This is a genomic window from Methylorubrum rhodinum (assembly GCF_014199935.1).
Classification (GTDB): domain Bacteria; phylum Pseudomonadota; class Alphaproteobacteria; order Rhizobiales; family Beijerinckiaceae; genus Methylobacterium; species Methylobacterium rhodinum.
Genome location: NZ_JACHOP010000003.1, coordinates 112,563 through 169,555, shown reverse-complemented (window position 1 = coordinate 169,555; position 56,993 = coordinate 112,563). Strand labels below are relative to the sequence as shown.

The 56,993-nt window shown below is 69.8% G+C and carries 47 protein-coding genes, 1 tRNA gene and 1 pseudogene (1 of these 49 only partly in view); 17 read left to right on the top strand and 32 right to left on the bottom strand.

The genetic code is table 11. From position 1 onward, the window contains the following. Positions 1–162 precede the first annotated feature (162 nt). The 3 genes from HNR00_RS05165 (at position 163) to zwf (ending at position 6,721) form a co-directional block, all read left to right on the top strand. Positions 163–3,486: an efflux RND transporter permease subunit gene (locus HNR00_RS05165; RefSeq protein ID WP_183565931.1), complete on the top strand. Its 3,324-nt coding sequence runs from the start codon at positions 163–165 to the stop codon at positions 3,484–3,486. Between the two features lie 182 nt (positions 3,487–3,668). Beyond that, on the top strand, positions 3,669–5,144 hold the full coding sequence (locus HNR00_RS05160) for an efflux transporter outer membrane subunit (RefSeq protein WP_183565928.1): 1,476 nt from the start codon (positions 3,669–3,671) through the stop codon (positions 5,142–5,144). Positions 5,145–5,221: 77 nt separating this feature from the next. After that, entirely contained in the window at positions 5,222–6,721 is a 1,500-nt protein-coding gene (zwf, locus tag HNR00_RS05155) for a glucose-6-phosphate dehydrogenase (RefSeq protein WP_183565925.1), read from the top strand. 16 nt (positions 6,722–6,737) lie between these two features. On the opposite strand, the gene HNR00_RS05150 is transcribed toward zwf, so the two are convergent. After that, on the bottom strand, positions 6,738–7,601 hold the full coding sequence (locus HNR00_RS05150) for an alpha/beta fold hydrolase (RefSeq protein ID WP_183565922.1): 864 nt from the start codon (positions 7,599–7,601) through the stop codon (positions 6,738–6,740). A 34-nt stretch (positions 7,602–7,635) separates the two neighbouring features. After that, complete coding sequence (locus tag HNR00_RS05145; protein ID WP_183565919.1) at positions 7,636–8,667, bottom strand: aldo/keto reductase; 1,032 nt, start codon at positions 8,665–8,667, stop codon at positions 7,636–7,638. Between the two features lie 413 nt (positions 8,668–9,080). Here HNR00_RS05145 and HNR00_RS05140 point away from each other — a divergent pair, with 413 nt between their 5' ends. Further along, positions 9,081–9,305 (top strand): hypothetical protein, encoded by a 225-nt coding sequence (locus tag HNR00_RS05140; RefSeq protein WP_183565916.1) that lies wholly within the window; start codon positions 9,081–9,083, stop codon positions 9,303–9,305. A 13-nt stretch (positions 9,306–9,318) separates the two neighbouring features. Here HNR00_RS05140 and HNR00_RS05135 read toward each other — a convergent pair whose 3' ends face one another. Next, positions 9,319–10,341, bottom strand: coding sequence for an LLM class flavin-dependent oxidoreductase (locus tag HNR00_RS05135; protein ID WP_183565913.1), 1,023 nt, complete (start codon positions 10,339–10,341; stop codon positions 9,319–9,321). A gap of 494 nt (positions 10,342–10,835) precedes the next feature. On the opposite strand from HNR00_RS05135, the gene HNR00_RS05130 reads away from it, so the two are divergent. After that, a complete protein-coding gene (locus HNR00_RS05130) occupies positions 10,836–11,060 on the top strand; it encodes a DUF6894 family protein (protein ID WP_183565910.1) in 225 nt (74 codons plus the stop codon). A 223-nt stretch (positions 11,061–11,283) separates the two neighbouring features. On the opposite strand, the gene HNR00_RS05125 is transcribed toward HNR00_RS05130, so the two are convergent. Next, positions 11,284–12,441, bottom strand: a complete 1,158-nt coding sequence (locus tag HNR00_RS05125; protein ID WP_183565907.1) for a dimethylmenaquinone methyltransferase — start codon at positions 12,439–12,441, stop codon at positions 11,284–11,286. A 340-nt stretch (positions 12,442–12,781) separates the two neighbouring features. On the opposite strand from HNR00_RS05125, the gene HNR00_RS05120 reads away from it, so the two are divergent. The 4 genes from HNR00_RS05120 (at position 12,782) to HNR00_RS05105 (ending at position 17,478) form a co-directional block, all read left to right on the top strand. After that, positions 12,782–14,404: a glucan biosynthesis protein D gene (locus HNR00_RS05120; protein WP_183565904.1), complete on the top strand. Its 1,623-nt coding sequence runs from the start codon at positions 12,782–12,784 to the stop codon at positions 14,402–14,404. Between the two features lie 113 nt (positions 14,405–14,517). Further along, on the top strand, positions 14,518–16,692 hold the full coding sequence (mdoH, locus tag HNR00_RS05115) for a glucans biosynthesis glucosyltransferase MdoH (protein ID WP_183565901.1): 2,175 nt from the start codon (positions 14,518–14,520) through the stop codon (positions 16,690–16,692). Between the two features lie 118 nt (positions 16,693–16,810). After that, positions 16,811–16,900: transfer RNA gene (locus tag HNR00_RS05110), tRNA-Ser, on the top strand. Positions 16,901–17,217: 317 nt separating this feature from the next. Further along, complete coding sequence (locus tag HNR00_RS05105) at positions 17,218–17,478, top strand: PepSY domain-containing protein (protein ID WP_183565898.1); 261 nt, start codon at positions 17,218–17,220, stop codon at positions 17,476–17,478. A 38-nt stretch (positions 17,479–17,516) separates the two neighbouring features. On the opposite strand, the gene HNR00_RS05100 is transcribed toward HNR00_RS05105, so the two are convergent. After that, positions 17,517–17,699 carry a hypothetical protein gene (locus tag HNR00_RS05100; protein ID WP_183565894.1) on the bottom strand — a complete coding sequence of 61 codons (183 nt, stop codon included), beginning with the start codon at positions 17,697–17,699 and terminating at the stop codon, positions 17,517–17,519. A gap of 595 nt (positions 17,700–18,294) precedes the next feature. Here HNR00_RS05100 and HNR00_RS05095 point away from each other — a divergent pair. After that, positions 18,295–19,215, top strand: a complete 921-nt coding sequence (locus tag HNR00_RS05095; protein ID WP_183565891.1) for a pectate lyase family protein — start codon at positions 18,295–18,297, stop codon at positions 19,213–19,215. 3 nt (positions 19,216–19,218) lie between these two features. Here the strand turns inward: HNR00_RS05095 and HNR00_RS05090 are convergent, their stop codons facing one another. The 8 genes and pseudogenes from HNR00_RS05090 to ureE form a co-directional block, all read right to left on the bottom strand. Next, complete coding sequence (locus HNR00_RS05090; RefSeq protein ID WP_183565888.1) at positions 19,219–19,407, bottom strand: hypothetical protein; 189 nt, start codon at positions 19,405–19,407, stop codon at positions 19,219–19,221. Positions 19,408–19,457: 50 nt separating this feature from the next. Continuing rightward, positions 19,458–19,871, bottom strand: a pseudogene (locus HNR00_RS05085) (transposase); the annotation flags it as partial. A gap of 179 nt (positions 19,872–20,050) precedes the next feature. Next, complete coding sequence (locus tag HNR00_RS05080) at positions 20,051–20,914, bottom strand: urease accessory protein UreD (RefSeq protein ID WP_183565885.1); 864 nt, start codon at positions 20,912–20,914, stop codon at positions 20,051–20,053. A 5-nt stretch (positions 20,915–20,919) separates the two neighbouring features. Next, positions 20,920–21,543 carry an urease accessory protein UreG gene (gene ureG, locus HNR00_RS05075; protein WP_246390339.1) on the bottom strand — a complete coding sequence of 208 codons (624 nt, stop codon included), beginning with the start codon at positions 21,541–21,543 and terminating at the stop codon, positions 20,920–20,922. Positions 21,544–21,557: 14 nt separating this feature from the next. After that, on the bottom strand, positions 21,558–23,270 hold the full coding sequence (gene ureC, locus HNR00_RS05070) for an urease subunit alpha (RefSeq protein WP_183565879.1): 1,713 nt from the start codon (positions 23,268–23,270) through the stop codon (positions 21,558–21,560). Between the two features lie 217 nt (positions 23,271–23,487). Next, positions 23,488–24,183: an urease subunit gamma gene (locus HNR00_RS05065; protein WP_183565876.1), complete on the bottom strand. Its 696-nt coding sequence runs from the start codon at positions 24,181–24,183 to the stop codon at positions 23,488–23,490. Between the two features lie 13 nt (positions 24,184–24,196). After that, entirely contained in the window at positions 24,197–24,934 is a 738-nt protein-coding gene (locus tag HNR00_RS05060; protein ID WP_312886000.1) for an urease accessory protein UreF, read from the bottom strand. Beyond that, positions 24,924–25,397 carry an urease accessory protein UreE gene (gene ureE / locus HNR00_RS05055; protein WP_183565869.1) on the bottom strand — a complete coding sequence of 158 codons (474 nt, stop codon included), beginning with the start codon at positions 25,395–25,397 and terminating at the stop codon, positions 24,924–24,926. The genes HNR00_RS05060 and ureE overlap by 11 nt, the downstream gene beginning before the upstream one ends. Before the next feature lie 271 nt (positions 25,398–25,668). On the opposite strand from ureE, the gene HNR00_RS05050 reads away from it, so the two are divergent. The 5 genes from HNR00_RS05050 to HNR00_RS05030 all read left to right on the top strand — a co-directional run bounded on the left by HNR00_RS05050 (position 25,669) and on the right by HNR00_RS05030 (position 31,316). Beyond that, the gene (locus HNR00_RS05050) at positions 25,669–27,258 is read left to right on the top strand and encodes an amidase (protein ID WP_183565866.1); all 1,590 of its coding nucleotides are present in this window, start codon (positions 25,669–25,671) and stop codon (positions 27,256–27,258) included. Positions 27,259–27,409: 151 nt separating this feature from the next. Further along, positions 27,410–28,162, top strand: a complete 753-nt coding sequence (locus tag HNR00_RS05045; protein ID WP_183565863.1) for a DeoR/GlpR family DNA-binding transcription regulator — start codon at positions 27,410–27,412, stop codon at positions 28,160–28,162. After that, complete coding sequence (locus tag HNR00_RS05040; protein ID WP_183565860.1) at positions 28,137–29,420, top strand: Zn-dependent hydrolase; 1,284 nt, start codon at positions 28,137–28,139, stop codon at positions 29,418–29,420. The genes HNR00_RS05045 and HNR00_RS05040 overlap by 26 nt, the downstream gene beginning before the upstream one ends. Next, positions 29,417–30,370: a phosphotransferase family protein gene (locus tag HNR00_RS05035; protein ID WP_183565857.1), complete on the top strand. Its 954-nt coding sequence runs from the start codon at positions 29,417–29,419 to the stop codon at positions 30,368–30,370. Before HNR00_RS05040 ends, HNR00_RS05035 begins: the two co-directional genes overlap by 4 nt. A gap of 7 nt (positions 30,371–30,377) precedes the next feature. Further along, a complete protein-coding gene (locus HNR00_RS05030; RefSeq protein ID WP_183565853.1) occupies positions 30,378–31,316 on the top strand; it encodes a phosphotransferase in 939 nt (312 codons plus the stop codon). 172 nt (positions 31,317–31,488) lie between these two features. Here HNR00_RS05030 and HNR00_RS05025 read toward each other — a convergent pair whose 3' ends face one another. The 10 genes from HNR00_RS05025 to HNR00_RS04980 all read right to left on the bottom strand — a co-directional run bounded on the left by HNR00_RS05025 (position 31,489) and on the right by HNR00_RS04980 (position 41,930). Further along, the gene (locus tag HNR00_RS05025; RefSeq protein ID WP_183565850.1) at positions 31,489–31,773 is read right to left on the bottom strand and encodes a hypothetical protein; all 285 of its coding nucleotides are present in this window, start codon (positions 31,771–31,773) and stop codon (positions 31,489–31,491) included. A gap of 13 nt (positions 31,774–31,786) precedes the next feature. Next, complete coding sequence (locus HNR00_RS05020) at positions 31,787–32,464, bottom strand: tetratricopeptide repeat protein (protein ID WP_183565847.1); 678 nt, start codon at positions 32,462–32,464, stop codon at positions 31,787–31,789. Between the two features lie 29 nt (positions 32,465–32,493). Then, complete coding sequence (locus HNR00_RS05015) at positions 32,494–33,597, bottom strand: Rieske (2Fe-2S) protein (protein ID WP_183565844.1); 1,104 nt, start codon at positions 33,595–33,597, stop codon at positions 32,494–32,496. A gap of 130 nt (positions 33,598–33,727) precedes the next feature. Further along, entirely contained in the window at positions 33,728–36,160 is a 2,433-nt protein-coding gene (locus HNR00_RS05010) for a N,N-dimethylformamidase beta subunit family domain-containing protein (RefSeq protein WP_183565841.1), read from the bottom strand. Positions 36,161–36,285: 125 nt separating this feature from the next. After that, on the bottom strand, positions 36,286–36,726 hold the full coding sequence (locus HNR00_RS05005) for a N,N-dimethylformamidase alpha subunit family protein (RefSeq protein WP_183565838.1): 441 nt from the start codon (positions 36,724–36,726) through the stop codon (positions 36,286–36,288). Between the two features lie 297 nt (positions 36,727–37,023). Further along, complete coding sequence (urtE, locus tag HNR00_RS05000; protein ID WP_183565835.1) at positions 37,024–37,722, bottom strand: urea ABC transporter ATP-binding subunit UrtE; 699 nt, start codon at positions 37,720–37,722, stop codon at positions 37,024–37,026. 3 nt (positions 37,723–37,725) lie between these two features. Further along, positions 37,726–38,466 (bottom strand): urea ABC transporter ATP-binding protein UrtD, encoded by a 741-nt coding sequence (gene urtD, locus HNR00_RS04995; protein ID WP_183565832.1) that lies wholly within the window; start codon positions 38,464–38,466, stop codon positions 37,726–37,728. Positions 38,467–38,477: 11 nt separating this feature from the next. After that, positions 38,478–39,590: an urea ABC transporter permease subunit UrtC gene (urtC, locus tag HNR00_RS04990; RefSeq protein ID WP_183565830.1), complete on the bottom strand. Its 1,113-nt coding sequence runs from the start codon at positions 39,588–39,590 to the stop codon at positions 38,478–38,480. Between the two features lie 82 nt (positions 39,591–39,672). Next, positions 39,673–40,557 carry an urea ABC transporter permease subunit UrtB gene (gene urtB / locus HNR00_RS04985; protein ID WP_183565827.1) on the bottom strand — a complete coding sequence of 295 codons (885 nt, stop codon included), beginning with the start codon at positions 40,555–40,557 and terminating at the stop codon, positions 39,673–39,675. 62 nt (positions 40,558–40,619) lie between these two features. Next, on the bottom strand, positions 40,620–41,930 hold the full coding sequence (locus HNR00_RS04980) for a transporter substrate-binding domain-containing protein (RefSeq protein WP_183565824.1): 1,311 nt from the start codon (positions 41,928–41,930) through the stop codon (positions 40,620–40,622). Between the two features lie 548 nt (positions 41,931–42,478). On the opposite strand from HNR00_RS04980, the gene HNR00_RS04975 reads away from it, so the two are divergent. Continuing rightward, positions 42,479–43,957 (top strand): carbohydrate porin, encoded by a 1,479-nt coding sequence (locus HNR00_RS04975; protein ID WP_183565821.1) that lies wholly within the window; start codon positions 42,479–42,481, stop codon positions 43,955–43,957. A 360-nt stretch (positions 43,958–44,317) separates the two neighbouring features. Beyond that, positions 44,318–46,114, top strand: a complete 1,797-nt coding sequence (gene atzF, locus HNR00_RS04970; protein ID WP_312885999.1) for an allophanate hydrolase — start codon at positions 44,318–44,320, stop codon at positions 46,112–46,114. 175 nt (positions 46,115–46,289) lie between these two features. Here the strand turns inward: atzF and uca are convergent, their stop codons facing one another. The 9 genes from uca to HNR00_RS04925 all read right to left on the bottom strand — a co-directional run. Further along, entirely contained in the window at positions 46,290–49,931 is a 3,642-nt protein-coding gene (uca, locus tag HNR00_RS04965; protein ID WP_183565815.1) for an urea carboxylase, read from the bottom strand. Positions 49,932–49,936: 5 nt separating this feature from the next. Continuing rightward, positions 49,937–50,554, bottom strand: coding sequence for an urea amidolyase associated protein UAAP2 (locus tag HNR00_RS04960; protein WP_183565812.1), 618 nt, complete (start codon positions 50,552–50,554; stop codon positions 49,937–49,939). A gap of 14 nt (positions 50,555–50,568) precedes the next feature. Further along, positions 50,569–51,378 (bottom strand): urea amidolyase associated protein UAAP1, encoded by an 810-nt coding sequence (locus tag HNR00_RS04955; RefSeq protein ID WP_183565808.1) that lies wholly within the window; start codon positions 51,376–51,378, stop codon positions 50,569–50,571. A gap of 239 nt (positions 51,379–51,617) precedes the next feature. After that, complete coding sequence (locus HNR00_RS04950) at positions 51,618–51,980, bottom strand: cupin domain-containing protein (protein WP_183565805.1); 363 nt, start codon at positions 51,978–51,980, stop codon at positions 51,618–51,620. Between the two features lie 12 nt (positions 51,981–51,992). Further along, positions 51,993–53,366: a type III glutamate--ammonia ligase gene (gene glnT, locus HNR00_RS04945; RefSeq protein WP_183565802.1), complete on the bottom strand. Its 1,374-nt coding sequence runs from the start codon at positions 53,364–53,366 to the stop codon at positions 51,993–51,995. Positions 53,367–53,369: 3 nt separating this feature from the next. Further along, positions 53,370–54,158 (bottom strand): creatininase family protein, encoded by a 789-nt coding sequence (locus HNR00_RS04940; RefSeq protein ID WP_183565799.1) that lies wholly within the window; start codon positions 54,156–54,158, stop codon positions 53,370–53,372. After that, positions 54,155–55,090 carry an ABC transporter ATP-binding protein gene (locus HNR00_RS04935; protein WP_183565796.1) on the bottom strand — a complete coding sequence of 312 codons (936 nt, stop codon included), beginning with the start codon at positions 55,088–55,090 and terminating at the stop codon, positions 54,155–54,157. The genes HNR00_RS04940 and HNR00_RS04935 overlap by 4 nt, the downstream gene beginning before the upstream one ends. Next, complete coding sequence (locus HNR00_RS04930) at positions 55,087–56,160, bottom strand: ABC transporter permease (RefSeq protein ID WP_183565793.1); 1,074 nt, start codon at positions 56,158–56,160, stop codon at positions 55,087–55,089. Before HNR00_RS04930 ends, HNR00_RS04935 begins: the two co-directional genes overlap by 4 nt. A 10-nt stretch (positions 56,161–56,170) precedes the next feature. Continuing rightward, positions 56,171–56,993, bottom strand: the 3' portion of a protein-coding gene (locus HNR00_RS04925; protein WP_183565790.1) for an ABC transporter substrate-binding protein. It continues 185 nt past the right edge of the window; 823 of the gene's 1,008 nt are visible here — the last part of the coding sequence; its start codon lies beyond the right edge, outside the window; its stop codon occupies positions 56,171–56,173.

Genomic DNA, 56,993 nt, shown 5'->3' with positions numbered 1-56,993 from the left:
GAAGGTGAGGGGGCTTCGACGGAGGAGGCTCATCCGGGGCCGCCCCCTCACCGCCGCTTCGGCTGCGCCTTCGCTTCCCACAGGCACGACAAGGTGCCTGTGGGCCTCTCCCCGCGCGCGGGGAGAGGGGGGAGCCGTCGGCTCGCGCGCGGACTGGTAGCCATGAACCTCTCCGAACCCTTCATCCGCCGCCCGGTCGCGACCACCCTGCTGACCCTCGGCCTGCTGCTCGCGGGCCTGTTCGCCTATGTCCGGCTGCCCGTCGCCCCGCTGCCGCAGGTCGATTTCCCCGTCATCCTCGTCCAGGCGCAGATGGCCGGCGCCTCGCCCGAGACCATGGCCACCACCGTCGCCGCGCCCCTCGAACGGCGGCTGGGCATCATCGCCGACGTCAGCGAGATGACCTCGACGAGTTCGCAAGGCACGGTGCGGATCATCCTGCTGTTCGGCCTCAACCGCGACATCGACGGGGCCGCCCGCGACGTGCAGGCGGCGATCAACGCCGCGCGCGCCGACCTGCCGACGGCTCTGCGCACCAACCCGACCTACCGCAAGTTCAACCCCGCCGACGCGCCGATCCTGATCCTGGGGCTGACCTCGGACACGCTGACGCCCGGCCAGCTCTACGACTCGGCCGCCACGATCGTGCAGCAGCGCATGAGCCAGATCGAGGGGGTCGGCAACGTCGATATCGGCGGCTCCTCGCTCCCGGCCGTGCGGGTCGAGCTCGATCCGACCGCGCTGTTCCACTACGGCATCGGCCTGGAGGGCATCCGCGCGGGGCTCGCCTCCGCCAACGCCAACTCGCCCAAAGGCGACATCGTCGCGGGGGATCGCCGCTACCAGCTCTACGCCAACGACCAGGGCCGGCAGGCGTCGGATTACCGCGACATCGTCGTGGCCTACCGCAACGGCGCGGCGGTGCGGCTGACGGATGTCGGCGAGGTGGTCGATTCGGTCGAGGACAAGCGCAATCTCGGCCTCGTCGACGGCAAGCCGGGCGTGATCCTGTTCATCTACAAGCAGCCGGGCTCGAACGTGGTCGACACGGTCGCGCGGGTGCGCGCGGCGATCCCGCAGGTGAAGGCGGCACTCCCCGGCGACATCGACCTCGACATCTCCGGCGACCGCTCGCTGACCATCCGCGCCTCGCTCGCCACCACGGAGGAGACGCTGATCATCGCGATCCTGCTCGTGGTGTTCGTCACCTACGTGTTCCTGCGCTCGTGGCGGGCGACGCTGATCCCGGCGGTGGCCGTGCCGATCTCCATCGTCGGCACCTTCGCGGCGATGTGGATGCTCGACTACTCCCTCGACATCCTCTCGCTGATGGCGCTCATCATCGCCACCGGCTTCGTCGTGGACGACGCCATCGTCGTGCTGGAGAACATCCAGCGCCACATCGAGATGGGCAAGCCGCGGGTCGAGGCGGCGCTGATCGGGGCGCGGGAGGTCGGCTTCACCGTCGTCTCCATGAGCCTGTCGCTCATCGCCGTGTTCCTGCCGATCCTGCTGATGGGCGGCATCGTCGGGCGGCTGTTTCAGGAATTCGCGGTCACCCTGTCGATGGCGATCCTCGTCTCGCTGGTGCTGTCGCTCACCACCACGCCGATGATGTGCGCGCTGCTGCTGCGGCCGGAAGCCGAGCAGCACAAGGGGAAACGTCCGAACCTTCTCCTGCGCCTCCTCGAGGGCGGCTTCGACGCGCTGCTCAGAGGCTACGAGCGGACGCTGCGCCTCGCGCTGCATCACCGCCGCATCACCGCGCTCAGCGTGTTCGCGGCGATCGGGCTCACCGTCTACGGCTACGTCATCGTCCCGAAGGGCTTCTTCCCCGATCAGGACACCGGACAGCTCATGGGCGGCATCCAGGCCGACCAGCGTATCTCGTTCCAGGCGATGAAGCAGAAGCTCGAACAGGCGAGCGCCATCGTCCAGGCCGATCCGGCGGTGGAGAGCATCGTCGGCTTCACGGGAGGCCGGGGCACCAACTCGGCCAACGTGTTCGTGGGCCTCAAGCCGCTGGGCCAGCGCGAGCCGATCGAGAAGGTGATGGCGCGGCTGCGCCCCAAGCTCGCCCAGGTGCCCGGCGCCCGGCTCTACCTGTTTCCGCGCCAGGACCTGAAGATGGGCGGGCGCCAGAGCTTCGCCCAGTTCCAGTACACGCTGCAAGGCGACACCGCGGCCGAACTCTACGCCGCCGCGCCCCAGCTCCTGCAGGCGCTGCAGAAGCGCACCGACGTGTTCGCCGACGTGACCTCCGATCAACAGGAGGGCGGGCTGGAGAGCCGCCTCGTCATCGACAGGCCCACCGCCTTCCGCTACGGCATCACCCCGGACCAGATCGACAACACCCTCTACGACGCCTTCGGCCAGCGTCAGGTCTCGACGATCTACAACCCCCTCAACCAGTACCACGTGGTGATGGAGATCGCGCCGCGATACCTGCAGAACCCGGAGGTCTTGAAGACGATCTACGTCTCGACCACCGGGGGCAAGGCGCGGGGCTCGGCCACGACCAACGCGGTGGCCGGCACGGTCTCGGCCCCGACCTCGCAGGACGCCGCCACCGCGCAGGCCGCCACCACCTCCGGCTCGACCCCGACGGCCGCCAGCATCGCCGCCGATTCCGCCCGCAACGCCGCCGGCAACGCCATCGCGGCGAGCAAGGGCGGCGCCTCGTCGAGCGCGCCGGTGTCGAGCGCCAAGGAGACGATGGTGCCGCTCTCGGCGTTTGCCCGGTTCGAGACCGGCAGCGCGCCGGTGCAGGTCGCCCACCAGGGCCTGTTCGTGGCGACCACGATCTCGTTCAACCTCGTGCCGGGCAAGAGCCTGGGCGACGCCACCGCCGTCATCGAGAAGACGATGGCGGAGCTGCAACTGCCGCAGACGATCCACGGCGAGTTCGCCGGCACGGCCAAGAGCTTTCAGGAATCCTCGTCGCGCCAGCCGCTGCTGATCCTCGCGGCGCTGCTCGCGGTCTACGCGGTGCTCGGCATCCTCTACGAGAGCTACATCCACCCGCTGACGATCCTCTCGACCCTGCCCTCGGCCGGCATCGGCGCCATCGTCGCGCTGCTGACGACGGGGACCGAGTTCACCATCATCGCGCTGATCGCGGTCTTTCTGCTCATCGGCATCGTCAAGAAGAACGCGATCCTGATGATCGACTTCGCCCTCGACGCGGAGCGCAGCCGCGGCCTGCCGCCGGGGGAGGCGATCTTCGAGGCCTGCATCCTGCGCTTCCGCCCCATCATGATGACGACGATGGCGGCTCTGCTCGGCGCGGCGCCGCTCATCATCGCGGGCGGGGAGGGGGCGGAGCTGCGCCGCCCGCTCGGCATCGCCATCGTCGGCGGCCTGATCGTCAGCCAGATCCTGACCCTCTACACGACCCCGGTCGTCTACCTGTATCTCGACCGTCTCCGGACCCGCGCCAAGCGCCGCCGCCGGCGGGATGGGGCGGCGGCGATGCCGGCCGAGTGATGGATGTTTCGTTCGTGACGCATGCGGCCGACCATAACCCTCCCCCCTCTGCGGGGGAGGGTGCCTGCGGAGCAGGCGGGAGAGGGGGCGACGCTTCCGGAACCGTCGCTCCCCTCACCCGACCCGCTTCGCGGGCCACCCTCTCCCGCGGAGGGGAGAGGGCTTTTGCGCGCGCTCGTTTCTTGGGCGTCGCGGCGCTGGCCCTGTCCACCTCCGGCTGTCTCGTCGGCCCCGACTACACCCGCCCCTCGGTCGAGACCCCGCTCGGCTTCAAGCAGGGCGGGATGCGCGAGGACAGCCTCGCCTACGTCCAGTCCAAGAAGGGCTGGCGCGTCGCCCGCCCGAGCGACGCCTCCGAGCGCGGCGACTGGTGGCGGGTGTTCAACGACCCCACCCTCGACCGCCTCATCCGTTCGATCGACGTCGACAACCAGAATCTTCGCGCCCAGGTCGCCCTCTACGATCAGTCCCGCGCCCTCGTGGCGCAGTCCCGCGCCGCCCTGTTCCCGACGGTGATCGGCGCGCCGAGCATCACCCGCTCGCGCACGCTCGGCACGGAGCGCACCACCGTCTCGCTCCAGGGGCAGGCTGCCTGGGAGCTCGACCTGTTCGGCGGCATCCGCCGCCAGATCGAGAGCGACGTCGCCGCCGCCCAGGCCTCGGCCGCCGACCTCGCCCTGGTGCGCCTGAGCCTGCAGGCCGAACTCGCCACCTCCTACCTGCAGATGCGCTATTCCGATGCGTTGAAGCGCGTGGTTCAGGAGAACGTCGAGGGCTTCAAGAAGAGCCTCGCGATCGCCGAGAACCAGTACAACGCGGGCGTGGCCGCGCGCTCCGACGTCATCACGGCGCAGACGCAGCTCCAGACCACGCAGGCGACGCTGATCGCCGTCGATCTCCAGCGCGCCACCTTCGAGCACGCGGTGGCGATCCTGACCGGGCGCCCGCCCTCGGAGTTGAACCTGCCGTTCGCGCCGCTGCCTTTGCGCCCGCCCAGCGTTCCGGTCGGCATCCCCTCGGAGCTGTTGGAGCGGCGGCCGGACATCGCCCAGGCCGAGCGGCTGGTGCAGTCGCAGAGCGAGCAGATCGGCGTCGCGGTCTCGGCCTTCTACCCGACCGTGACGCTCTCGGCCTCGGGCGGCGTGTCGGGGCTCACCAGCAACGGCGTGTTCTCGGCGGCCAACCGCGTCTGGGCGATCTCGGCGGCGGGCGAACAGGTGTTCTTCGACGGCGGCGCGCGCGCCGCCGTGCTGCAATCGGCCCGCGCCGCCTACGAGGCGGCGGTGGCGAGCTACCGCCAGACGGTGCTGACCGCCTTCGGCGAGATCGAGAACGGCTTGGCCGGCGTGCGCATCCTCGCCCAGCAGCAGGCCAAGCAGGACGAGGCGGTGGCCTCCGCCCGCCGCGCCGTCGAGATCACCCTCAACGAGTACCGCGCCGGCACGCAGAACTTCACCACGGTGGTGACCGCCCAGGCGCTCCAGATCAACAACGAGATCACCGCGCTCCAGATCCGGCTCAACCGCTTCACCACGGCGGTGTCCCTGATCCGCGCGCTCGGCGGCGGCTGGGACGCCCGCTCCCTGCCGACCGGCGAGGAACTGAAGGGCCCGCGCCTGCCGATCGACCGCGGACAGGCGGTTCGCACCGAAGAGTAGCGGGGGAAGCGGAGCAGCGTTGCCGGAACACGCCCCCGCGGGGGCTGTTGTCGAGGCATTTCCCGACGGAGCCGCCCATGGCCGACGCAACCGACAAAAAAGAACCCGTCAGCCCCCCGGCGCCCCCCTGCACCCTGGTGATCTTCGGCGCGGCCGGCGACCTGACCAAGCGCCTGCTGATGCCCGCGCTCTACAACCTCGCGGGCGGCGGCCTGCTGGACCCGAACTTCTCGGTCCTCGGCGTCGATCACAACCGGCTCACCGACGAGGGCTGGCGCCAGGACCTCTCCGACACGATGGAATCCTTCACCCACGACCCCTCCGCCGAGTTCCACCCGGAAAAAATCGACGAAAAGGCCTGGGGCTTCGTGCGCGGGCGCCTGCACGTCATGCAGGGTGATTTTGCCGACGAGGCGACCTACCGGGCGCTGGCCGAACGGGTGCAGGGCAACGTGGTGTTCTACCTCGCGGTCGCCGCCCGCTTCTTCGGGCCGGTGGTCGAAGGCCTCGGCAAGGCCAGCCTGCTGAAACAGCAAGAAGACGCCTTCCGCCGCGTCGTGATCGAGAAACCGTTCGGCTCCGACCTCGCCTCGGCCAAGGCGCTCAACGCGAAGATTCTGGCGCAGGCCGACGAGAGCCAGTTCTACCGGATCGACCATTTTCTGGGGAAGGAGACCGTCCAGAGCATCATGGCGATCCGCTTCGCCAACGGCATGCTGGAGCCGGTCTGGCGCCGCGAATACGTCAGCCATGTCGAGATCACGGCGTCCGAGACCATCGGCGTCGAGGCCCGCGGCGGCTTCTACGAGCCGACCGGGGCCCTGCGCGACATGGTGCCCAACCACCTGTTCCAGTTGCTCGCCATGGTGGCGATGGAGCCGCCGAACTCCTTCGCGGCGGAGGCCGTGCGCGACGAGAAGGCCAAGCTCGTCGAGGCGGTGCGCCCGGTCCGGCCCGAGGACGCGGTGCGCGGCCAGTACGCGGCGGGCCGCGTCGGCGGCCACGCCGTGCCGGCCTATCGCGACGAGCCGGACGTGGCGCGGGACTCGCACACCGAGACCTACGTCGCGCTGAAGCTCGAGATCGAGAACTGGCGCTGGGCCGGCGTGCCGTTCTATCTGCGCACCGGCAAGCGCATGAGCGCGCACCACACCGAGGTCGCGGTGCATTTCCGGCCGCCGCCGTTCCGGATGTTCCGCGACACGGCCGTCACCGATCTCGCGCCCAACGTCCTGCGCCTGCGCATCAGCCCCGATCCGGGCGCCGTCACGACGCTGAACGTGAAACGGCCGGGGCCGCAGATGCACATCGCCCCGGTCGAGAACGGCTTCCGCTACGGCGACTTCTTCGCGACCGCGCCGACGGTGGGCTACGAGACCCTGATCTACGACTGCATGATGGGCGACGCGACGCTGTTCCAGCGGGCCGACAACATCGAGGCCGGCTGGGCGGCGGTGGAGCCGCTGCTGAAGGCGTGGACGGATGCGCCGGTCGTCGTCTACGAAGCCGGCAGCGCCGGGCCGAAGGAGGCGGACGAACTCCTCGCCCGCGACGGGCACCGGTGGCTGACGCTCTGACGCCGCCCGAGCGTCCTCAGCCCCGCAGAAACGCGATCAGCGCCGCGTTCACCTCCGCCGCCGCCTCGTGCTGCACCCAGTGGGTCGCCTGCGGGATCCACTGCACCCGGCCCCGATCGCAGTGGGCGAGGCTCGCCTGCGCCAGCCCCGGCTGGAGCGCCGGATCGCGCCGGCCCCAGAGGATCAGCGTCGGCGCCGCGATCCGCGGCGGATTGCTTTCGCGCGGCAGGCGGGCCAGGGCGCGATACCAGTTCAGCATCGCCGTGACCGCGCCGGGGCGGCGCCAATCCTCGGCGTAGCGGTCGAGATCGGCCTCGGAAAAGGTGCCGGGCCGGGCGGAGCGGCGCAGCATCTCGCGTAGAGCCAAACCATCGCGGGCGGTGAGCAGGCGCTCGGGGATCAGCGGCAGCTGGAACGCGCCGGCATAGGCGCTGCGCAGCACCTGCCCCGGATGGCGCCGCAGGTAGGGCCCGAACACGCCCGGATGGAAGCCGTTGAGCACGGCCAGCCGCTCGATCCGATCCGGAAAGAAACTCGCGGTCCAGAAGGCGACGAGGCCGCCCCAATCGTGGCCGACGAGGCGGAATTTCTCGAAGGTGCAGGCATCGGCGAGGGCGATCACATCCCCGGCGAGCCGGTCGAGATGGTAGGCCTCGAGGCCGCGCGGCCGGTCGCTCAGGCCGTAGCCGCGCTGGTCGGGCACGACGAGGCGCAGGCCGCTTCCCGCCAGCGGGCCGATCTGACGCCGCCAGCCGAGCCAGGATTCCGGAAAGCCGTGCAGCAGGATCGTCGGCGGCCCGTCCGCGGGGCCGGCCTCGGCGACGTGGAGTTCGAGCCGTCCGAGCCTCACGCGGCGATGGCGGATGCCCGGATCGGTCATCCGCGGGCTGCCGGGGCGCGCGGCGACGGCGCCGTCACCACGCCGTCGGCTTCGGGTTGCGCTCGTCGAACCCCATCTGGTGCCAGTAGGGATAGACCGGGTTCTCCCGGCTCGCGGCGTCGAGCCGGGCGATCTGGTCGGGGGTCAGGGTCCAGCCCACCGAGCCGAGGTTCTGGCGCAGCTGCTCCTCGTTGCGGGCGCCGATGACGATGTTGCACACCGTCGGGCGCGTCAGCAGCCAGTTCAATGCCACCTGCGAGACGGTCTTGCCGGTTTCCTCCGCCACCGCGTCCAGCGCATCGACCACGCCGTAGAGGTAATCGTCGGAGACGGTCGGTCCGCCCTCGGCCCCGCCCGCGGCGATGCGGCCGGAGGCGGCCGGCTGCCCGCGCCGGATCTTGCCGGTGAGCCGGCCCCAGCCCAGCGGGCTCCACACCATCAGGCCGACGCCCTGGTCGAGGCCGAGCGGCATCAGCTCCCACTCGTAGTGGCGGCCGATCAGCGAGTAGTAGCCCTGATAGACGACGTAGCGGGCGAGCCCGTCGCGCTCGGAGGTCGCGAGCGCCTTCATCAGCTGCCAGCCGGAGAAGTTGGAGGCGCCGATATAGCCGATCTTGCCCGACCGGGTCAGGTCGTCGAGCGCCCGCAGGGTCTCCTCGACGGGGGTCAGCGCGTCGAAGCCGTGCATGAAGTAGACGTCGATATGGTCGGTGCCGAGTCGCTTCAGGCTCGCCTCGCAGGAGCGGATCAGGTGATGGCGCGAGGAGCCGACCGCGTTCGGGTCGTCGCCGGAGCGGAAGGTCGCCTTGGTCGAGATCAGGAGCCGGTCGCGGCGGCCCTTGATCGCCTCGCCCAGGATCCGTTCGGAATCGCCGCTCGAATAGATGTCGGCGGTGTCGAGGAAGTTGACGCCCGCCTCCAGGCAGATGTCGATCAATCGGGCGGCCTGCGCCACGTCGGTGCTGCCCCAGCGCTCGAAGAAGGCGTCGGTGCCGCCGAAGGTGCCGGTGCCGAGGCTGAGGACCGGCACCCTGAGGCCCGAACGTCCGAACTGGCGGTGTTCCATGCTGTGCCGCTCCGCGTCTGGCTGCGCCACGGCCCGTTCGGGCCGGATCGCCCTGTCATACCAAGCTGCATGGATCAGGACCGATGGTCCTGCTCCATGCGTCCGGCGGACGACCGCCGCCGTGCCGTCGCGCGGGCCATCGGCGATGCGTCATGGTCATCGCCGATCGCTATCATAGAGCCGATCGGCGTTGCGGCAACGCGGGCGCGGGGCGGTGGGTTCGGCGAGGGCGCCGCCACATCCTCGCCACGGAGCCTCCGCGTCGGCGCCATCGAAAAAGTCAGTTTTCGCGAAGAGTTCGTCAACCAAGAGCCACTATCGAATGGTCAACCTGACCCCATCGGCAGCCGGAGCCGTGCCCCGATCGACCGGGCCGCCCCTCTCGCGCCGCAACAGCACCGGGACCGAATCTCGTGAGTTTCACCGTCACCGCCGGCGCCGCCCCGCGGGTCTATTCCTGGCAGCACGGCTCGATGCTGAGCGCCCTGGAGCAGGGCCTGTCGCTCGCCACCTCCGGCATGCACGAGGTGCGGATCACCGACGGGCAGGGCCGCAGCTACAGCCCCGCCGCCCTCTATCAGGTGATGTTCGGCCAGCCGGCGGCGACCCGCGAGGCGCCGCGCGCCCGCGCCGCCTGATTCCCGCCCGAACTCACGCGGCCGAGCGGTGGGCGTCCACCGCGTCGAGACCGCCATGCGCCTCGGCCAGGATCGCGTAGGAGCGCAGCCGCGCCGCGTGGTCGTGGATCGCGCTCGCGACGATGATCTCGTCGGCCTCCGTCTCTGTGGCAAGCGCTTCGAGCCCGGCCCGGATCGTGCCCGCGGTGCCGACGAGCGAGCGCGCCAGCATCCGCGAGGCCTGGCGCTTCTCCGGCGGCGACCAGTAGGTCTCGATGTCGTCGATCGGCGCCGGCAGCAGGCCGCGGGTGCCGCGCAGGAGATTGGTGAAGGCCTGCTGCGGGGTGGTGAACAGGCGGCGCGCCTCGGCCTCCGTCTCCGCCGCGACCACGTTGATGCCGACCATCGCGTGAGGCGCGGCGAGTTGCGCCGAGGGGCGGAAGCGGGCGCGGTAGGTCTCCAGGGCCGGCATCAGCGCATCGGGCGCGAAATGCGACGCGAAGGCGAAAGGAAGCCCCAGCATCCCGGCGAGTTCCGCCCCGAACAGGCTCGATCCCAGGATCCACAGCGGCACCTTGGTGCCCGCGCCCGGCACCGCCCGCACCGCCTGTCCTGCTTGCGGATCGCCGAGGAACGCCTGCACCTCCAGCACGTCCTGCGGGAAGCTCTCGGCGGCGCCGTAGTCGCGACGCAACGCCCGCAGGGTCGCCCCGTCGGTGCCGGGCGCGCGGCCGAGGCCGAGATCGATCCGGTCGGGAAACAGGGTCGCCAGCGTGCCGAACTGCTCGGCCACCGTCAGCGGCGCGTGATTGGGCAACATGATGCCGCCCGCGCCGACCCGGATGGCCTGCGTGCCCGCCGCGACGTGGCCGATCACGAGCGCGGTCGCGGCGCTGGCGATGCCGGTCATGTTGTGGTGTTCGGCGAGCCAGAAGCGCCGATAGCCGAGCGTTTCCGTGTGCTGCGCCAGCGCGCGGCTGCGGTCGAGCGCGTCGCGCACCGTTCCCCCTTCGGGAATCGGGGCGAGGTCGAGGACGGAGAGCGGCGGGAGCGGCATCGACGAATCCTTCCGAACGCTTTCACGGCGCCAAGCCGTGCAACGGATCGTTCCCCCTCCCCGGACGCGAGATCGTGAGCCGCGACAGAATCCGCAAGACAGGGGCTTGCGCGATCCCCCGAACCCGTCCTAGCCTCGGGTCATCGGCGCTTCGCGGCGCCGTCCTGCGAGTAAGGAGGTTGGCCATGAGACATCAGGGCAATACCGTCTCCCCAGCACGCACCGCCGACGCGGACCAGGACAAGCCACCCAACGAGAACCGGCAGGGATAGTGGCCGCCCTCAGGCGCCGCCGGTCGAGTTCCCCCGCCCATCCGAGGACGGGGCCGTAGCTCCCGGGGCGCGCGAGGCAGCGTGGTCCCTGCAAGAAAAAGCCCGTCGGCGCGAGCCGGCGGGCTTTTTCCATGATCAACCGTGAGTTTTCAGCGCATTCATGATGCGCGGCGCGAGCCTTGCAGAGACGGCTTCCGGTTTTCACCGCGGAGCCCGGCCCGGATGACGATCTTCCATTTCGAGCTGTGCCGGAACGGCGAGCGGATCGGCCCGACCGAGACCCGCGACTGCCCCGATTGCGGGATGGCCTTCCGCGCCGCCCGCGACATGATCCGCTCACTGCGCGACGAGGATTCCCTGCCGAACGGCGCGCGCGACCATACGCTCAGGGTCACTTACGTCGATCACAGCCTGCTGTTCGACCTGCCGTTCGACTTGAGGATTTGAGGGTCTTTCGCCTCGGCCCTCCCATCTCCACCCTCATCCTGAGGTGCCCGCGTCAGCGGGCCTCGAAGGAGCCCTCCAGTACCCGCGAAGGCTTCTGGAGGGCTCCTTCGAGGCTTCGCCTTCGGCTCCGCACCTCAGGATGAGGGTTGTGGGCTGGATTCAACGTGACGTGTCGGCTTGACGTGACGTGTCGGCTTGGCGCTTCGGCGCGAAGGCCTCGGCCTCACCCCTTCCAGTTCTTCAGCGCCGCGAACGGGCTCGCCGACGGGTCCGCGGGCGGGGGGTTGAGCACCGGCTCGACCTGCGCGACGGCGTCGGCGAGCGAATGCGCGCTGCCCTGGGGGAGCTTGCCGCCCGCCGCGTCGCGGTGGCCGCCGCCGCGGAAGGCGCGGGCGCCGTCGAGCGCCGTGCCGTTGATCGAGCGGAACGAGAGCGTGCCGGTCCGCTGCACGTTGACGACGCGGGTGGCCCGGCCGGTCTCCATCACGAGGTCCGAGACCCGCTGGAACGTGCCGGAATCGAGCCCGAACGAGAGCAGGGTGCCGTCCGAGAGCGGGTGGAACAGGGCCTCCGAGCGGGCGAGCATCCGGGCGAGCCGCATCCGCGTGGTCAGCGCCGGATCGTCGCCGGGCTCGCCCACCAGCATGGCATCGACGATGGCGGCCCGCAGCCCGCCCGCGCGCCGCTCCAGCTCGGCGGCGGTCGCGCCCTCCGCGAGGCAGCGCGCGGCGGCGAGCAGGAGATCGGACAGGAAGCGGTCGTGCCGGGGATGGCTCACCGGCACCAGCGGCGAGACGCTGTCCCAGAAGATCTCGTCGAGGGCGAGCCCGCCGGTGAAGACCGGGCTCGCCTTCTGCCACAGGTCGAGCGCCTCCACCGCCTCGATCAGGGTGGCGAGCTCCGCCGGTCCCTCCGCGCCCTCGGGGGCGTAGAGCGCGCGCCGGTCGAACGTCATCCGCGTGGCGCAATGCGCCTCGTCGATGAGCACAAACACCTCCGGGTCGCCGAGATCGGTCCGGATCAGGCCGGGGCGCTCGGGATCGGGGGCGGGCTCCAGGCCCTGGCGGCGGAGCTGGTCGAGGGAGGAGGCGTGGTGGTCGAGCACCACGAGGCGGTGGCGGGCGCCCTCGTCCCGGTTGCGGTTCATCGCGGCGAAGCGCCGGAAGAAGGCGATGGCCGGCTCCTCCAGCCCGAGATCGGTCATCAGCAGCGTCTCGGGCGCGGGCGCCTTGCGCAGGCGCTTCAGCTCGTCCTCGACCACCGGGCCGACATCGCTGTAGCGGGCGACGTGCACCACGCGCTGGACGGGTGCGAGGCTCGCCGCGACGGTGGAGGCGCCGTAGCCGTCGAGGTCGTTGTGGGTGATCTGGACGAGGGTCATGCGGCCTCCTTAAGCGCGCCCGGGCGGGATGGCCACGGCGGATCGCGAGGACCCATCGCGCAAAGCCGCCTCGGCGGCTTCGCGGCGCGACGAGCGCCGCGCGCAATGTGCCTCTGTGCCGACAGGGGCGTCCGGCGGAGCGAAAGAACAAGCCCGCGGAGGCGGGCGCCGGCGACCGAGGCAGCCAATGAAACGAGCGTGATCGCCGAAAGCGATCGTCCTGAAAGGCACGCGGCTTGCCATTCCGGCCCCGGCGGGCAAGACGCTCCCGCAACCTTAACACCGGGTTCAGGCGTTGAGGGGCTATCCGCGGCAATTCGGACACCGAACCGGCGAGGGCATGACGCATCCGACCGACCTCACCCGCCATGCCCAGAACACCGCGCCGGACGCGGCGCCGACGGGCCTGAGCCGCCGCGGCCTGATCGGCGCCGCCGCGGCCGGCGCGGCCGTGGCGCTCCTGCCCGGCGGCGCGTGGGCGCAGGAGGCCGCCCCCGCGCTGCCTGCGGCGGGCGCGCCCTTCTCGGACGCGACGGTGCCGGATCTCGCCCGCGCCTACGGCAACCGCCCCTTCGCGGCGCTCTCCACCGACGACGTGCCCGAGAGCCTGAAATCGCTGTCGCGGGAGCAGTACGAGGCGATCCGCATCCGCCCGAACGAGCTGATCTGGGGCGGCGAGCCGCACGGCTTCGCCCTGGAGCCGCTGCTGCGCGGCTTCTACTACACCGACCGGGTCGCGCTGTTCCTCGTCGAGGACGGGGTGGTGCGCCCCGTCTCCTACGATCCGGCCGGCTACGACAGCGGCGGCGCGGCCCTGCCCGAGGCCAGCAAGGCGCCGGGCTTCTCGGGCCTGCGCATCCGCGCCAGGATCGGCGAGGCGCATCAGGATTTCGCGATCCTTCAGGGCGCCTGCTTCTTCCGCCTCCTCGGGCGCGACCAGATCTTCGGCGTCAACGGCCGCGCCCTGATGCTGCGGCCGGCCGATGCGCGCGGCGAGGAATTCCCGCGCTGGCGGGCCCTGTTCGTCGAGCGCCCCAAGGCGCCGGGCGCACCGCTCGTGATCCACGCGCTGATCGATTCCGATTCGCTCGCCGCCGCCTTCCGGCTGGAGCTGACGCCCGGGGACACCTCGAACGCCGCCGTCGCCGCCACGCTGGTGACGCGCAAGCAGGTCGACCATCTGGGGCTCGGCGGCATGCAGGCGCCGTTCCTGTTCGGCCCGCACGACCGGCGCGGGGCGGATGACGCCCGCGCCGCGGTCTACGCCGCCGGAGGCCTGCAGATCCGCAACGGCAGCGGCGAGGCGATCTGGCGCCCGGTGCGCAACCCCGAGACGCTGCAGATCTCGAGCTTCGTCGACAGCGGGCCGAAAGGCTTCGGCCTGATCCAGCGCGACCGCGGGTTCGCGACGTTCCAGGACGACGCGCATGCCTGGGAGCGCAGCGCCTCGCTCTGGGTCGAGCCCGGCGAGGCGACCGGCGTCGAGGGCCTGTGGGGGGAGGGCACCGTCACCCTCATCGAGATTCCGAGCGACGCCGAGATCAACGAGAACGTCATCGCCTATTGGCGCCCGAAGGCGCCGGTGCCGGCCGGCACCGAGATCCGCCTCGGCTATCGCCAGGCCTGGGGCGGCGAGCCGGCAATCGGCCCGATCGCCCGCGTCACGCAGACCCGCAGCGGGCGCGGCGGCGCCGACCCGCGCCGGCTGTTCCTCGTCGATTTCACCGGCGACGTGCTGTTCACCCCCGAGGGGCAGGCGGTGCCCCTGGAGACCGTGCTGGTCGCCGGCCCCGGCAAGCTCGTGGAGGGCGCGACCCGCTGGTCCGTGCGCCCGGAGCGGCGCACCGTCCGGGTCGCGTTCGAGCTCGATCCCGCGGGCGCCAAGGCGTGCGAGCTGCGCCTCGCGCTCAAGACGGAAGGCCGCCAGATCACCGAGACGTGGCTGTATCGCTGGACGCCGTGAGCGTTCGGCGCCGCGCGCCCTAGTTTTTTGGACGAAGCGCCCGCTGCGCTGCCGGGCGGCGCCGAGCGGGTGTTTCGCGAGACCTGCCGAGCGCCGGTCCGACCGGAGAGACGATGTCACAGACTGCCCCAATCGCCCCGGTCGTCGCCGAAGAGTTCGCCGAGGCGTTCGCCGAAGAGTTCGCCAAGCCGCGGGCGCCCGCCCCCGCGATGCCCCCGCAGGCGCCGCTCGCCATGCCGGTGCAGGACCTGCGCACGGCGCCCAAGCCCGCCCGGCGCGGCGGGGGCGGGCCGCTGGCCGCCCGGCTGTTCGTGTTCGGCGGCGCCCTCCTGCTCACGGCCTACGGCGCGTGGCAGATGTACGAGGTGATCTCGGTCTCCGGCGGAGCGACGTGGCTGCAGTACCTGCTGCTGGTGCTGTTCGTCCTGAACTTCTCCTGGATCGCGCTGGCCTTCACCGGCGCGCTCGTCGGCTTCGCCACCCTGCTGCGCTCGGGTGCTGCCGGGCCGATGCCGACGCGGCTGACCACCCGCACGGCGGTGGTCATGCCGGTCTACAACGAGGGCAGCGCGCGGGTCTTCGCCGGGCTCCAGGCGATGCACGAATCGGTGGCCGCGACGGGCCTCGGCGCCCATTACGACTGGTTCGTGCTCTCGGATTCGACGAAAGCCGACGCCTGGGTCGCCGAGGAGCGCGCGTTCCGGCAACTCCGTGAAGAGCTGGGGCCGGATGCCCGCCTCTACTATCGCCATCGCGAAAAGAACCACCACCGCAAGGCGGGCAACATCGCCGGCTTCGTCACCGGCTGGGGGGGCGCCTACGACCACATGCTGGTGCTCGATGCCGACAGCCTGCTCACCGGCGAATGCATCGTGCGGCTCACCGCGGCGATGGAGGCCGATCCGAACGCCGGCATCGTCCAGAGCCTGCCGCTCATCGTCAACCGCAACACCCTGTTCGCCCGGCTCCAGCAATTCGCCGCGCGCATCTACGGGCCGGTCATCGCCACCGGGCTCTCGGTCTGGTCGGGCCGCGACGGCAACTACTGGGGCCACAACGCGATCATCCGCATGGCCGCCTTCGCCGAGGCCGCGGGCCTGCCGGACCTGAAGGGCCGCCCGCCCTTCGGCGGCCACATCCTCAGCCACGACTTCGTCGAGGCGGCCCTGATCCGCCGCGCCGGCTGGGGGGTCACCATGCTGCCGCGGCTGGAGGGCTCCTACGAGGAGAGCCCGCCCTCGCTGATCGATCTCGCCGTGCGCGACCGGCGCTGGGCGCAGGGCAACCTCCAGCACGCCCGCGTCATCGGCGCGGCCGGGCTCGCACCCGCTTCGCGCCAGCACTTCGCCACGGGCATCGCCGGCTACGTCGCCTCGCCGCTCTGGCTGGCCCAGCTCGTGATCGGCCTGATCATCGTGCTCCAGACCGCCTGGGTGCGCCCGGAATATTTCAGCGCGGAGTTCGGGCTCTATCCGGTCTGGCCGCGCTTCGACCCGGTGCGCGCGCTCCAGCTCTTCGCGCTGACCATGGGTATCCTGCTTGCCCCGAAGTTCCTGGGACTTTTCCTGGCGCTTCTCGACGCGCGGGTCCGGCAGGCGAGCGGCGGGGCCGGGCGCCTGACGCTCTCCTTCCTCATCGAGATCCTGCTCTCGGCGCTCATCGCCCCGATCGCGATGGTGGTGCAGTCGGGCTCGGTCTTCCAGATCCTGGCCGGGCGCGACACCGGCTGGAACCCGCAGCGGCGCGACGACGGCTCGATCCCGCTCTCGGACATCGTGCGCCGCCACCGCTGGCACACGCTCCTCGGAGTGGTGACCGGCATCGGCGCCTTCGCCATCGCGACCTCGCTGTTCCTGTGGATGTCGCCGACGATCCTCGGCCTCGTGCTGGCGATCCCGCTCTCCTGGGCGAGCGGCCAGCTGGCGTTCGGTCTCGCCCTCAAGCGCCGCGGCCTCCTCGTCACCCCCGAGGAGGAGACGCCGCCGCCGATCGCACGGCGCGCCGGCGAACTCGCCGCCCGCAACGCCGCCCGCGGCTTCGACGACGCGGACGCGCTCGCCGCGCTCCACGCCGACCCGGAGCTGGCCCGCGACCACGCCGCGATGCTGCCCGAGGGCCGCTCGCGCCCGCGCGGCCAGATCGACCCCGACCACACGCTGGCGCGTGCCAAGATCGTCGAGGCCGAGACCCTGCCCGAAGCCCAGGGCTGGCTCTCACAGAGGGAGCGCTTCGCGCTGCTGCACGACCGCGCCCTCCTCGATCAGCTCACCCGCCTGCGCCCGGCCTAGGGTCTTGCGGCGCATCGGCTTTCTCCAAAGAACCGCCCTCCGGCGGGCCGATGCGAAGGGAAGCGTTGCGCTGCTCCGACCGCCGCCCTAGACAGGGAGCGGCCGCGGACGCGGCCGGGGAAGGGTGGCCGAGTGGTTTAAGGCAGCGGTCTTGAAAACCGCCGTGGGGGCAACTCCACCGTGGGTTCGAATCCCACCCCTTCCGCCAGATTTTTATTGAGTGCCTGCTATATATTCGATTTTTTGAATTGCACCGAACGTTTCCTGTCATCTGCCCAAGCATCAGTCGCTGTGAGCCAGTCTGCTCTCAAACTGAAGCGGAAGGAGCGCTTCTTCCTCAAGCCCGCTGGACCGGTGAGCCGCTTGCGGAAGATGGATCTGTCGGCATGGCCTTTCCGGAAGGCCATTGTACCGTTCGCACATACGCTGTCGCTCGGGCGGTCAGAACGGCGAGACCATGCCACATGCACCCTCCGACGATGGCGCCCTAGGTGAGGGTTCACGCCATCTCAGGGGACCCGGCCAATGGCAAAGCTATCCTTGCTCGCGCTTACGCTTGCACTCGGTCTGAGTGGGACCATCAGCGCCATGTCCGACCAACCTGGACCGGATTGGATGCCGATAGAGCAGGTCAAAGCGAAGCTTCTGTCGTCTGGGTACTCATCAATCATCAAGATTGAAGTCGACGACGGGCACTATGATGGGGAGGGGATCAAGAACGGACAGAAAATGAAGTTCGACCTTGACCCTAAGACCGGAGAAATCCTCGGCGAGGTTCCAGAGTAGGTACGTCGAAGCGACAGGTGGCGCAACGCGCGACGAGATCAGGAACCCGGCGGCTTCGCCCTGGCAATCCGCTTGAGGTTTGCGTCGAACGCGGCCTCATCCTCGCCCGCTCCCGCCGCCTGTGCGGCTTCGATGAACCGGCGCTTCTGCGCCTCGGGCGTCAGCTTCTCGGCGCCGAGCTTGGCGGGTTTGGCCTTCGGCTTCGTCGCTGCCTCGGTCATGGGCTCGATGGGCAGATCGTAGTTCCGTTCGACGGCCTTGCAGACTTATTGAAGCACCTTCGCGCGTTCGGCTGCGCTGCGCCCATCGTCTGTAGCCCGCGTCGATTTCGGTTTCTCGGTCATGGCTACGGCCTCCGTTGTCGGGAATGTAGGCCGAAACGGCTTCCGTGCCACGCTGCCGCTTGTCCGGCGGATGGCTGAGCAGCGGAGGTAGAAACAACACATGAATTATATCAACGGCACTTTATGGAAGCTGGCCTTAGCATCAATTCTGTATATATATGGAGGATTTTCATTGAGAACAATCTCAATCATCCTCGGATAAGCACGAATAAAATATCGCAGCTTCTAAAACGTTGTTTCGTTTGTTCCGCAAAGGGCGAACAACGCCACGTTGTGCTGAAGCATGGCCGCAGCTTCGACTTCAATGCTATGAAGTTTTCTGTCGTGGGTGAATGCTATCTATCCACGCTGACCGCAGATCGCAAGCCATTCGTCGTCTGGCATAGTTTGTTTAAAGCGATGGCGATTATGCACCTTGCGAACCCTGGGCTAGTATCGCGATCATAGGTCGATTCGCGGTACGGGGGTTGTAGTGGCGTTCATAAATATAACGAACTCTACTGACACTACTGTCTCCAACAACCTGTTTTACGGCGGCGACATTGCCATTCGAGTGCGAAATTCTCAGATAACTGGAGAAAACAATCGATTTGTGAGAGTCTCAAAGGCTTGGGATGTCGTCGGCACTGACGCTCGTTTGAGCGGCAACTCAGCCACCGGCGTAAATGTCGATGATGCTGCGAAATCAGGGAGAGTACGAAACGGTCCACCGCTTCCGGTCCAATGTCCTCGCTGCTCTTCGATATTCCCGTCGCAGCAATATGACTTCGGCACGTCTCGCCTATCTTCGGACTCAAACGTAGAGGAGTGTCAGATCTGTCATTACCCTTACGCGAAGCTTTCCGATGGCATATTTGAACTGACAAAAGAAGCTGTAGAAATCATACATGGGTCTGATTTCACCAAGCGACAATTGGAAGCAATAAATTATGCCAGCTTGCAGTTCGTGCAGGGCATAACGACAGACCGCTTTTACTTAAAAGCAATTCAATCAGTCAGCAAACCGCTTGCGAAAGTTTTAATACGTGCTCGGCGTCATGCAGGAATTGTCTTGGCAGCCCTTGGCTTGGCTGTAGCTGTAGCATCATACATACAGGACAGAAACCAAAACAATCAAAATCCAAATGCTAGAGTTGAGCAGTTACTAGAACAAGTTCTTGAAAAGACCGGCGAGTGCCGTTTCCACACTAAACCGCAGGAACAATCCGAAGAACACAATAGAGAAGAACAGACAAGCAGCAAACCACCCCAGGGCGAAGCCCCACCGGAAACTGGATCGGTCAAAGTCAAGCCTCAAAGTTTGCCAAAGGCCCGAGACCATAGGCGCCGTGAGAAAGCTGAACGTCGTCGCGCCTTTAGTCCGCGCCATCAGAAGCCCTCGTCCTGCGAGTAGCGGTTAGGTATCGCCCTTCGGAGGTGGAACCTTGGCTAGCTTCCTCACCCGCTCCGCGAACCGCTCAGGATTGTCGTCCGTCCCAAGCTCTTGAGCGGCTTTGATGAAGCGCTCGGATTGGGTGAGGCCGTCATCGGGCGTGCGCTTTCCCACGCCCGGCTTGGCCTTCGGCTTCGTCACTGTGTCGGTCATGGCTACGGCCTCCGTTGTCGGGAATGTAGGCCGAAACGGCTTCCGCACCACATTGCCGCTTGTCCGGCGGATGGCTGAGCGGCGGAGGTAGGGGCAAGAGCGCCGTTGCGCATGGCCTCGTGCAGCCGGTGGACCATGAACCACGCGGTCTTGTTGGTGACGCCCAGCGTCCGGTGCAGCGGGTGCGCCGAAAAACCCTTCTTGGACGAACAGAGCGGATGTGCCGCCTGGAGCTACAGGTGCAGCTTCACATGGCTGGACTCGAACACCGTGCCGACCGTCACGGTGAACTGCTTCGTGCCGTCGCCGCAGCGGCGCAGGCTCATCCGGCCACCCGTGACGTTCGTAATCCGGCCCATGCCGCCGCAGTGAGGGCAGACGGGGCCTTCCGGCCAAAGCAGGCTTTCCAGCTTGGCGAAGGTGGCAGCCTCGTCGTGGAAGAAGGCGGCGGATAGGGCGGACATCGGCTTCGCTTCCAGAGCTGGAAACGACCTCCGGCTGTCGGATGTACCAGCGATTTGATCGCCTTCCGGACTGAATCGGAAAGAGCGGATTCATGGTCGGCCTGCCCGTGGCGGAGGAGAACGAGACCGCGGCGGCGCGCCCGACGGGGCTCGATCCGGGCCGGGCGCAGGGTCGAGGATCACTTTCGGCGGCGAGCGGGCTCGCAGCCGCTCAGGGTCCGGAAGGCGAGGCGGACGAGGGCGTCGAGGCCGGCCGAGAGCCGGCCGCCGTCCGGCGCGAGGAGGCGCGCGCCCAGGCCGGCGCCGTTCGGCAGCGGGCTCGCGCCGGCGAGGCAGCCCACGGCGTCGGCCTCGGCCTGGAGCACGCGGGGGGCGGGCAGGAGGTCGACGGGGCCGAGCAGGATCAGCGTGCCGTAGGCCCGATGCCCGCCCAGCGGCGAGGCCGAATCGGAAAAGGCCGGGCCGTCGATCTCGCTGCGCTCGCGCACGAGCACCCGGCCCGACGGATCGGCGATGCGCAGGCTCATGGAGAGGCGATCGAACGGCAGGCTCCCGCCGGACGGGTCGTGGCAGGCCACGCCCTCGGTGAGGAGGGCGAGCGCGCCCGGCTCCGCCTCCACCTCGGTCGCCACGCTCAGGTTTGCGCCGGGAAACAGGATCAGCGGGTCCGGCGTGTAGGCCAGGAACGCGTCGGCACCGACGCGCACCCGCGTGTCCTGGCGCGTCGGCAGCGGGCCGCCGCGATGGACGACCGTGCCGGCCTGCGTGGTGACGAAGGCCCGCGCCCCCGGCCGCGCCTCGATCGCCAGCGTCAGGTGATCCGAGCGGTAGAGCCCGCCGGAGGCCGATTGCAGATAGAGGCTCGCCAGATCGGGCGCCTCCGGATGCAGGCGAAAGACCCGCGTGACGTGGAACGGGTAGGGCACGTGCTGGCGCGTCAGCACCGTCGCGCCCCCGCCGCGGGCGAAGACGAGCCGCGCCTCGGCCCGGCGTCCGACCACATCCGGGCTGTCGCCGGAGGCGCGAGCGGCGAGAGACGACATGGCGTTCAGGGTGCGAACAGCACGGCGCGCGCAATCGCGTCGGCCACCGCGGCGACCCCCTCGCCGGAGCGGGCGTTGGTGGCCGCTACCGGCTTGTCGCCGCGCACCCGCCGCGCCTCGGCGAGCATGCCGGGCAGATCGACGCCGACATGCGGGGCGAGGTCGGTCTTGTTGACCACCAGCAGGTCGCAGCGCAGCACGCCGGGGCCGCGCTTCCTCGGGATGTCGTCGCCGCCGGCGACATCGATGACGAAGATCCACCAATCGACCAGATCGAGCGAGAAGGTCGAGGCGAGGTTGTCGCCGCCCGACTCGAAGATCAGGAGCTGAAGGCCGGGGAATTTCGCCTCCAGATCGTCGCCCGCGGCGATGTTCAGCGTCGGGTCCTCGCGGATGACGGTGTGCGGGCAGGCGCCGGCTTCCACCGCCTCGACCCGGGCCGGGTCGATCAGCCCGGAGCGGCGCAGGCGCTCGGCGTCCTCCTTGGTGACGAGGTCGTTGGTGACGACCGCGAGATCGACGCCGCGGGCCTGCAATTCCGGGATCAGCCGCTCGATCAGCGCGGTCTTGCCCGAGCCGACGGGGCCGCCGATGCCGATGCGGGCGGCGGTGACGGGCTGTGGAAGCATGGTCACGGGAGCGTTCATCGCAGCATGTAGCGTTGGGTGAGCGGCAGGGTGCGGGCGGGCTCGCAGGTGGCGAGTTGCCCGTCCACGAACACCTCGAAGGTCTGCGGATCGACCCGGATCTCCGGGCAGAGGTCGTTCCACAGCATGTCGGCCTTGGTCAGCGTGCGGGTGCCGCGGGCCGGCAGCAAGTTCTTTCGCAGTCCCAAGCTGTCCCGAAGCCCGCCCTCGATGGCGAGCGGATGGACGAAGCAGGCGGACAGGCCTTGCTTGGCCAGTCCGAACGCCCCCCATTGCGGGCGCATCAGCATCGGCTCGCAGGTCATCAGCGAGGCGGCGGAATCGCCCATGGCGCCCCAGGCGATGAAGCCGCCCTTGATGACGAGTTCCGGCTTGATGCCGAAGAAGGCCGGGCGCCAGACCACGATGTCGGCCATCTTCCCCGGCTCCAGCGAGCCGATATGCTCGTGGATGCCGAAGGTGCGCGCGGCGTTGATCGTGTACTTGGCGATGTAGCGCTTGATCCGGGCGTTGTCGCCGAAGCCCGGCTTTTCTTCAGGTAATGCGCCGCGCTGGTCCTTCATCTTGGAGGCGAGCTGCCATGTCCGGCAGATCACCTCGTGGATGCGGCCCATGCCCTGGCTGTCGGAGCCGAGCATCGAGATCGCGCCGATGTCGTGCAGCACGTCCTCGGCCGCGATGGTCTGCGCGCGGATGCGGCTCTCGGCGAAGGCCACGTCCTCGGGCAGCGCCGGGTTGAGGTGGTGGCACACCATCGTCATGTCGAGGTGTTCGTCGAAGGTGTTGACCGTGTAGGGATTGGTCGGGTTGGTGGACGAGGGCAGGCAATGCGGCAGCCCGGCCACGCGGATGATGTCCGGCGCGTGCCCGCCGCCCGCGCCTTCCGTGTGGTACATGTGGATCGTGCGGCCGCCGATCGCCGCCAGCGTGTCCTCCACGAAGCCCGACTCGTTGAGCGTGTCGGTGTGGAGCTGGACCTGGAAGTCGTGCTCGTCGGCGAATGCCAGGCACGAATCGATCGCCGCCGGCATCGCGCCCCAGTCCTCGTGGATCTTCAGGCCGAGCACGCCGGTCTCCAACTGCTCCTTCAGTGCCGCCGGCTTGTGGGTGTTGCCCCGTCCCAGAAAGCCGAAATTGACCGGCCACGCTTCCGCCGCCTGGAGCATCTTGCCGGTGTTGAACGGCCCGCCGGAATCGATGCCCACCGTGATCGGCCCGAGCGAGCCGCCGAGCAGCGTCGTCACGCCCGACGCGATGGCGTGGTCGGGCAGGCCCGCGGAATCGAAGTGGACGTGCACGTCGATGGCGCCCGGCGTGGCGATCAGCCCCTCGCAGTCGCGCACCGTGGTGCCCGCCGAGACGATCAGGCGCGGATCGACGCCGTCCATGATCGCCGGGTTGCCGGCCTTGCCGAGCCCCACGATGCGCCCGTCCTTGATGCCGAGATCGCCCTTCACGATGCCGATCACCGGATCGATCACGAGGACGTTGCACAGCAGGAAATCGAGCGCACCCTGCGCCGCGGTGACGCCGGGGGCGAGCCCGATGCCGTCGCGCAACGTCTTGCCGCCGCCGTGCAGGCATTCGTCGCCGTAGACCGCGTGGTCGTGCTCGACTACCGCGACGAGCGAGGTGTCGGCCAGCCGCACGCCGTCGCCGGTGGTGGGGCCGTAGAGGGCGGCGTAGTCGCGCCGGGGGATCGTGACCATTTTTTTGGGAGTCTCCCTCAGAACCGGTTCGCCGGGCGCATCCCACCCACTCCCCTCATCCTGAGGTGCTGCGCAGCAGCCTCGAAGGAGGGCTCCAGGGATCGCCGAGCGAACTGGAGCCCTCCTTCGAGGCCCGCTGGCGCGGGCACCTCAGGATGAGGGGGTGGGGTGGGATCGTCGCAGCATTGCATCGGTTCGATCTCGAAGAGGCAGGCGCTCAGGCGCCCTTGAAGCCGCGGGCCTTGGCCCGCGCCAGCGCGTCGGCGCGGGCCGCATCCGAGTCGAGCCGCCCTTGCGTCAGGTTGTTCAGGCCGGTGAGTTCCCTCGATCCGCCGAAGCCCGTGAGCGTCACCGTCTTGCGCTGGCCGGGCTCGAACCGCACCGCGGTGCCGGCCGGGATGTCGAGGCGGAATCCCAGAGCCTTGGCCCGGTCGAAGTCGAGCGCCCGGTTGACCTCGAAGAAGTGGTAGTGCGAGCCGATCTGCACCGGGCGGTCGCCGGTATTCGTGACATCCAGCGTCACCCGCGGGCGCCCCGCCGACAGCTCGATGTCCCCTTCCGCGGGAAGGATCGCGCCGGGCTCCAGCGTGTCGGGCGCGGCCCCTTCCGCGGGGCGGATCGGCTCGTGGACGGTGACGAGCTTGGTGCCGTCGGGGAAGACGCACTCGACCTGCAGGATCGGCATCATCGCCGCGATACCGGGCATCACGTCGTCGGTCGTCAGGATGGTCGAGCCCCAGCCGATCAGGTCGGCGACGGAACGCCCGTCGCGGGCGCCCTCCAGGATCTCGTCGGTGATGATCGCCACCGCTTCGGGATAGTTGAGCTTGAGCCCCCGCGCCCGGCGCTTGCGGGCGAGTTCGGCCGCAGTGAAGATTGTCAGCCGTTCGAGTTCGGTCGGCGTCAGCAGCATGGCTCCGTCCTCATCAGTTCGCGAACAGCCGGAGTTCGGCCTGCGCTTGGCGCATCGCGGCGATCTCGATCAGCGGGGTGAAGCCGGTGAGCCCGATGTCGTCGCCCTCCGGTTCCGCGACCGGCCGTCCGAGGATGCGGGCGATCCGCGGCAGCGCGCCGGAGAGCACCCTTTGCGCCTCGATGGCGCCTACCAGCCCGAGCCGGACGGCGGCCGAGGTGAGGCCGGCGGCGAACCCGTAGCCGGCCATCGACGCCGTCTTGTCCTCGGGCAGCCCGAGCCCGCGCCACAGCGCCCCCTGTACGGTCGCGAGGTGCCCGTGCAGCGCGCCTTCCCGCACCGCGGCCCGCATCGCGGCGGCGCCCGGCGTGCCGAGGCGGGCATGGGCGGCGAGCAGCGAGGCGCCGTTGCGCCGGCTGCCGGTGCGCATCGGTTCGGCGAGCGAGGCGGCCTCGACCGCCGCATCGATCGCCGAAAGCCGCGGAAGCGCGGCGGCGCCCGCCCGGTGGGCCAGCACGAGGGCGACCCGGTCGGTCCCGGCCCAGCGGAAGTCGAGCGCCGCGGCGACGGCCCTGGCGAGGTCGGCCTCACCGAAGCCGGGCTCCTGCGCGGCCAGGCCCTCGATGCCGTTGGAGAAGGCGAAGCTGCCGCTCGGGAAGGCGGCGTCGGCCTGCTGGAAGGCGATCAGGTCGGCCAAAGGGTCAGCCAAAGGGTCGGCGATGCGGTCGGCGACCACCGGCTCAGGCCCCACCCGTGTCCATGGCCGGATCGAGCACGGCATGGGCGACGCGGCCCTCCTCGACCAGGGCGCCGAGGCGCACGAGGTAGCTCTCGACCGGCGCCTCCAGCGCCACCAGCAGCGCGCCTTCCGCAAACCGCACCCGCCAGTGCAGGTTGCCCGCGTGATAGCCGAGTTCGAGCGCGTCCGCCGGGCTCTTCGGCTCCAGGCGCAGCCAGCGCTCGGCGCCGACGCGCACGACGATGGCCCGGTCGTCCTCCAGCACGAGCACCGCACCGTCGAACAGGGCCTGATCCCGCGGCAGCGCCAGCGCGATCTCCTCGCCGCGCACGGTCACCGCGCGCAGGCGGCGCCGGGCGATGTCGGCGCCGTCCACCTTCAGGATATCGACGGCGCCGTGATGGTCGAGGTGGTGCAGGCGCTCGGCCAGCCCCGTGTCGAGCCGGCTGCCCAGGATCTGTTGGATCATCCGCATGCCTTCGCGGCTCCGGGTTCGGGTAGGATCGGGCGGCGTGGATGATACGCCCCGACGGGGCGCCCCGGCCATCGCGGCAGCTGCGGGAACATTGGTTTCTCTTTAGGAAACGCGCAAGCCGGTCCGCCCCTGTTTGCACCTCATGCCATGCAGGTTCCGTGCGAGGGATTTGTGGCATTTGTGGCATAAGCTTTGCTGGGTCCGCGCCGCCGCGACCGCACGGTCGACGGCCCGAGCCGCCCGCCACCAATCCCCGACAGTCGAGACCGCGATGCCTCAGACCGCACGACCGGCGCCCCTCGACCGGACCGACGCCGCGACCGGGGCGGATCTCGCGGCCCGCCTCGTCGAGATGACGGTCGCCGATGTCCGGCAGGCGCTCGACGGCGGCGCCGTCACGGCCGAGGCGCTGACCCGCGCCTTCCTGGCGCGGATCGCCCGCTACAATCCGCGCTACAACGCGCTCATCGTGATGAACCCGCGGGCGATCGAGGACGCCCGCGCCATCGATGCCCGCCGCGAAGCCGGCGAGGCGCTGGGGCCGCTCGCGGGCGTGCCCGTCGTCATCAAGGACACGATGGACATGGCCGGCCTGCCGAGCACCGGCGGCTGGCACTACCTCTCGTCGGCCGCGGGCGGCATCGATCTGATCCCGGCCACCGACGCACCGGTGACGGCGCGGATGCGCGAGGCGGGCTGCGTCATCCTCGGCAAGACCAACGTGCCGGTGCTGAGCCATACCGGCAGCCACGCCAACGACAGCTGGGCCGGGCCGACCCTCAACCCGGCCGCCCCCGACCGCATTCCCGGCGGGTCCAGCGCCGGCACCGCCACGGCGGTGGCCGCGAGCCTCGCGGTGCTGGGGCTCGCCGAGGAGACCGGCGGCTCGATCCAGAACCCGGCCTCGGCCCAGGGGCTCGTCGGCATCAAGCCGAGCTTCGGCCTTGTGCCGAATGCGGGCGTGATGCCGCTGGCCGGCTCGACCCGCGACGTGGTCGGCCCGATCGCCCGCTGCGTCCGCGACGCCGCCCTCACCCTCGACGCGCTCGCCGGCTACAGCGCCGCCGACCCCAAGACCGTGGCGGGCATCGGGAAGCGCCCGGCGGGCGGCTACGCCGCGGGCCTCGCCCCGGACGCCCTGGCGGGTAAACGCCTCGGCCTCTACGGGCCGGGCTGGCGCGACCTGCCGCTCTCGGCCGAGGCGACCGCCCTCTACGAGCGGGCGCAAGGGGAGTTGAAAGCGGCTGGCGCGACCCTGGTGGCCGATCCCTTCGCCGGCACGGGTTTTTCCGCGCTGGCCGAGCCGACGCCGGGGCTGGTCTATTTCGACGCCCGCGGTTTCGAATCCGCCCCGTTCGACCTCCAGCTCTATCTGGAACGGATGGGGCCGGACGTGGCCTTGAGAAGCTTTGCCGCTTTTGCCGAGGCGACGCGGGGCGAGGACGCCTTCGCGCCGGGCGGCGTGCTGCACCCGATCACGAATCTCCGCCAGCTTAGCCCCTGTCTCGCCGACCCGGCGAGCCCGCCGGACCTCTCCGACTTCCTCGCCGCCCGCGAGGCCTATCTGGCGCTGTTCGACCGGGTGATGGACGCGCACGGCCTCGACGCCCTGGTCTTCCCGCAGATGCGGGCCGAGCTGCCGCCGCTGCACGGGCCGGGCACGCTGCTGGAGACCACGGTGTGCGAGATCAACATCGCCGGGCTTCCCGGCGTGACGCTGCCCGCGGGCGCCTATGCCTCCGGCGCGCCGTTCAACCTGATTTTCGTCGGGCGGATGTGGAGCGAGGGCGTGCTGCTGGCGCTCGCCTACGCCTACGAGCAGGCGACGGGCCACCGCCGCGCCCCCGCCCTCGACGCCTGAGCCGCCCCCCCGATGCAAGCGGCCCGCCCCGTCCCGCTGACCCCGGCGGCATCCTGCCTCGTGAATGCGCAAGGTGTGAATGCGCGAAGATCGGCCGCGACCGCGCGGCGATCGCGCCGCTATCCTGGCCCCGGACGCGCAAGGGGCCGGGATGCTGACCGATCATCGCCACGAGGAGATCCTCTCGCAGCTCGCCCAGACCGGGCGGGTCGGGGTCACCAGCATCGCGGCGGCGCTCTCGGTGTCGGACGAGACGATCCGGCGCGACCTGAAGATGCTGGAGGAGCGCGGCCTGCTGCGGCGCATCCACGGCGGCGCGGTGCTGCCGCGGCTCGATCAGGAGCGCCCGCTGGTGGAGCGCAGCCAGCTCAACAGCCGCGAGAAGGGGCGCGTCGCAGCGCTCGCCGAGGGGCTGGTGGAGGACGGCATGTCGATCTTCATCGACACCGGCACCACGACGCTCGCCTTCGCCCGGCGCCTGACCACCCGCAAGCTCACGGTGACGACGAACTCCATCGACATCGCCCTGCTGCTCGCCGACAGCCCGGCACGGATCAATCTGACGCCCGGCACCCTGCGGCCGAAGGACAACGCGCTCGTCGGCTACGACACCGTCGATTACGCCCGGCGCCACTTCTTCGATCTCGCGGTGATGGGCATCGCCGCCTGCGATGCCGCGCAGGGGTGGATGGATTACGAGGAGCACGAATCCGTCCTGCGCCGGGCGCTGCGCGGCCAGAGCCGGCGCCCCGTGCTGCTCGCCGATTCCCGCAAGTTCGGGCGCCAGGCCAACCTGCAGACCTTCGACCTCTCCGTGCCGCTCACCGTCGTGACCGACCGGCCGCCGCCCGAGCCCTTCGCGGATCGGTTCGCGCGCCATGACATCGACGTCATCGCGACCTGACGCGGACATCCATGCGCTTCTCGCCGCCTTCTCGGCCTGCGGCGCGACCGCGGGCGGCGGCATCACCCGGCTCGCCGCGAGCCCGGAGGACGGGCAGGCCCGCGACCTGATGCGGGACTGCCTCCGGCGCCTCGGCGCCGAGATCCGGATCGACCGGGTCGGCAACCTGTTCGGGCTCCTGCCGCTGGCGCGGAATCCGCATGCGCCCCTGGTGATGCTGGGCTCCCACCTCGACAGCCAGACCCGCGCCGGCCGCCTCGACGGCACCTACGGCGTCGCCGCCGCGATCCTCGCCGCCGAAACGCTGGCGCGGGAGGCGGCGGCCGGACGGCCGTTCTCGGCCGACCTCTGCGTGGTGAGCTGGACCGGCGAGGAGGGGGCGCGCTTCCGCCCGAGCCTGCTTGGCAGCGGCGTCTATGCCGGGCGCCGCGCGGCGGACGACGTGCTGGCGCTACGCGACGAGGCGGGCATCACGCTGGGGGCCGCGCTCGCCGCCATCGGCTATGCCGGCGCCGACGCCCCGCCGCCGATGCCGGCCTGCTACCTCGAACTCCATGTCGAGCAGGGGACGGTGCTGGAAGCCTCCGGCGCGGCGATCGGCACCGTGACCCGCAACTGGGGCGCGGCCAAGCTCGACGCGGTTTTTTCCGGCGAGCAGGCCCATACCGGCCCGACCCCGATGGAGGACCGCCGCGACGCCCTGCTCGGCGCGGCCTACGCCATCGCCGACCTTCGCGCGCTGGCCGACCGGTTTCCGGGGCGGCTGCACAGCTCGGTCGGCCGCATCGAGGTGGCGCCGAACTCCGCCAACGTCGTCCCGGCCCGCGTCGCCATCGCGGCGGAGCTGCGCTCGGCCGACGACGCGCTCCTCGCCGAGGCGACGGCGCTCGCCGAGGCCGCGTTCGAGGCCGCCGCCGCGCGGGCCGGCGTCACGGTGGCGATCCCGAGCCGGGAGTTGCGCGGCATCCGCGCCCTGCCGGGCGTGGTGAGCGACCTCGTCGCGGCCTGCGCCGAGGCCGAGGGATTGGCGTGCCGATCGCTCGACACCGTGGCGGGCCACGACGCCCTCAGCCTGCTGGACCGCTGCCCCGTGGGGCTGATCTTCGTGCCGAGCCTCGGCGGGCTCGCCCACAACGAGGCCGAGGCGACGGCCCCGCGCGACCTCGAAGCCGGGCTCGCGGTGCTGAACCGCGCCGCCCGCCGCCTGTGCCGGGCGGCCGGCTCGCCCGAGGGCGCGCTCCGGGGAGAGACCGCATGATCGCGATCGGCGCCGCATCGACCCCGTTCGAGCGCCGGGCCGAGGCGGCCATCGCGGCCATCCCCGGCTGGGCCGGGCGCCCCGGCCGCTACGCGCTCGCCGCCGCGCCCATCGCCTCGCCGACCCATCGCGCCGTCGCCGCCGATTGCCTGCGGGTCGCGATCGAGGGAGAGGCGCCCGCCTTCCTCAAGGTCTCCCACGACGACATGGCCGGCGACGTGCTGCCCTGGGCCGGGGCCGCCGCCGCGCGGGCCGCCGCCTGCGGCGTCGGGCCGGCGGTGATCGCGGCCGGCCCGGGCGTGCTGGCGCTCGAATGGCTCCCCGAGCCCTGGGCCTATGCCCGCGTCGGCGATCTCCAGCCGCACGCGGCGACGGCGTCCGTGCTCGACGCCAAGGCGCGGCTGCACGCCTCAGGGCCGCTCGGCCACGAATTCTCGCCGTTCGCGCGCGCGGCGGCGCTCGGCCGCGAGGCGAGGGCCGCGGGCGCGCCGCTCCCGGCCGACCTCGACCGGCTGCTCGCCGCCGCGGACCTCGCCCGCGCGGCGCTGGCGGCGGCGGGGGCCGATCGGACCTTCTGCCACAACGACGGCATCGCCTCGAACGTGATGCGCGATTCCGCGGGCGGGCTGCGCCTCGTCGATTTCGACCTCGCCGGCGACAACGATCCCTGGTTCGACGTCGGCGCCCTCCTCAACGAGGTCTACGAGTTCGACGCCGACCGCCGCGCCCTGATCGAGCACCGCGCCGGCACCTGCCGCGAGGCCCTGTTCGCCCGCACCCGGCTCTACGGCTTCGTCGACGACCTGATGTGGGGTTTGTGGGGAATCACGCGCGCGGTCACCTCCGGCCGCCCCGGCATCGAGTTCTTCAAGTACGGCCAATGGCGCCTCCTGCGCGCCCGCACCACCCTCGGTCACCGGGAGTTCGAGACATGGCTCCGAATCCTGTGAGTTGCCAATGAGTTGGATCGAGCACGGGGCGGGTCGCAGCCCGTCGGAACGCGCGGTGGAGGGCGTGCTCGCCCGCATCCCCGAGTGGCGGGAGCGGCCGTTGCGCTACCGCCCGGTGAGCGGGGGCATCAGCAACACCAACTGGCGCGTCTCGATCGGCGAGGCTCAGGACTTCTTCGTCAAGGTTCCGGGTCGCGGCACCGAGATGTTCATCTCCCGCGACCACGCCAACGAGGCGAGCCGCCGGGCGCAAGACTGTGGCTTCGGCCCCGCTGTGCACGGCTACCTGCCGGAAGACGGCGTCGAGATCTTCGCCTTCGTCGACGGATACCGCGCCTCGACCAATCTCGACTTCCTCGATCCCACCATTCGCCGCAATGCGGTGACGGCGTTGCGCGCCTTCAACGACGCCGCGCCCTTGCGCCTGACCAAGACCGTGTTCGACATGATCGAGGAGCACGTCGCGCAGGTGGCCGAGGTCGGCGCGCGTGTGCCCCCCGATGCCGCCTTCCTGATGCGGGGATTCGCCGAGGCCAAGGCGGCGCTGACGGCGGCCGGCCTCGACCTCGTGCCCTGCATGAACGACACGCTCGCCGGCAACTTCATGATCGGCCCCGAGGGCCGCATCATGCTGGTCGATTTCGAGTATGCCTCGAACAACGAGCGCGCCTACGAGATCGCCCTGTGGTTCACCGAGATGGCCTTCCCCGAGGCGGTCGAGCGCGAGATGATCGAGGCGTATTCCGGCCGTCTCGATCCGGCGATGGAGGCGCGCATCAACGTGCTGAAGGCGCTGGCCGACCTGAAATGGGCCACCTGGGCGATGATCCAGGAGGCCGTCTCGACGCTGGATTTCGACTTCTACAAGTACGGCACGTGGAAGCACATGCGCGCCCGCACCCAGTTCCACCATTCGGACTGGGCGCGCTGGCTGCGGCGGCTGTAAGGTCAAGCCGCGCGCCGGAACGGGATAGGGCAATCGCGCGAAGAGCGGCGCGCGGAGCGGGCTTTTCAGGACATCTGTCCTGAAAAGCATCGAGCGGAGCGAAAGCCCAAGCCCAAGCCCGCGGAGGCGGGCGCCGGCGACTGAGGCAAGTCAACAAACCAGGGCAATCGCTTCAAGCGATGGCCTTGCGGAATAGGTAGACGTGGCGGCCCTCGCCGGGAAGCGCCGCCGCGCCCTGGCGCCCGCAGATCCAGTCGCGCACCATCGCGGCCGCGATGGGCGACACCGCGGGCTTCCACAGCCAGATGTCGCGGGTCTCGTCGATGCCGTGCTCGCCGAACAGCGCGGCGGGAGCGTCGTCGCAGACGCCCACCGACCAGGCGGAGAAATCGGCGCCGAACTCCTTCACGTAGCTGATGAACTCGAACTTGATCTGCTGGACGCTGTAGGCGGTCATCGCGGGCCGCCCGTCAGGCCGGGATCGGCGCGAGGCGGCCGGGCTCGGTGCGCCGGGCCTGCGCGCGGGCGGCGCCCTGGCGCTTCTCGTCGGCCGACATCTCGGCGATGATCGCCTCCAGGGCGGTGAGCGCCGTACCGATTCCGTGGCCCGCCGCGAGCGAGAGCCACGCGAAGGCCTCGACCCGGTCGCGCGCGACGCCGATGCCGTGGGCGTAGAGATGGCCGAGCCGGGCCTGGGACGGGTAGTGCCCGGCCTCCGCCGCGCTCCGGTAGAGGGCCGCGGCACGCGCCGGGTCGGCGGGCAGGCCGTCGCCCTTGGCCAGCAGGGTGGCGAGGTTGTAGGCCGCCATCGCGTCGCCGCCCGCCGCCGCGCGCTCCAGCCAGCGCGCCCCCTCGGCCCGGTCCTGTGGAACGCCCTGTCCCATCGCCAGCATGGCGCCGACATTGGTCGCGGCCGGGCCGTGGCCCTGCTCGGCCGCGCGGCGATACCATGCAAAGGCCTGCGGCAGGGAGGCCTGCACGCCGGTCCCGCCCGCATGGAGCGCGCCGAGCCACGCCTGCGCCTCGGGGTCCCCGGCTTCGGCGAGCGGCTGGAACACCGCCAGCGCCCGGTCGTAGGCGCGGGCCTGGAACGCCGCGACGCCCTCCGCGAGGGGGGGTACGGGGGCAACGGTCTGGGCACGGCTCATGACAAAACTCATGGGTTTCTCCCGAGCGGTCAGCAACCGCGGCCCTGGGCCGTGGCGTAGAGGGGTTGGATGTCCGTCGGCATGGGCCGCGCCTGCACGCGGGCGGCGATGCGTTGCTGGAGCCAGAGGCCGGCGGCGTTGGCGGTGGGACGAGGTCCGGCGCCGGGGCCGTCGAGCGAGGCCTGCGCTGCGACGGCGCGCCTGAGCCGGGCGGCGATCTCGGCCTGCCACGTCGCCCAGGACGCTTCGAGGTCGGACGGCGCCGCGCCCGGTCCACCGAGGAGCCCGATCCGCAGCAGCGTCTGCCCGAGCGCGGTGGGCTGGAGCATCACCGCGCAGGTCTCGCCGCGCGCCTCGATCAGGACGAGGTTGGGGAAGTGGACCGCGATCACGGCCGCCTCCCCGGTGGCGAGCCGCCCGGACAGGTGAAGGCTCTCGGCACCTTCGCCGAGACGCGCGCCCTCGGCCAGCGCTTGCGCGACGAGCTTCCAGTTGGCGGAAAACTCGGCCCGCCGGGTCTCGCCCGCGAGCGCGGCGAGGCCTTGCGGCGGCGCCTCGGGCGGCTCCGCTGCGGGGTCGAGGTTGATCCGGACCAGCGGCCCCCAGGCATTCACGGCGACCGGCAGGAGCCGCTCCGGGCGCAGGCCGAGATACTGGTGCATCGCCGGGCTCGGGCCCTCCGTGCCCGCAGGCAGCACGGTGCCGTCGCGGCTGTAGCCGCAGGCGGTGAAGGAGCAGCGGGTCTTGGTCCCGGTGCGGCATTGCAGCGGCACCGCGCGGCAGCCACCGTGCTGGGCCTTGTTGAAGCGTCCGACGAGCCCGCCGTCGGCCCCGCGTTGGACATGGAGGCCGTGATGGCCGGCGGTGAAAGGAAGGAGGTCGCCGGGCGCGGGGATCTCGGCACCGAGGCCGATCGTCAGCCAAGTACGGGTCCAGACCGCGTCGTCCTCCAGTTCGGAAAAGGCCAGCGCGCGGTAGGCGGCGGGCGGCAGCAGGCGCGGGGCGGACGGGTCGAGGCTGCCTTCGAAGAAGGCGGGGTCGGCGAGGTCCCGTCCCTCGGCGCGGTGACCGAGATCGGGGCGGTCCGGCACGAAGCCGGCGGAGGAGACGGCAAGGGAGGCTGCAAGCGCCATCGGCTCATCCTGCGATGGGAGGGGACGGTGGCAGCGCCTTGGGGGGCGTCGGCACTGCCACCGCGGCTCCGCCCGAGGAACGACAGGGCGGAGCGTCCGGACGGCCCCCGCCGGAGCGGGGGCGAAAAGGTCAGGCGGGCAGCGGCTCGCCGCGCTCCGTGCGGCTGCGGTGCTCCATCGGGCTCGGGTCGTAATCGGCCCGGCCGCGATGCTTGACCGCGCTCTCCGGGGCGGCCGGCAGCGGCCCGTCCATGGCGAAGCGGTCGAGCACGTTCTTGGTCAGCCGCGAGATGTTGTTGTCGCAGTTGTTCCAGGGGAGCGAGCCGCAATAGGCGATGGAGGAGAAGGCGAAGCAGGCGCCGCCGTTCGGGGTCTCGTGATAGGCGATGTCGCCGCGCACCCGCGGATGGGTGGTGCCGTCGAGCCCCTGCTGGTTGAAGCCGAAATCCTCCATCACGAGGAGATAGGCCTCCGTGTGCCGCCCGGCCGAGGTCGCCACGGTCAGGGTGTGCGGGGGCGAGCCCAGCATCGTGTCGACGATGTCGAGTTCGAGACCCGCCGCGCCACCGCCGACGAGGCCGAAATTGCCCAGTTTCTCGTCGTAGGTGATGCCCTCGAACGCCCACGAGACGCGCTCGTCCAGACTGTCCGGCGTACGCGAGAAGTAGCTCGACACGTCGAAGCCTTCCGACGACATGCCGACGCCGGCCACCGAATGCAGGTAGCGCCCGCGGAAGCGCCACATGCCGCCGAGTTCGCCCGTGCCCTGGTGGTAGTACTCGCCGGGATCGGCGCGCCACGTGCGGATGCCGGATTCGCAGCGGCGCATCTCGGTGACGACGCCGCGGCCCTTGTCCTCGTAGCCCGGATGGTACGAGTGGACCCAGTACCACGCGTCGGCGCCCATATACATCAGCCGCCCGCCGCGCTGGGTGTAGTTGTGGAGCGCGTCGAGCTGGGTGCCGGAATTGTGCTCCGGGTGCGAGCCGGTGATGATGACGTTGTAGTTCTCGATGCGGGCGAGCCCGTCGTAGGTGATGTCCTCGTCGGTGAAGACGTCGTACTCGTAGCCCATCGTCTCCAGCCAGTAGATCAGGTGCAGGTCGGCCGGGTATTGCCACGGCGCCTGGGCGAGGAAGTGGTCGTATTTCGGCCGGATCGACAGGATCGGCCGCAGCCGCGACGAGATCGAGATGCCGGTGCCGTCGGTGTGGGTGTCGTAGATCGAGCCGCCGTATTCGCGGTGCTCGGACAGGAACATGTTCTGTTGCTGCATGATCGGCACGCGGTAGATGAACAGTTCCGCCCCGCCCGCGTTGCAGGCCACGTGCTCGTTGGCATAGGCCATGTAACTGATCGTCGGCACCATCACGGCGATCTTGGCGGTCTCCTGGCCGATGCGCGGCACCACCCAGAACGGGATGAACTCCTCGTCGCCCTCGCTCGTCGTCAGCTTGGCGGCGTAGAACCGGCTCTTCACGCCGGTCTCCGGCACGGCCCAGGCGAAGTCCGAGGTCCAGCGGGCGTCGTCCACGTCGTCGTCGTGGATGCTGATCGCGCCGTATTCCCCTGGCGCGTGCTTCCAGTCGAAGTTCTGGCCGGACCAGTTGTGGCCGGTCATGCCGCGGTTGGGGCAGTTCACCAGGGTGGCGTCGAAGCGGTAGGGGCCCTCGTCCTTGGCTGTCAGGGTGTCGATGCCGACCGAAAAATTCCAGGCGGCGACGATGCATTCGGAGAGCTTACCCGTAGGGCCGGCATTGCGCCGCTCGGTCAGGCCGGGCTGCGCGCCGGCCTTCATCATCTCGATCTCGGCGCGCGAGAGCGCCCGGTTGCACACGCGCGGGCTGTCGATCTTGCCGTTATACTTGCCGGCAAAGACCACGCCGGCCGGCTTCGACGAAGCGGCGAGCGGGTCATCCGGCGCCACCTTCTCGACATAGGCGCCGAGCGCGACGGGCACGGGGGCGTGGGCGATGGCGAGGTTCAGGCGCGCCTCCACCGGGGCGATCTCGGGATCGAGGGCGTAGACCACCTGCGGCTCGTGGTAGAGCGTGACGAGGCCGGTCGCCGCGTCGAAGGTCGCGGCGCAGAAATGCCAGGCATGGTCGCGGATCGGCACGCCGGTAGTGATCCGGTGCTCGTTGATGCGCAGTTCGAGGCAGCCGTCCTCGCCGATGAACAGGCCGTAGCCGCACTCGTTCGACCATTTGGTCACCAGCCCCTGCGGCCCGTGCTTCCAGTAGCGCGGATGGGTTTTCGGCGCCGTCGGCCAGATCCAGCACTGGAGCGTGAAGCTCTCGACGTGGAACGGCTTGGCGTCCGGCACGTAGGCGTAGGAGCCGCCGTGGATGATCTGCTTCTTGCCGGCATAGGTGCCGTTGACCGCGGCCTCGACCGGCTTGTCGATGTAGCCCGGCCCGCGCGGGTTGGTATCGCCGTTGATCATCTGGACGATCTCGACCTTGTACTCGGCCGGGCCGTCGCAATTGACGTAGAACTGGATCGTATCGCCGGGATGCACGCCGAACTTGTCGGCGTAGCCGGTCAGCCTCATGGTGGTCATCGGGTCAATCCCTCGGGGAACGTCTCTGGTCCACGCCCGCTCTCACACGCGTCCTCGCGCGGGGGGCGCCGGGCGGCGTCGGGGGCCGCCCGCTCATCGATTTGTCTCGAAAGAGTCCGGCCGGATCAGGTGATCGGCCAGTTGTCGTCCTTGCGCTTCCAGCCCTCGTGGTAGTCTTCCGGAAAGCCGTAAGTCTCGGAGAGTTCGTCGAGGCGCATGAGGAAGATCGCGTGCTGGATCTCCTGCTCGTCGGTGTAGACCGTGTCGTCGACGAAGACCGGCGGCACGCCGCGGATGCCGGACAGCCGGGCGATCCGCCACTCGGCCTCGACCTTCGTGCAGATCACGATCAGCTTGCCCTTCGGGCTCTCGCCGCGCATGCGCAGCAGCACCCGCTTGAGCACCGGGTCGGCATGGACGCCACCAGTGACCACCGTGGTGTCGCCCGGCGTCTCGCACAGCAGCACCGAGTTGCCGGCGACCCCCTTCATCGAGTCCATGCAGGCCTTGTGCGCCGCGATCAGGCGCTCGCGCTCGGGCGTGCCCTTCCTCGGGATCGGTTCCATCGTCGTCGCTCCTCGTGATCCCGGTCGCGTCGTGGCAAGCCGGGCAGGGTTGCGGGCACGCGCGGGCCGCCGGGACTTTTTCGGCAGACGGCCCGTTCCGGCGGAGATTTCGCGCCCTGCCGGAATTTATAATGAGAGTCGATGAACTCACTATATTCGGACCATAAAGTCCGAACACGGAGTATTTGGTTATTGTTCTAGACTAGATCCGCTCCGGATCGAGGGTCAAGCAGATAATTCTTCTCAGGAAACATTTTTTATGCTCAGGCCGGCGGCTCGGACACGAGCGCGGCCGGATCAGATCGTCATGTGCCGCTCGATCAGGTCGTCGGTCATCTCGGTGATCGGGCCGCGGGCGACGATGCGGCCGTTCTCCATCATCAGGAAGGCGTCGCCGAGCTTGCGCGCCACCTTGATGTGCTGCTCGGTGAGGATCAGCGTGATGCCGAACTCCTTGTTGAGCCGCCCGAGCGTCTGGCCGATCTCGGCGACGATGTTGGGCTGGATGCCCTCGGTCGGCTCGTCGAGGAGCAGGATGCGCGGGTTGGTGGCCAGCGCCCGGGCAATGGCGAGTTGCTGCTGCTGGCCGCCCGAGAGCAGCCCCGCCTTCCGGTGGAGGTTCTGCGCGAGGTAGGGGAACAGGGAGAGGCACAGCTCCGGCACGTCCTGGCGCCCGTCGGTGCGGGCGAAGGTGCCGAGCAGGATGTTCTCCTTGACCGTGAAGTGCGGCAGGATCTGGCGCCCCTGCGGGATGTAGCCGAGGCCGTACTTGGCCCGCACATGGGTCGGAGCCGTCCCGATCGGATCGCCGCCGATCCGGATCTCGCCGGAGGTGCGGTCGGTCAGGCCCATGATGGTGCGCAGCAGCGTGGTCTTGCCGACGCCGTTGCGCCCGAGCACGCACAGGCACTGCCCCTCGGGCAGGCCGAAGCCCAGATCCTTCAGGATCGGCGTCTTGCCGTAATAGGAGGTCACGCGGTCGAGGGCGAGCAGCATGCGTCAGACCTCCGTCTCGCCGAGATAGACCTCGCGGACCCGCGGATCGGCCTCGATCTCGCTGAGTTTTCCCTGCGCCAGGAAGGCGCCCATGTGCATGACGGTGACGACGTCGGCGATCTGCCGGACGAAGCCCATGTCGTGCTCGACCACGATCAGCGTGTTGGTACGCTTGAGCCGGTTGAGGAAGACGATGGTCTTCTCGATCTCGGATTCCGTCATGCCCGCCACCGGCTCGTCGAGCAGCAGGATCGCCGGGTTCTGCATCAGCACCATGCCGATCTCGAGCCACTGCGTCTCGCCGTGGGAGAGGAAGCCGGCCTCGACGTCGAGGCGGTCCTTGAGGCCGGTCAGGCTCACGACCTCGTCGAGCTTCTCCGCGAAGCCGGCGGGGCGCCGCCGCAGCATGTTGCGGAACGGGTTGACCTCGCGAGAATAGGCCACCTCGAAGTTCTGGCGCACGCTGAGTTCGCGGAACACCGCGGGCACCTGGAACTTCCGGCCGATGCCGCGCTGGGCGATCTCGTGCTCCGAGAGCGCGGTGATGTCGTCGCCGCGGAGCGTGATGGTGCCGGAGGTGGGCTTCTGGCGCCCGGTGATCAGGTCCATCGTCGTGGTCTTGCCGGCCCCGTTGGGGCCGACGAGGCAGCACAGGGTCAGCTCGGTCACCTCGAGGCTGAAGCCGTTGATGACCTTGGTGCCGCCGAAGCTCTTGTGCAGGTCGCGGATCTCGAGAACGCCCATGGGTGCCTCCCTCACTCGCCCGCCGCCGGCAGCCCGGCGGGCTCGGGCCGGGCGTGCTTGGCAGGCTGGCGCGCGACGCTGCCCAAAATCTTCTCGAGGAGCCCGGCCAGCCCCTTGGGCAGGAAGCGCACGACGACGATGAAGAAGGCGCCGAGCATGAGGAGCCACGTGGCCAGGAACTGGTCGCCGAGATAGCTCTGGCCGCCCTGGATCAGGAAGGCGCCGAGGATCGCGCCCAAGAGCGAGAGCCGCCCGCCGATCCCGGCCCAGATCACCATGCCGATGCTGAAGGTGGTGTCGAGCTGCGCCGGCGAGACGTACTGGATCAGCATTACCCACAGGCAGCCCGCGAGCGCGGCGATGAAGCCGGAGATCGCGTAGATGCAGGTCTCGTAGAGGGCGACGTTGTAGCCGAGGAAGCGCACCCGTTCGGGATCGCCGCGCAGGGCCTGCACCACGAGGCCGAACTTGCTTTGCGTCAGCAGCTTGGCGCCGACCGTGACGGCGACGAGCCCACCGCAGACGATCCAGTAGGCGGTCTTCCCGTAGGGGTCGATGTCGGTGCCGAACACGCTGAGCGGGGAGGGCGGCGAGATGCCGTTGGCGCCGTTGGTGTAGGGCTGCATGTCGAGGATCAGCGTGGCGAAGGCCGAGAGCATCGCCAGCGACATGATCGCGAAGAACGGCCCCGAGACGCGGGCACGGAACATCAGCGTGCCGAACACGACGTAGAACAAAGTCGGCACGACGAGTGCCAGCAGGATGCCGCCGCCCGTGCTCCAGAACGGCTGCCAGAACCAGGGCAGGTGCTCCAGGCTGTTGTTGAGCATGAACGGCGGGATCGGGTTCGAGTCCGGATCCTGCGACTGCATCTGCATGGTCATCGCCATGCCGTAGGCCGCGAGCCCGAAGGCGATGCCCTGGCCGAGATTGAGGATGCCGCCGAACCCCCAGCACAGGCTGATCGAGAGCGCCAGCATCCCGTAGATGCCGTAGACGGCGAACTGGTTGAGCAGGAAGCCGTCGGTGACGAAGACCGGGATCAGGGCGATGCCAACGAAGAACAGGCCGTAGACCGCCCATTGCGCCGGCTTGCTGTGATAGAGGTTCTGCGTCGTCGTCATCGGACAAGACACTCTGCGGACGGCGAGGAGGGGAGGAAGCCGGAAACCGGCTCCGTCGGCGCGGCGCTCATCGGCGCGACCTTCATCGCCGGGCCTTGGCGACCGCGAACAGGCCGCGCGGGCGGAAGCGCAGGAAGACGACGATCAGCACGTAGAGGAGGAAGCGGGCGAAGGTGTCGTTGGTCAGGAAGGCGAAGACCGACTGGAGTTCGCCGGTCAGCCCCGCCGCCGCGACGCTCCCCAGAAGCGTGCCGCCGCCGACCACCACGACGAGGAAGGCCTGCACCACGTAGGCCGTGCCCATGGTCGGCAGGACGATGGCGAGCACCCCGAACAGGGAACCGGCGAGCCCGGCGAGCCCGGCGCCGATGGCGAAGGTCGTCATGTAGACCCGGTCGGCGTTGATGCCGAAGGAGGCGGCCATCTCCTTGTTCTGCATGACGGCCCGCACCTGCATGCCGAAGCGGGTGCGGTAGAACAGCCATGCGGTCGCCGCGACCACGAGCGCGGTGATGCCGATCACGACGAGGCGGAACACCGACAGGCTGGCGAACCCCACCTCGACGTTGCTCTGGAAGATCTCCGGCACGGCGATGTATTTCGGGTCCGAGCCGAAGATCAGCCGCACGCCCTGCATCAGCACCAGCGAGACGCCCCAGGTGGCGAGCAAGGTGTCGAGCGGGCGGTTGTAGAGGTAGCGGATCAGCCCGCGCTCGATAGCGAGCCCGATCAGCGCCACCACCGCGAACGAGGCGGGCAGGCAGAGCAGGAACGGCAGGCCGAGGAAGGATTGCAGGGCGTAGGAGGTGTAGGCGCCCAGCATGATGAACTCGCCGTGGGCCATGTTGATGACCCCGACGGTGCCGTAGATGATCGTCAGCCCGATCGCGGCGATGAGCCAGATGCTGGCGATGCTGGCGCCGAGGACCAGGGCGTTGGCGAATGGGGCAATGTCGAGAGACGTCACGGGACCTCCGTCGGGTGGTCCCGGCCGCGGCGCCCGCGGCCGGAAAGGGGCGCGGAACAGCGTCAGATGACGTTCTTGCGGCTCTTGCCGTCCGGGGCGACGAGGCCGGCTGCGGTGCATTTGCCGGCATTCGGGTAGATCGAGTACGGGTCGGGCGCGACGTGCTCACGCGCCTCCGAGACGATCTTGAAGCTGCCGTCCGCCTGGCACTGGCCGATCTTGGGCTTCAGCCACGAGTTGAAGTTGTCGCCGTCGATCCAGATCAGGCCTTCCGGCGAGACCGCGTCCTCGACCCGCACGCCGCCGCTGACGTCGCGGATCATGCGCGAGGTGACCTCCTCGACGTTGCCGGTCTTCTTGATCGCGGCTTCGAGGCCGGCCTTGAACACGTAGGCCGAGAGGTAGGTCTCCTCCATGTTGTAATGGGTGGAGCCGTTCTTGCCGTACTTGCTCTTGAGGAAGCTCTCGACGAACTTCTGGTTGGTCGGGTTGTCCAGCGACTGGAAATACGGTGCCGAGAGGAAGTGGCCGGCACCGAACTCCGCGCCCATCGCCTTGGTCTCGATCTCGCCGGTGGTCAGCGAGGCGATCGGCATCGAATCGACCTTGAAGCCTTCCTGCTTGAACTGCTTGTGGAACGCGATGTCCGAGGCGCCGACCACGGTCGAGAAGATGAAGTTCGGCTTGGCATCGCGGATCTTGCCGAGCACGGGGCCGAACTCCGAGCTGCCGAGCGGGATGTACTCCTCACCGACCAGCTCGCCGCCGGCCTCCTGGAGCCAGATCTTGGCATTCTTGTTCGATTCCTTCGGCCAGACATAGTTCGAGCCAACGAAGAAGACCTTCTTGCCGAAGTTCTTGACCATATACGGAATCAGGTCCTTCGAGTGCTGGTTGGCCAGCGGACCGGTGCAGATCGTGTTCTGGGTGCATTCGGCACCCTCGTAGCAGGTCGGATAGTAGAGCAGGCTGTTCTGCGACATCACCACCGGCAGGATCGCCTTGCGGCTGGCCGAGGTGTAGCAGCCGAACAGGGCGATCACCTTCTCGCGGATGATCAGTTCCTTGGCCTTCTCCGAGTAGACGTTGAAATCGGACTTGGCATCGACGATCACCGGCTGGATCGGATGGCCGGCGATGCCGCCGCTCTTGTTGATCTCGTCGATCGCGTACTGCATCACCAGGGTAGAATCCTCCTCCGGGACGGCGAGCTGGCCCGTGAGCGAGAACAGCAGCCCGACCTTGATCGGCTCGCCCTTCTTGAGCGTCGCGCCCCAGGCCTCGCGGGCGGTCGGGAGCCAGAGATGCGGCGCAGCGATCGCCGCCGCCGCGAGCGAAGACCGCTTCAAGAGATTGCGACGCGTGAGGTCCATGTCCGTCACCTCGAATTTTGGGCGATTGCCTGGATTTTCATCGCTCTGCCGATGAAATCTGCAAGAGATCGAAACTCATCTTGCCGTCGAACGCTACGGCGGGTTTTCGCACTGCGTCAAGGGTGATTTTCTTTTCGAGACAGATTTTTTCTCAAGGGGCAACGAACCCGCAGGATCGGCGGCTCACGACGGTGCCTGTGGCATCCTTGCAAGCCGAATGCCTCAGATACCAAAAATCCCAATTACGCTGTTGACCGCATATCGGAATCGATGCCAGCCTTGTAACGACGGAAGTTATTGGTCAAAAATTGCGCAGTAGTGCAGTTTTTTGCCAACCTGCCTCCGGAATGAACTGCCCGTCCGGCAGGCCTGGATTGTGGCAGTTTCAAATTATAACCAGAAATCAAACATCCACCAAAATACCGCTCACGGTTGGTTTCGCTCGAGGCCACGGATCGCGGCAGGCCCGTTTTGTGCGTCGCACTCGACGGATCCGGCCAAGATCTTCCAAGTCTTGATCGAGGCCGGTGCAACAAGGGGACAGGACGATGCGACGCGACGGACAGGGGGCCCGGCGGCGGCACCCGCGATCAGGGACGAGGGGCAAGACGGCCGGGCTGCTCCTGGCCGCAGGCCTCGCCCTCGGTGGGCCGGGCGCGCAGGCGCAGCAGGCCTCGCCCGTGGGTCAGTTCAACGACCAGACCCAGCCGCGCACCGATCCCGCCATCGCCGCCAAGCCCGGCGACCCCGTCCGCGTCGGACCGCTCGCCCCCTGGGCCACCGACATGGCCGCCCGCGGGCTCACCTTCGACATCAACATCTACGACTTCTACCAAGCCAACCCCACCGCCGGCCTGCGCCGCGGCGAGCAATCGAACTCGGCCTACTTCGTCCTCTCGATGAACGCCGACATGCAGCGGCTGGCCAACATCGCGGGCGGCACGATCAAGTTCACCCAGACCTTCTTCGGCCTCGTGCGCAACCTCAACATGGCCGCCGACATCGGCGACACCACGGTCGGCTACCAGCCGCCCTACACCCCCAACAACAACCGCCTGTCGCTGCTCACCTACGAGCAGAAGCTCCTCGACGACCGCCTCGTGATCGAGCTCGGCCGCACCCACCCGGACCGCTACTACGGTCTGCCGCCGTGCAACTCGATCAATTCCTGCTTCCAGGACCTGTTCTACTTCAACGCCGGCTTCACCTCGCCGCTGTTCGCGGTCTGGGGCGCCAACGTCGCCTACCAGATGTCGCCCACCAGCTACATCCAGGCCGGCGCCTTCACGGTGAACCCCAACACCAACGTGCTCTCGGGCTACGACTGGGGCTACGAGCGCATCTCGGGCGCTCTCGTCATGACCGAGATCGGCACCAAGACCACCTACGCCACCCATGCCTATCCCGGCCGCGTCTCGCTCACCGGCTTCGTCAACACCGCCGACCACGACGACAACTTCAAGACCGTGTTCGGCACCTCCAAGGGCCTCAACCCCGGCGATCCGGTTCTGCAGAAGTCCGGCACCTCGGGCGTCGTGCTCACCGGCACCCAGACGGTGTGGCGGGCCGATGCCGGGCTGATCACCAAGGGCGACGTGAACCTGCACCCCACCGCGATCTCGCTCTACACCGGCACCGGCTACGCCTTCGACCCGACGATCCCGATCCGCTTCAACTCGTTCTTCGGCGTTCTGCTGGAGGCCCCCGACCAGAGCCGGCCCAACGACACCTACGGCCTCAAGGTCAACTGGCAGCGCCTCAACGAGAACTACACCCAGTTCCTGGCCGACGCGAACTTCATCTCCGGCGGCTCCGGCGCCCCGTATTCGCGCGACAAGCTGATCTTCGAGGCCAATGCGCACCTCGACATCGGCAAGGGCGTGATCCTCGAGCCCGTCGTCCAGTACGTCGTCAACCCGAACTCGTTCTGGAACCCCTACACGGCGCGCCGCGCCAAGGACGGCTTCTACGGCGGCTTCACCCTCGTCGTGCCGCTCGGAACCCTGCTCGGCCTCGCGCCGGGCTGATCGCCCGCGCGTCGCGCCGTCATCTGACACCAACCGGCGATGACGGTGACTCATCGCCGGTTGCCCCCGCGACTGCGGGGCGGCGGGCCCCGCCGAGCGCACGGAACAGGACCATCGGTCCTGTTCCGTGCAGACTGGTATGACATCGTCGCAGGGCGATCGCAGAGCGCGATCGCCCTGTCCGTTTGGGAGCCATCGCGCGCGACCCATCGTCGGCGGCGGCGATCGAAGCGGCCCTGCGCGGCCATCTGGCCGGAGCCTTGCTCCGACGTCGCGACGTTGCGGCGGCCGCAAATTCGGCGCGGTCGACCTGCCTAACGTCGAGGCACGATGGCCCGCTCGCGGGCACGAGGAGTTGGCGTGACGCTTCCCCGAATCCTGACGCTCGAGAGCCTGCGCACCCTCTACGCCGCCGGCACGCTGACGCCGCTCGATGTCGCGGAGGCGGTCGCCGACCGCATGGAGGCCTGGGCCGACCCGGCCGTGTTCATCACCGCCGTGCCGCGGTCCGACCTCGCCGCCGCGGCCCGCGCCCTGATGGAGCGGCACCCGCAGCCGAACTCCCTGCCGCTCTGGGGCGTGCCCTTCGCGGTCAAGGACAACATCGACGTCGCCGGCCTGCCGACCACCGCCGCCTGCCCGGCCTTCGCCTATCGACCGGACGCCGACGCCCACGTCGTCGCGCGGCTGAAGGCGGCGGGCGCGCTGGTGACGGGCAAGACCAATCTCGACCAGTTCGCCACCGGCCTCAACGGCACCCGCTCGCCCTACGGCGCACCGCGCAGCGTGTACTCGCCGGAGCACATCTCCGGTGGGTCGAGTTCGGGCTCGGCAGTGGCCGTGGCGGCGGGGCTCGCCGCCTTCGCGCTCGGCACCGACACCGCCGGCTCGGGCCGGGTGCCCGCGGCCTTCAACAACCTCGTCGGCATCAAGCCGACGCCGGGCCTGCTCGGCACGTCGGGCCTCGTGCCGGCCTGCCGCAGTCTCGATTGCATCAGCGTCTTTTCCGCTTGCGTCGCCGATGGCCTCGCGGTGCGGCGCATCGCCGAAGGGGTCGATCCGGCCGACGCCTTCTCGCGGACCATCCCGCCGGTCGCCCTGCCGCGGGCGCCGCGCTTCGGCGTGCTGACCGGAGCCGAGCGGGAGTTCTTCGGAGACACCGAGACCGAGCGGCTCTACGAGGCGGCGGTCGAGCGTTTCGCGAGCCTCGGCGCCACGCCGGTCCCGTTCGACTACGCCCCCTTACGCGAGATCGCGGCGCTCCTCTACGGCGGTCCCTGGGTCGCCGAGCGGCTCGCGGCGGTGGAGGACTTCTTCGCCGCCAACGCCGACGCCTTCGATCCGAGCGTGCGGGCGATCGTCGAGTCGGCCAAGGGGTTCAGCGCCGTCGACGCGTTTCGCGGGCGCTACCGCTTCGAGGCCCTGAAGCGGCGCGCGGAAGCGATCTTCGCGGATGTCGATCTGCTGCTCCTGCCGAGCGCGCCGACGACCTACACGGTCGCCGCGATGCGCGACGACCCAATCACGCTCAACAGCCGGCTCGGGCTCTACACCAACTTCGCCAACCTGCTCGGGCTCGCGGCCATTGCCGTGCCCGCGGGCTTCCGCGCGGACGGTCTGCCGGCCGGGGTGACGCTGATCGGGCCGGGCGGCAGCGACGACGCGCTCGGGCCCTTCGCCGACGCACTCCATCGCGGCGCCGCCTGCGGCGCGGGGCTCGACCGGGCGGCGTCCTTTCCCGCGGTCGCGCCTCCCGAACCGGAGGGCATTCCGCTCGCCGTGGTGGGCGCCCACCTCTCCGGCCTGCCGCTGAACGGCCAACTTCGCGAACTCGGCGCCCGGCTCGTCGGGCCGGCCCGCACGGCGGGCGATTACCGCCTCTACGCCCTGCCGGGGACCCAGCCGGCCAAGCCCGGCCTCCTGCGCGATCCCAACTACGAGGGGCCGGGGCTCGACATCGAGGTCTGGACGCTGGCGCCGGCCGCCTTCGCCCGCTTCGTCGCCGCGATCCCGGCGCCGCTGGGCATCGGCCGCGTGACGCTTGCCGACGGCCGCGCCGTCAGCGGCTTCCTGTGCGAGGCCTACGCCGTCGCGGGGGCCGAGGAGATCACGGGCTACGGCGGCTGGCGCGCCTACCTCGCCCGCGCGGGCGGGTGAGGCACGGGCACGCGCGCTTCCTGCGGGCGAAGGCCCGACGCCTTGGCCTGCGCACCCGCGAGGACGAGCCGCAACACGGCGCGGAGGACGGCGGTGATCCGATGCATCGCGGGCATTCCTTCGGGCGGCCCCTTGCCGCGCGGCGAGCGCGGCAAGTCCCGGGCCACGCGAGGCTCTACGCGTCGAGGATCGCGACGAGGTCGCCGCCGCGGAGCGTCCGGCCGGGCTGGGTCCGGATCTCGCGGACGCGGCCGGCGACCGGGGCGGCGACCGGCACCTCCATCTTCATCGATTCGAGGATCGCCACGGTCTGGCCGGCGGCGACGGCCTCTCCCTCACTCACAAGAAGCTTCCAGACATTGCCCGGCACCGTCGTGGGCACGCCCACGCAGCCCGCGGGAATCTCGCCGGCCTGCGCCATCGGGCCCTCGTCGGTGACGAAGCTGTCGAGCCCTTCCGCCTTCCAGCGCTCGCGCTCGGCGTCGAAGGCCGCCTGCCGCCGGGTTCGGGCGGTCTCGATCTCGGCGGCGTTGTCCGCGAGCATGGCGCGATGCGCGGCGTAGGAGAACGTCGCCTCCTCGATCCGAACCGGATAGGCCCCGTGCGGAAAGGCGGCGCGGGCTTCCGTGAGTTCGTCGTGCGAGACGGGGAAGAAGCGGATGCGGTCGAACGGCCGCAGCAGCCACGGGTGGCCGGGGACGAATTCGCGGGTGGTGCGCCACGTGTTCCAGATCTGGATCGTGCGGCCGAACAGCTGGTACCCGCCCGGCCCCTCCATGCCGTAGATGCACATATAGGCGCCGCCGATGCCGACCGCGTTCTCCGGGGTCCAGGTGCGGGCCGGGTTGTACTTGGTGGTGACCAGCCGGTGGCGCGGATCGACCGGGGTGGCGACCGGCGCGCCGAGATAGACGTCGCCCAGCCCCATCACGAGGTAGCTCGCATCGAACACCGTTCGCCGCACGGCGTCCTCGTCGGGCAGGCCGTTGATGCGGCGGATGAACTCGATGTTCGACGGGCACCAGGGCGCATTGGGGCGCACCAGTTCCTGATATTTGCGCATGGCGAGTTCGGCTTGCGGGTCGTTCCACGACAGCGGCAGGTGGACGACACGGCTCGGGACGCTGACATCCTCGGCGGCCGGCAGGCCGGCCTCGATCTCCCGGAGCAAGCCGAGGAGATGCGGGCGGGGCAGGGCGGTGCCGTCGTAGTGGATCTGGAGCGAGCGGATGCCCGGCGTCAGGTCGATCAGGCCGGGGAGGCGAGCGGCGCGCACGGCCTCGGCCAGCAGATGCACCCGCAGCCGCAGGCCGATGTCGAGGGCCATCGGGCCGTACTCGACGAGAAGGTTGTCGTCGCCCTGGCGGCGATAGGCAACCGGGACCGGGCCGGAGGAGTCGCTGGCGAGGATAGGGGCACCGCGCGCAAACCCTCCCCCCTTCGCGGGGGAGGGTGCCCGCGGAGCGGGCGGGAGAGGGGTCGGCTCCGCACTATCCGGAAGCGGCGCTCCCCTCTCCCGACCCCCTTCGGGGGCCACCCTCCCCCGCAGAGGGGGGAGGGTTTCTGTCGGTGTCTCGTCCGCCGGCCGCGCCTCCGGCCGGAACCTGACCGTATCCCCCGGCCGCAACTGGCCCATCTTCCACAGCTCGTCCCGCGCGATCACCGCCGGGCAGACGAAGCCGCCCAGGCTCGGGCCGTCGGGGCCGAGCAGGATCGGCATGTCGCCGGTGAAGTCGATGGCGCCGATGGCGTAGGCGTTGTCGTGCAGGTTCGAGGGATGCAGGCCGGCCTCGCCGCCGTCGGGGCGGGCCCAGCGCGGGGTCGGGCCGATCAGGCGCACGCCGGTGCGGGCGGAGTTGAAGTGGACCTCGTAGGCCGCCGAGAACAGGTCGGCGATGTCCGCCTCCTGGAAGAAGTCCGGCGCGCCGTGCGGGCCGTAGAGGACGCCGATCTCCCATGCGTGGGTCAGCAGTGCCGGCTCCGGCGCAGAGGCCGCGACCTCCGGCGCCTCGCCGCAATGGAGCACGTCGCCGGCCTTCAGCACGCCGGTGGCGTGGCCGCCAAAGGCGCCGAGCGCGAAGGTGGCGCGCGAGCCGAGCACGACGGGCGCGGCAAAGCCGCCGCGCAAAGCCAGATAGGCGCGCTGGCCCGGCCCCTCGATCGGACCAACCGCGAGCGTCTGCCCCGCCGCGACCGCGAAGGCGCGGCCGTGCGGCTGGGGCTCCCCGTCGAGGCTCGCCCTCATGGCCGCACCCGAGAGCGCCACCACGGCGTCGGTGTGGAAGCGCAGCGTGGGCCCTGAGACCGTGAGTTCGAGGGCGCAGGTGTCGCCGTCGTTCCCCACCAGCGCGTTGGCGTGGCGGAAGGAGCGGGCGTCCATCGGACCGCTCGGCGGCACGCCGACCTCCCATAGGCCCAGCCGCCCGGGCAGTTCCTGAAGGCTCGATTGCGGGCCGGGCAACAGCACCTCGATGCTGCGCGGGCGGTAGGCGAGGTCGCGCAGAGCGGTCGTCGCGACGCGCCCGCTGGCGAAGAGATCGGAGGCCGCGATGGTGCGCAGGTAGTCGAGATTGGTCTCGATGCCCGACACCGCCGTCTCGGCGAGCGCCGCCTTGAGCGCCGCGATCGCCGCCGGCCGGTCATCGCCGGTGACGATGATCTTGGCGAGCATTGGATCGTAGAACGGCGTCACCTCGGTGCCGGTGGCGATCCAGCCGTCGATGCGGGCCGACTCCGGAAACCGCACCTCGGTCAGCAGCCCGGCGCTCGGGGCGAAGTTGGCGTGCGGGATCTCGGCGTAGAGCCGGGCCTCGATCGCGGCGCCCTGCGGGACGAGCGTCCCGGCCTCTCCGATCGGGTCCTCGCCCGCGGCCTGGCGCACCATCCATTCCACGAGATCGATGCCGAACACCGCTTCCGTCACCGGATGCTCGACCTGGAGCCGGGTGTTCACTTCGAGGAACGAGAAATCCTCGCGCTGGGGATCGTAGATGAACTCGACCGTGCCGGCGGAGGCATAGGCGACGCTCGTAGCCAGCGCCACCGCCGCGGCGTGGAGGCGGGCGCGCACGGCATCCGAGAGGCCCGGAGCCGGCGTCTCCTCGATCACCTTCTGATTCCGGCGCTGGAGCGAGCAGTCGCGCTCGCCGAGCGCGACCACGCGGCCCTTGCCGTCGCCGAAGATCTGCACCTCGACGTGGCGGGCCTGCGCCACGAAGCGCTCCAGATAGACGCGGGCATCGCCGAAGCTGGCGCGCGCCGTGCGCTCGACCGCGGCGAAGCGCTCGGCCAGCTCTTCGCCTGAGTGGCAGAGCTGCATCCCGATGCCGCCGCCGCCCGCCGTGCTCTTGAGCATGACGGGATAGCCGATGGTCTCGGCCGCGCCGAGTGCCGTATCGACGTCCGGCAAAAGATCGGTGCCGGGCAGGAGCGGGACGCCGCTGGCCTTGGCGAGATCGCGGGCGGTGTGCTTGAGGCCGAAGGCGCGCAGGTGCTCCGGGCGCGGCCCGATGAAGACGATGCCCTCCGACGCCAGCCGCTCGGCGAAGCCGACGTTTTCCGAGAGGAAGCCGTAGCCGGGGTGCACCGCCTCTGCGCCCGTCGCTTTGCAGGCGGCGATCACGGCCTCGACGTCGAGATAGCTCTGCGCGGCGGGCGCGGGCCCGAGCCGCACGGCCTCGTCGGCGGCGAGCACGCCGGGGGTGAAGCGGTCGGCGTCCGAATAGACGGCGACCGACGCGATGCCCATGCGCTTCAAGGTGCGCACGACGCGGGCGGCGATCTCGCCGCGGTTGGCGACCAGGACCTTGCGGAACATGCGGATCAGCCCTCGCGCACCGTCACGCGGATCAGCGTGGGGTTGAAGCCGTTGCAGGGGTTGTTGATCTGCGGGCAGTTCGAGATCACGCAGATCACGTCCATCTCGGCCTTGAGCTCGACGTAGTCACCGGGCGACGAGACGCCGTCGACGATGGCGAGCCCGCCGTCCTGCTCGATCGGCACGTTCATGAAGAAGTTGATGTTCGGCACGATGTCGCGCTTCGACAGGCCGTATTTCGCCACCTCGATGCAAAAATTCTCGCGGCAGGCGTGGAGATACTTCGTGGCGTGGCCGAAGCGGACCGTGTTGCTCTCGCAGGAGCAGGCCCCGGCGGAGGTGTCGTGGCGCCCGCAGGAATCGGCGGTGACGGTGAGCATCACCCGGCCCTCGTTCGACATCACCCGCGTGCCGGTGGTGACGTAGGCCGCGCCCTGCGCGCGCACGGTGTCCTGCGAGGAGTAGCGCTCGGTGAGGTCGTCGGCGCGGTAGAACAGGGTGTCGATCGCCTGGCAGCCTTGGCTGTCCTCGATGCGGATGATCTGGCCGGCCTTCACCAGCGTGGAGAACGGGGCCTGCGCGGGCACGACCTGATCGAAGAGCGCGGTCACGGAGTCGGTCATCGGGCTCGCTCCCTTTAGAGGCCGGCGAAGGCGTTGTTCTCGAAGCCGCGCACGGCCTCGATGGTGGCAGTGCGGCAGAGGTCGTCCGCGGCGGGCTGCGGTGCACGGAAGCGGGTGATCGCGACCGGGTTCGGGGCGTAGGCGGGCGCCGGATCGAGAGGATGCGGGCAGTTCGAGAGCGCCACCGTCAGGTCCATCTCGGCGCGCAGGTCCACGAAATCGCCCGCCGCGCGGCCGGCCTCGTTCCAGGCCAGCCGCCCCTCCGGCCCGACACTCACGGGGGCGAAGAAGGTGATGCAGGCCGGAATGTCGCGCCGCTCAAACCCACTTTTCAGGGCGGCGAGCACGAAGTTGTCGCGGGTGTTGCGGTGGGGGCCGCCCGGATAGCGGGCCGCGTTCGAGGCGGTGTTGGAGCCGCCCATCAGCGCGTCGTGCGCAGCGCAGGAATCCTCGACGAGCGAGAGCATCACTCGGCCCATGTCGGAGAACAGCACCCGGCCTTTGCGGAGTGCGGCGGTCCACTGCACCTTCACGGTGTCGGCGTAATTCAGCCGCTCGCTCGGGTCCTTGGCCGACCACGCCACGAGGGCGACGCTCGACGGGCCGTGGTCGAGGGCGATCCGCAGGGCCTCGCCGGCCTTGAGCGCAGTGGTCCAGTACCAGCCGCCGGGCACCGTCTCGCGGTGGAGGATCGCCGCCTCGTCCAGCGGCACGCCGCCCCGCGGGCTCGGGCCCGGCAGGGCGCGGGGGGCGTGGCCTTGGCCCGCCCGCTTCAGCTCTTCGTAGCGGCGGCGGTTTTCCGCGATGACGCTCTCGTCCGACATGCTCGTGTCTCCGATGAATCCGGGTCGTCCCGGCACTGGAGCCCTGTCGCGGCCGGGCCGTCCCAGCGGGCGTTTTTCGGGTTTCGGCGATCCCTCATCCCACCCATCCCCCTCATCCTGAGGTGCCGGAGCGAAGCGGAGGCCTCGAAGGAGGGCTCCAGAAGTCGCGCGGCGGGCTGGAGCCCTCCTTCGAGGCTGCTTCGCAGCACCTCAGGATGAGGGGAGTGGGTGGGATGGGGTTACGGGGTCGTGGGCGCCTCGTAGAAGGCGAAGAGCTTGCGGGCCGGCTCGACGATCTCCCAGGTGCCGGTGAAGCCGGCGGGCGAGACGAAGGCGTCGCCGGCGCGGAAGGTGGTCTGTGCGCCGGCCTCGTCGGTGACGACGATCACGCCTTCGAGGAGGTGGCAGAACTCGCTCTCGGTGAAGACGACCCGCCACGTGCCCCGCTCGGCCGCCCAGGAGCCGGCGGAGAAGCGCCCGTCCTCGCTGGTGAAGTGGAGCGTGGCGGTCTGGACCGGATCGCCCGCAAGGATGCGCTCCGGTGCCGGCCGGTAGGTCGAGGGTTCGGCGGCGGAGGTCGCGAAGGCGATGACCTTCTTCATCGGGGTCTCCGCCTAGAACAGGTGGCTGTAGCGCTCGATCTCCCACGGGCTCACCGTGAGATGATAGGCGTTCCACTCGTCGCGCTTGTAGCGGATGAACTCGTCCCGCAGGCCCGCCCCCAGGGTCTTCTCGACCAGGGGGTCGGCGGCGAAGGCTTCGACGGCTTCCTGAAGGGTCTGGGGCAGGAAGCCGATGCCGCGCGCGCGCCGCTCGCCGTCGCTCAGTTCGTAGAGGTTGTCCTCGTTGGGCTCGCCCGGATCGATCCGCTCGCGCACGCCCTCCAGTCCCGCCGCGAGCACCAGGGCGGCGGCAAGGTAGGGGTTGACCGCCCCGTCGGCGTTGCGGCTCTCGCAGCGCCCGCCGCCGGCCGGCACCCGCACCGAGTTGGTGCGGTTGTTCGAGCCGTAGGAGTTGAACACCGGCGCCCAGGAGAAGCCCGCCATCGCCCCCTGGCGCACGAGGCGCTTGTAGCTGTTCACGGTGGGCGCGAAGGCGGCGCAGAGCGCGCGGCCGTGGCGCAGCACGCCGCCGATGAAGTGGTAGCCGGTCTCGGTGAGCCCCAGGCCGCGGGGATCGTCGCCCGGCGCACAGGCGAACAGGTTGCGGCCGGTCTCGATGTCGGCGAGCGACATGTTGAAGTGGGCGCCGTTGCCGGTGCGGTCGGCGAAAGGTTTGGGCATCATCGTGGCGATCAGCCCTTCCTCCTTCGCGTAATGCTTGGTCATCATGCGGAAGAAGGTCAGCCGGTCGCACATCGTCAGCGCGTCGGCGTATTGGAAGTCGAACTCGAACTGGCCGTTGGCGTCCTCGTGGTCGAAGGAATAGAGGTCCCAGCCGAGGTCGTTGATCGTGGTCGCGACCTTGTCGAGCCAGGAGAAGTTGTCGACGAAGCCGCGCACGTCGTAGCAGGGCTTCACCAGCTTATCGTCCGGCACCGGCGTGTGCAGCGAGCCGTCGGCGGCCTGGCGCAAGAGAAAAATCTCGCACTCGATGCCGAGGTTGAAGCCGAAGCCCATGGCCTCGGCCTGCTTCAGCACGTTCTTCAGCGCGACGCGGGTCGAGAGCGGGTAGGGCTTGCCCTGGAAGGTCAGGTCGGCCGGCGCCCAGGCGAGCTTGGGCTCCCAGGGCAGCGGGATGACGCGGGAGAGATCGGGGACGGAGGCCAACTCGTCCTCGTTCGGGGCCTGCCCCAAACCGTCGAGGGCATAGCCGGTGTAGCGCTCGGAGCCCGCCGCCATCTGCGGCAGGTGGTCGAGCGGCACCACCTTGGCCTTCTGCGCGCCGTGGATGTCGACATAGGCGCCGATGACGTATTTCACGCCTTTGCTGCGCAGGTCGTCCTGCACGGCGCGGATGGCCGGATCGATGTCGGTCGCGTGGCCCATGGTTCAGGCTCCTTGGCGGGGGACGGCCGGGCCGTCGTAGGAATGGGGAAGGGGCGGGGTCTCGGTCAGCCCGCGGCGGACGAGCGCCGACAGGTCCTCGACCATCCAGGCGAACAGCTCGGCACCCTCGGCGGCATTCGCCTGCGAGGGCGAGCCGGTGACGCCGTTGCGGCTGGTGCGGTTGACCGGGTGGGCGAACACCAAGCCCCCGGTGCGGTCCGGGTCGTCGGACTCCGCGATGCGGTCCTCGCGCACCAGGGCGGGGGCCACGGCCTGCATCAAAGCGGTCTCGGCCCGGTTGGCGTGCCAATCCTCGGCGTCGGCGAAATGGGCGGCGCGCACCCGCTCGCTGACGGTCGCGGTGTTGACGAGCGCCACCATCAGGTCGTCATGGGCGGCGCGCAGGAGTTCGACGGCGCAGCGCAGGGGCGCGGCGTTGGTGACGTGCGCGTTGACGAGGAACAGGCGGCGCACACCCGAATGATAGGCCTGCGCGCCGATCTGGCGGACCAGATCGGTCATCAGGAGCGGATCGAGGGCGAGGGTGCCGGGCCAGCGCCGGGAATGGCCGAGCGAGCAGCCGTAGGGCAGCGTCGGCAGCATCGGAACGCCCGTGCGGGCCGAGACCGCCCGGCAGACTTCATCGGCCAGCACGAAATCCATGCCGCAGCCGAGATGCGGCCCGTGCTGCTCGGTGGCGCCGATGGGGAGCAAAGCGGCCTGCGCGGCTCCCGCGAGATCGCCGGGGATTTCCTCCCACGTACGCTCGGACCAGAGAACGGCGGTGTTCATTCGACCTCGTCCCCCACGCTCGCCATGCGGGTGACCATGTCGAGGCTCCCCAGGTCGGCCGGGCCGTCGGCCTCGGCCTCCGCCGGGTGGATCAGCGCGTCGAGCCGGGCGCGGGTGGCGCGGAACTCGGGCGTGAGCATCTGGCCCGGATGGCGGGGGCGCGGCACCGGCACCTCGATCAGCTCCTCGACCTCGCCGGGATGGGCCTTCAGGACGAGGATGCGGTCGGCCAGCGTCACCGCCTCGTCGAGGTCGTGGGTGATGAAGACGATGGTGATGTCGATCTTGCGCCAGATCTCGATCAGGTAGGCCTGCATCCGGGCGCGCGACTGGGCGTCCAGCGCCGAGAACGGCTCGTCCATCAGGAGGATGCGGGGCCGCATGGCGAGCGCGCGGGCAATCGCCACGCGCTGCTTCATGCCCCCCGAAAGCTGGTGCGGGTAGGCGTCGGCGAAGCGCTCCAGGCCGATCAGCGCCAGCCATTGCAGCGCCTCGCGCTCGGCGACATGCCGGGACTCGCCGTTCTCCTCCAGCCCGAAGGCGACGTTGCGCTTCACCGTGAGCCACGGGAACAGGGTGTAGCCCTGGAACACCATGCCCCGGTCGGCGCCGGGCCCCGAGACCGGCACGCCGCCGACGCTGACGGTGCCGGAGGTCTTGGTCTCCAAACCCGCGAGGATGCGCACGAAGGTGGACTTGCCGCAGCCGGACGGTCCGACGACGCAGAGGAATTCGCGGCGATGGGTGACGAGATCGATGTCGCGGAGCGCCACGGTCTCGCCGCCGTCCGCGTTGCGAAACACCTTGCCGAGACCATCGACCCGCATCGCGACGTCGCGGGCCTTCAGCTTGTCGAAGCGGGCGCGGACAGACTCGCACTGGGTGCGGTAGTCGCACGGCTCCGGGGTCAGGGGGATCGGGGCGGCGCTCATGCTTCCGCCCTCGCGTAGGGAAAGAGCCGGCGGCCGATGAGCGCGAGCGCGATGTCGGTGGCGATGCCGATGAAGCCGATCACCAGGATCGCGGCGTAGACGTTGTCGAAATGCTGGTAGCGGGCCTGCTGCGTGATGAAGAAGGTGATGCCCGACGAGGTGCCGATCAGCTCGGCGACGATCAGGTAGGTCCAGGCCCAGCCGAGCAGGATGCGCTGGTCGCGGTAGAGCTGCGGCAGCACCGCGGGGACGACGACGCGGCGGATGAGCCGGAGGTTGCGCGAGCCCATGGTGAGCGCGGCCTCGATCAGGAGCGGATCGACCCGGCGGGTGGTGTTGGCGATGACCAGCACCTGCTGGAAGAAGGTGCCGATGACGATGATGGCGATCTTCGGCCCGTCGTAGATCCCGAGGATCGCCACCATCAGCGCGCCGAAGGCGGGGGCGGGCAGGTAGCGCACGAACTCGATCACCGGCTCGGTCAGCCGGGCGATGGTCGGTTGCGCGCCGCACAGCACGCCGAGCGGCACGCCGACGATCGACGATATCGTGAACCCCCAGAAGATGATCTGGATCGAGTGCCACAGGCTGGCCGGCAGCCAGATCGCGTCGCGCTGGGGCGGGGCGGCGGTGAGCGTGGTCCAGAGCGCCACCGCGACCTCGTGCGGGGCGGGCAGGTAGACCGGGTTGGCGGGCCGGCCCGCGGGCGCCTCGGTGCCGGCGTTCGCGGAGGCCGCGACCTCGTCGGCAAAGGCCGCCTTCGGCACCCGCATGCCGGGCTCCATCCAGGCGACCTCGCCGGGATTGGTCACCTCGACGAGCGGATGCCAGAGGAAGGGGATGTAGGAGACCGCCGCCCACAGCCCGAGCGGCAGCAGGAAGGACAGCAAGGTGAGCGCCAGCCGCCGCCGCGGCGGGAGCGGGCGCGGCACGCCGACCCAAGAGCGGCGTCGAGGGCGGCGCGCCCGGCCCACCGGGGCCGCCGCCCCCGCCACCGGCGGGAGCGGGGCGAGCGACGCGGGCGCGGCGGCGTCGGCGTCGGCGAGCGGGGGAAGGGGGCGGGCGCGCATCCTCACGTCCTCACTTGCCGTCGGTGAGGGCGGGGTCGATGTAGCTCTTCACGTCCTGCGGGGTCTTGTAGACCTCGAACTTGACGTTGAAGGCGTCGGCATGCCGGCTCGATCCGTAGAGCGAGCCGAAGCCGTCGGCGTCCTTCATCACCGCGCGGCCGTCGGCGAGCCGCATCAGCTTGGTGCCCTTGAGGAAGCGGGTGAAGGTCGCGGGCTCGATCCCGACCTTGGCGGCCATGATCGCCACCGCCTCGGGTTGGGTCTTGGGGTCCTCGATGTAGTCCACCACCCGGTCCCACAGGCCGACGAGCTTGATCCAGTCGGCGCGCCGGCCCGCGAGGCTCGCGGGCGTCACCGTCACCACGTCGTAGATCAGGCCGGGCCGGTCGGCGGAGGTGTAGAGCGGCCGGGCGCCTGCCGCGCCGCGCATCGCCTGACCGGCGATCGGCTGCCACGCGCCGATGGCCGCGACATCGCCCGAGGCGAGCACCTGCGGCGTCTCGTTGGTCTTGGCGTTGACCAGCGTGACGTCGGTCTCCTTGATGCCGGCCTTCTGCAGGCCGTCGATGAGAAGGAGATGCTCGACGAGACCGACTTCGAGGCCGACCTTCTTGCCCTTGAGGTCGGAGAGCGACTTCACCCCCGGCTTGCCGACGATCATGTCGTTGCCGTTCGAGTAGTCGGTGAGCAGGATCATGACGTTCTTGGCGCCGTTGCCGCCCATCACCAAGGCGTCGCCGTTGGTGCAGGTCACCGCGTCGAGCTTGCCCGCCGAGAAGGCGTCCATGGAGGCGGAGTAGTCGAACCACTCGAACTTGGCCTCGACCCCGGCC

What these genes read in the sequence shown, in the direction of transcription:
- HNR00_RS05165 (WP_183565931.1), top strand. Translation starts at nt 163, where the DNA reads ATGAACCTCTCCGAACCCTTCATCCGCCGCCCGGTCGCGACCACCCTG.
- zwf (WP_183565925.1), top strand. Translation starts at nt 5,222, where the DNA reads ATGGCCGACGCAACCGACAAAAAAGAACCCGTCAGCCCCCCGGCGCCC.
- HNR00_RS05150 (WP_183565922.1), bottom strand. Translation starts at nt 7,601, where the DNA reads ATGACCGATCCGGGCATCCGCCATCGCCGCGTGAGGCTCGGACGGCTC.
- HNR00_RS05145 (WP_183565919.1), bottom strand. Translation starts at nt 8,667, where the DNA reads ATGGAACACCGCCAGTTCGGACGTTCGGGCCTCAGGGTGCCGGTCCTC.
- HNR00_RS05135 (WP_183565913.1), bottom strand. Translation starts at nt 10,341, where the DNA reads ATGCCGCTCCCGCCGCTCTCCGTCCTCGACCTCGCCCCGATTCCCGAA.
- HNR00_RS05130 (WP_183565910.1), top strand. Translation starts at nt 10,836, where the DNA reads ATGACGATCTTCCATTTCGAGCTGTGCCGGAACGGCGAGCGGATCGGC.
- HNR00_RS05125 (WP_183565907.1), bottom strand. Translation starts at nt 12,441, where the DNA reads ATGACCCTCGTCCAGATCACCCACAACGACCTCGACGGCTACGGCGCC.
- HNR00_RS05120 (WP_183565904.1), top strand. Translation starts at nt 12,782, where the DNA reads ATGACGCATCCGACCGACCTCACCCGCCATGCCCAGAACACCGCGCCG.
- mdoH (WP_183565901.1), top strand. Translation starts at nt 14,518, where the DNA reads ATGTCACAGACTGCCCCAATCGCCCCGGTCGTCGCCGAAGAGTTCGCC.
- HNR00_RS05105 (WP_183565898.1), top strand. Translation starts at nt 17,218, where the DNA reads ATGGCAAAGCTATCCTTGCTCGCGCTTACGCTTGCACTCGGTCTGAGT.
- HNR00_RS05100 (WP_183565894.1), bottom strand. Translation starts at nt 17,699, where the DNA reads ATGACCGAGGCAGCGACGAAGCCGAAGGCCAAACCCGCCAAGCTCGGC.
- HNR00_RS05090 (WP_183565888.1), bottom strand. Translation starts at nt 19,407, where the DNA reads ATGACCGACACAGTGACGAAGCCGAAGGCCAAGCCGGGCGTGGGAAAG.
- HNR00_RS05080 (WP_183565885.1), bottom strand. Translation starts at nt 20,914, where the DNA reads ATGTCGTCTCTCGCCGCTCGCGCCTCCGGCGACAGCCCGGATGTGGTC.
- ureG (WP_246390339.1), bottom strand. Translation starts at nt 21,543, where the DNA reads ATGCTTCCACAGCCCGTCACCGCCGCCCGCATCGGCATCGGCGGCCCC.
- ureC (WP_183565879.1), bottom strand. Translation starts at nt 23,270, where the DNA reads ATGGTCACGATCCCCCGGCGCGACTACGCCGCCCTCTACGGCCCCACC.
- HNR00_RS05065 (WP_183565876.1), bottom strand. Translation starts at nt 24,183, where the DNA reads ATGCTGCTGACGCCGACCGAACTCGAACGGCTGACAATCTTCACTGCG.
- ureE (WP_183565869.1), bottom strand. Translation starts at nt 25,397, where the DNA reads ATGCGGATGATCCAACAGATCCTGGGCAGCCGGCTCGACACGGGGCTG.
- HNR00_RS05050 (WP_183565866.1), top strand. Translation starts at nt 25,669, where the DNA reads ATGCCTCAGACCGCACGACCGGCGCCCCTCGACCGGACCGACGCCGCG.
- HNR00_RS05045 (WP_183565863.1), top strand. Translation starts at nt 27,410, where the DNA reads ATGCTGACCGATCATCGCCACGAGGAGATCCTCTCGCAGCTCGCCCAG.
- HNR00_RS05040 (WP_183565860.1), top strand. Translation starts at nt 28,137, where the DNA reads ATGACATCGACGTCATCGCGACCTGACGCGGACATCCATGCGCTTCTC.
- HNR00_RS05035 (WP_183565857.1), top strand. Translation starts at nt 29,417, where the DNA reads ATGATCGCGATCGGCGCCGCATCGACCCCGTTCGAGCGCCGGGCCGAG.
- HNR00_RS05030 (WP_183565853.1), top strand. Translation starts at nt 30,378, where the DNA reads ATGAGTTGGATCGAGCACGGGGCGGGTCGCAGCCCGTCGGAACGCGCG.
- HNR00_RS05025 (WP_183565850.1), bottom strand. Translation starts at nt 31,773, where the DNA reads ATGACCGCCTACAGCGTCCAGCAGATCAAGTTCGAGTTCATCAGCTAC.
- HNR00_RS05020 (WP_183565847.1), bottom strand. Translation starts at nt 32,464, where the DNA reads ATGAGCCGTGCCCAGACCGTTGCCCCCGTACCCCCCCTCGCGGAGGGC.
- HNR00_RS05015 (WP_183565844.1), bottom strand. Translation starts at nt 33,597, where the DNA reads ATGGCGCTTGCAGCCTCCCTTGCCGTCTCCTCCGCCGGCTTCGTGCCG.
- HNR00_RS05010 (WP_183565841.1), bottom strand. Translation starts at nt 36,160, where the DNA reads ATGACCACCATGAGGCTGACCGGCTACGCCGACAAGTTCGGCGTGCAT.
- HNR00_RS05005 (WP_183565838.1), bottom strand. Translation starts at nt 36,726, where the DNA reads ATGGAACCGATCCCGAGGAAGGGCACGCCCGAGCGCGAGCGCCTGATC.
- urtE (WP_183565835.1), bottom strand. Translation starts at nt 37,722, where the DNA reads ATGCTGCTCGCCCTCGACCGCGTGACCTCCTATTACGGCAAGACGCCG.
- urtD (WP_183565832.1), bottom strand. Translation starts at nt 38,466, where the DNA reads ATGGGCGTTCTCGAGATCCGCGACCTGCACAAGAGCTTCGGCGGCACC.
- urtC (WP_183565830.1), bottom strand. Translation starts at nt 39,590, where the DNA reads ATGACGACGACGCAGAACCTCTATCACAGCAAGCCGGCGCAATGGGCG.
- HNR00_RS04980 (WP_183565824.1), bottom strand. Translation starts at nt 41,930, where the DNA reads ATGGACCTCACGCGTCGCAATCTCTTGAAGCGGTCTTCGCTCGCGGCG.
- HNR00_RS04975 (WP_183565821.1), top strand. Translation starts at nt 42,479, where the DNA reads ATGCGACGCGACGGACAGGGGGCCCGGCGGCGGCACCCGCGATCAGGG.
- uca (WP_183565815.1), bottom strand. Translation starts at nt 49,931, where the DNA reads ATGTTCCGCAAGGTCCTGGTCGCCAACCGCGGCGAGATCGCCGCCCGC.
- HNR00_RS04960 (WP_183565812.1), bottom strand. Translation starts at nt 50,554, where the DNA reads ATGACCGACTCCGTGACCGCGCTCTTCGATCAGGTCGTGCCCGCGCAG.
- HNR00_RS04955 (WP_183565808.1), bottom strand. Translation starts at nt 51,378, where the DNA reads ATGTCGGACGAGAGCGTCATCGCGGAAAACCGCCGCCGCTACGAAGAG.
- HNR00_RS04950 (WP_183565805.1), bottom strand. Translation starts at nt 51,980, where the DNA reads ATGAAGAAGGTCATCGCCTTCGCGACCTCCGCCGCCGAACCCTCGACC.
- glnT (WP_183565802.1), bottom strand. Translation starts at nt 53,366, where the DNA reads ATGGGCCACGCGACCGACATCGATCCGGCCATCCGCGCCGTGCAGGAC.
- HNR00_RS04940 (WP_183565799.1), bottom strand. Translation starts at nt 54,158, where the DNA reads ATGAACACCGCCGTTCTCTGGTCCGAGCGTACGTGGGAGGAAATCCCC.
- HNR00_RS04935 (WP_183565796.1), bottom strand. Translation starts at nt 55,090, where the DNA reads ATGAGCGCCGCCCCGATCCCCCTGACCCCGGAGCCGTGCGACTACCGC.
- HNR00_RS04930 (WP_183565793.1), bottom strand. Translation starts at nt 56,160, where the DNA reads ATGCGCGCCCGCCCCCTTCCCCCGCTCGCCGACGCCGACGCCGCCGCG.